The sequence below is a fragment of the Cupriavidus lacunae genome, assembly GCF_003353055.1.
GTDB lineage: Bacteria > Pseudomonadota > Gammaproteobacteria > Burkholderiales > Burkholderiaceae > Cupriavidus > Cupriavidus lacunae.
In genome coordinates this window covers 1-47,860 of sequence record NZ_QKWJ01000057.1, presented here as the reverse complement: position 1 = coordinate 47,860, position 47,860 = coordinate 1, and the positions used below count along the sequence as shown (strand labels likewise).

The following is a 47,860-nucleotide window of genomic DNA, read 5'->3' as shown; positions in this document are numbered from 1 at the left end:
CGCTCTTTCGAGTCGAGTTAATCCTTGCAGGTCTTTTCCCACACCTCGTTGCGCGGTGCCTTGCGAACGAGGGGGCGAATCTTAATACCTGGATGCCTGCCTTGCAAGCATTTTTGAAAAGAAATCAAAAGCGCCTCTTTTGCCACTTACTCGTCTGCGCCCACCCCGACCTCGATGCGGGATGGAAGACGCGAAGGCATGGCGCCTCCTTGTCGGGCGAACGCCTCATTACGCTTGCCAGCGCTGCAACTCGGACAGGATCTGTTCAGCAAGGAAGTCACAAGGCGGCCGCTTCGACTTTGCGCTGCGCGCCAGCACCAGCTCCAGCCCGGCCAGGTCGGGCAGCCCCTGGGCCTGGCCAAGGATGGTGAAATGCGCCGGGACTGCACATCGCGCGAGCGGCGCCACGGCCAGTCCCGCCTCGACCATGCTGAGCAGGCCCAGCAGGCTGGGACTTTCATAGGACATGCGATAGGCGATCCTGGCTTGTTCCAGGCTGCGGATCGCAATGTCGCGGGCGACGCTGCCTGCCTGGAACACGGCAATCGGCAGCGGCCGCTCGTTCCAGATTTCGTGCGCCGCCGGCGAGGCGGCCCACACCATCGGCTCCAGCCGGATGAACTCCCCGGACAAGCCCTTCACTCGCGTTGCGCAGACCAGGTCGACGGATCCGTCCTTGACCATGGGCGCCAGGGCCACGCTGGGCAAGCCAATGACCTGGATCTCGACCTTTGGGTAAGTCGCGGAGAATTTCTTCAGGATCGCGGGCAACAGGGATGAGGCATAGTCGTCCGGCATGCCGAGCACCACGCGCCCGGTCACGTCGGGGCGCACCACGGCCGCCCACGCCTCGTCGCGCAGGGCCAGCATGCGGCGCGCGAAGCCCAGCAGCACTTCGCCTTCCGGGGTCAGCACTACGTTCCTCGGCTTGCGCACGAACAGTGGCTTGCCCAAAGCCTGCTCCAGCGCCTTGATCTGCATGCTGACCGCCGACTGCGACCGGTGCACGAGTTCCGCCGCACGGGAAATACTGCCCGTATCGGCAACCGCCACCATCATGGCCAGCACATCGAGGTCAAGCGCTTTCATTGGCATCAGAAAAACTGAAGCAACAGATCAATTTTACGCGTTTTTCTTAATCGTCGGCCCTCGGCATACTGGCTGAAAACGCGAATACGCTGAAGACCGACCTATGCCACAGCCGATCATGGACCACCCCTTGCGCGACAGCCTTGCGCGCGAACTGCATGCCCGCCCCTTCCTGCGCATCGGCGGCTCTGCCTCGCTGACGCACTTCGCCATCTATGCCGACGGCGATACCGCCGTCCACCATGCCTTGCTGGCCTCCCTGTGCCGGCTGACCGGGCTGGAAGAACCGGCCGACGGCGTGACGCACTATTCAGGGCGATGGGGCGATGACAAGCAACTGAAGTGGGAGCGGCACACCGAGTTCTCCACCTTCACGTTCGTGGCGCGGCGTGGTGACACGGACTACTTCTCCGACCTGGCCACTGCCCATATCCCGGCCGAGTGGTTCGACAGCTTCGCCGGCAAGCGCCTGGTGGCGCTGCGCATGGAGCTGGTCTCGGGCGAGGCCGCGGCCCATGCGCGCGACCATGTGCGGCAGTGGATCGACGGCCCCATCCTGGCGGGCAGCCACGTGCTGGGCGGCGGCGAGGTGTTCTGCGACTGGACCATCCCGCCCGACGGGTTTTCGCGCTTCCTGGTCATCGACAACGGCTTCCGCGAAGTGCAGGGCGGACGGCTGCTGCAGCGGCTGTATGAAATCGAGACCTACCGGATGATGGCGCTGCTGGCCTTGCCGGTGGCGCGTGACCTGGGCCGCAGCGTGGACAACCTGCAGCGCTCGCTCGCGCCGCTGATGCGCAGCATGGACACCAGCCAGGGCGGCCGCCACGACGCCGAGCTGCTGGAGCGGCTGACGCACCTGGCGGTCCGCATCGAGGCACTGGCGGAATCCGGCAACCGCTTCAGCGCATCGCGCGCCTATGAAAAGCTGGTGCTGGCGCGCATCCAGGAATTGCGCGAAGAACGCATCGAAGGCATACCGACCATCGCCGAATTCATGGAGCGCCGCTTCGCGCCTGCCATGGAGACGTGCAGGTCGGTCTGGGCGCGGCACGAGCAGTTTGCCGGCCGCGTGGCGCGCGCGCTTGACCTGCTGCGCACGCGCGTCAACCTGGCGCAGGAGCAGGACACCACGCGCCTGCTCGAGGGCATGGACCAGACCGCGCGCAGCCAGCTGCGGCTGCAGCACGCGGTCGAAGGCCTGTCGGTCGCGGCCATCTCCTACTACGTGCTGTCGCTGGCGGGGACCGGGCTCAAGGCGCTGCATGCGGTGCATCTCCCGCTGGAACCGGAACTGATCAAGGGGGTGTTGATCCTGCCAGTGGTGCTGCTGGTGCTGCGTGCTACCAGGCGCAGCAAGCATGCCGGGCAAAAAGCCGCGGCGCGGCGGTCGGCTGCGAATCAGGCTGCGTAGGGTCAGGTCAGGGGCCGCTAGCTCGCTGCCCCGCCCTGCCCCTCGGCTGCCGCGGCTCGCCGCAGGAGGCGCATCGGGCCAAGACCCTCAATCGTCCGCATCTGCGCCGCATCCCGGACAAAGAGCGATCCGGCGAACGCCAGGGCATTGACCGAGATGCCTTCCACGCACTCCGCGGATCTCGGCACCAGCAGCAGCCCTGCGGACATGACCAGCAGGTTGTACGGCGCCGACTGGCGCAGTCCGCCCTCGACCTCGACCGCCCGCACGCCAACCGCATCGAGCAGCGCGCGGTAGCGCTCGTACGCCGTGCACGCTACCTCTGCCACGGGCGCCGCAAACAGGTCCAGCGGCGCGAACGCATGCGCAAATGCCAGGCCGGGAACGGTGCCGATGGCGCCGGCGGGCCGTGCCGACTCCAGCAAGGGGCCAACCGGCAGCGCCGGGCCGCCCTCGGCCAACGGCAACGGCACGATCTGAAGATGTTTGTGGCCCTGGCTCGCTCCCGCCGCCGCGCCGCCATTGTAGAAGCCCAGGCTCGGGAACTCCGCCATGCAAGCCAGCAGCGCTTCAAAGTCCGGTACTGTCAGCAAGGATTCCTGCGGTTCGAAGCGGCGAGTGACGATGAGCAGGTGATGCTCGATGACATTGAACTTGTTGAGCAAGGCCACATGGGTGTCGGAGATATCCGCAACAAACAGTTCCGGGTCATAGGGCAGGAAGGGATTGCCCCCCGCACCGCTCGTCCTGCGTGCCTTGTCCTTGCACGCCAGGCTGGACACCTGGCGGACCAGGAACCGCACGCCACCGTCGTCGATCGCCGCCTGGACGGTTTCGATCGGGCACAACGCCCCGCTCTGCAGGGCGTGCGACGTCCGTTGCAAGATAGCCGGCCACAGCGTGCCGGGCTGAAGTTGTCGAGCGTGCATGGTCCGCTTTCACTCCCCTTTCAGCATAGCCGTCTCACGCACCGAAGCGGATCGGATCATACGGGCGGGCATCGACAAACGGCTGCTCACCGTCCATCAGTTCGGCAAGCAGCCGGGCCGTGACGGGGCCGAGCGTGAAGCCCTGGTGGCCATGTCCAAAGTTGAACCAGAGGCTACGATGGCGTGGTGCTCTGCCGACGATCGGCCTCATATCGGCGACACATGGCCGGGCGCCGAGCCAGGGCGTGTCTTCGACTGCCGCACCAAGGCGCACCAGCACGCGGGCGTGGCGCTCGGCATTCTGCAGCTGGATGGGGGTCGGCGTCGCATCGTGATGTGCGAACTCGGCCCCCGTTGTCAGGCGCAGGCCGCGCTGCATCGGCGCCAGCATAAAGCCGTTCTCGACATCGAGCAGCGGCATGGACGGCATCGGCTCAGCGGCATAGTGGCGATGGTATCCCCGCTTGACGAATAGCGGGAAACGATAGCCAAACGGCCTGGTAAGGGTCGTTGCCCACGGCCCGAGTGCAATCACGGCCTCGGCAGCTTCGACCGGGCCATCTTCCGTCCGCACGGTCCAGCCGCCTTCCGTCTGTTTCAGCGTTGCGGCATCACCGCGGCTAAAGATTCCGCCTTCCTTGCTGAACAGCGCCGCGTAGCGGCTTACCAGTTCGCCGGGATCGACGATGGTCCAGGGATCGCGCCAGTGAATAGCACCAGCCACTGGCCCGCAATAGGCAGGCTCGGTAGCCCTCAGCCCGGCCTGGTCGAGAATCCGGCAATCGAGTCCGTGTTGCCGCGCGACTTCCTTCGCAGTGCGCGCCGCCTGGTCGAACGGCGCAGCGCTGCGATACGCCTGCAGCCAGCCCGATCTGCGCACAAGCTCCTGTGCGCCAGCCAGCGCGATCAGCCGCTCGTGCTCGGTCAGGCAGTGTCGGATGAGGGCGCTGTATGCCGCGACGGTGGCCGCGTACCGGTCAGGCGCCGATTCACACCAGTAGCGCGCCAGCGCGGGCAGCAGGCTGGCGAGTGCTGCGGGGTGATAGTGGACATCGTTGCCCTGGCGGGTGATCACGCGAAGGACGGCCATCCACTCGCGCGGGAAGGCGTAGGGCTGCACGGCTTCGCGCTGGATGATGCCAGCGTTGCCATAGGATGTTTCCCTGCCGGGCGCCTGCCGGTCGACCAGCACGACCGCATGGCCGCGCTGGCGCAACGCCAGCGCCGTGCACACGCCGACCATGCCGGCACCGAGTACCAGGATGTCTTTAGAAGCCATGGCTGATGCGGATCCTGGAGGACGGCAGGTTTGCAGTCTGGGTCATGGGGAGTCGGGTTCAGCGAAAGGCAAAGGGATCCGATGCCCTGATTCTGCAACGCGGGCGCAGTCGGGTGGAATATCCATTGCAATCAATTATTGGAATCCATGGTTGCCAATCCGGCAATCATGCGCCACCAATGCGCGTGATGGCCTCGGCCAGGTGCTGCACGAACGCACGCCCCGCGGGCGGCAGGTTGCGCCGGGCCAGCGTCTGGATCTCGATATAGCGCTCGTTCATTTCCCGGTCGCGCAGCGGGACCGCTGCGATGGTCCCCTCCTTCAGGCGCCGCCGGACCGAAAGCTCCCCATAGAAAGTGATGGCGCCGCCCCCCGCCGCAGTGAATCCGACCAGCGAGTCCAGATGGTTGCTGGAAAAGACGGTCTGGTAGCTGAGCCCCTGGCGGCTGCAACTGGTGTCCAGCAGCTGCCGCAGTGAGCTGTCCTTGGGCGGCAGCGCGAGCGGATAGCCGATAACCTGGGACAGCGAGATCTGGCGCTGGCCCGCCAGCGGATGGTCCGGCGACATGACCGCGAGCACCGGGGCCGGGTGGCGCAGCTCCACCTCGATATCGAGTTCGGGGAGCCCGCTCAGCGTGACGCCGATGTCCGCCTCGCCGTCGCGGATGCGCCTGGCAATGTCACCTTGCGGGCACACGTCCAGGTCGAAGCGGATGCCGCCATATTGTTCCCGGAAGCTGGCGGCCAGGGCCGGAAGAAACTCATGCGCGATGCCCTCCACGCTTGCCAGGTGCACCTGCCCCACGCGCAAGCCGCGCAGCGCCTGGATATCGCCCGTGACGCGATCGATCTCTTGCTGGGCGCGCTTGGCGTGCGCCGCCAGCAACTCTCCCGCCGCATTGGGCACGAGGCCGCGCGCGCGGCGATCGAACAGCAGCGTATCCAGCTCGCTCTCCAGCTTGGCGATCTGCCGGCTGACCGCCGATGGCGCGACGTTCAGCTTGAGGGCGGCGTCCTTGACCGAGCCGGTGCGTACCACCTCAAGGAAGTAGCGGACGGCGGTTTCCTGCAGGATGCGGTACGACATGGTCGGGGCGAAAGCGAAGCAAAGATCAGATTCATTTTATGGATTGCCTTTTCGGCAATCAAGCCTTCGAAACATTGCGACGATGTTACGCCGGATTGATCGTACGATGAGATCACGCGGTGCCCTCACCCTGCTGCGCTGCACGATACCTACCCTGCCGGAGCATCAACATGCGATCCCCCGCCCACCGCACCTTGTTCCTCCTCACGGCCTGCAGCCTGGCTGCCGGAGCCGCGCTGGCGCCCGCCCCTGCCAGTGCGCAGGGTGGCTATCCATCCAAACCGATCCAGCTGGTCCTGCCGTTTCCGCCAGGCGGTGCCACCGACGTAGTCGGCCGCACCATCGCCCGCAAGCTCGGGGAGCGGCTCGGCCAGACCGTGGTGGTCGAGAACCGGCCCGGGGCCGGCACCATTGTCGCGGCGAGCTACGTGGCCAAATCGGCACCGGACGGCTACACGCTGATGGCCACGTCCGGCACGACGTTCACGGTTAATCCCGCGGTCTACGCAAAACTGCCCTACGACCCCCAGAAGAACTTCGAGCCCATCGGCATGATCGGGTCGACCGGGTTGATCCTGCTGGCAAACCGCGACGTACCGGTGAACAACCTCAAGGAGTTCGTTGCCGCAGTCAAGGCAGACCCGGGCAAGTACTCCTACGGCTCGTTCGGCGCCGGCACGACTGCCCACTTTGCCGGCGAGGAGCTGCTGAACCTCACCGGCACCAAACTGCTGCATGTTCCCTATAAGGGCAGCGCGCCGGCGATGACCGACCTGATGGGTGGCCAGATCCCGTTCAGCGTGGATACGGTGGCTGCGGCCATTCCGCAACTCAAGTCCGGCAAGATCAAGGCCATTGCGGTCACTACGGCAAAGCGCTCGTCGCTGCTGCCCAATGTGCCGACCGTGGCCGAAAGCGGCTATCCCGGCATGGACACCAGCACCTGGATCGCGCTGGTCGCGCCGCGTGGACTGCCAGCGGAGGTCCGGACCAGGCTGGAAAAGGCGCTGGCGGACACCATTGCCGATCCGGCAACGCGCAGACAGCTTGCGGAGAACGGCATCGAGCCCTTCTACGCCCCAGGCAAGCAAGTCGCGGCCATGATCGATAAGGAAATCCCGCAGATGCGTGCCATCGCGCAGCGCGCCCGCATCAAGCTTGACTGACAGCACGGCCCCGGAGACAACGATTCCATGAACACCCAAGACAGACTGACCTCGGCCTCGGCGGTCGAACTCCGACGACTGATCGGCACCCGGGAAATCTCGCCGGTAGAACTGCTGGAGGCGTGCATCGCGCGCATCGAGACCTATAACCCGCTGATCAATGCCATCACGGCAACCTGCTTCGAGCGCGCCCGCAAGGAAGCGCGCGACGCCGAACAGGCCATGCTGCGGGGCGAGCCACTCGGCCTGCTGCACGGGCTGCCGCTCGGGGTCAAGGACCTGGAGGCCACCGAGGGCCTGCTGACCACCTATGGTTCGCCGCTGTTCCGCAATCACGTGCCGACCGAGGACAACGTGCTGGTGCAACGGCTACGTGCGGCCGGCGCCATCGTGGTGGGCAAGACCAATATTCCCGAAATGGGCGCCGGCGCGAACTCGCGCAACGCGGTCTGGGGCGCGACCGGCAATCCCTTCAACCCGAACCTCAATGCGGGTGGATCCTCCGGTGGCTCGGCCGCGGCGCTGGCGGCGGATTTCCTGCCGGTCTGCACCGGCTCAGACACCGGTGGCTCACTGCGCATTCCCGCGGCCAAGTGCGGCGTGGTCGGGTTCCGGCCCTCGCCGGGAATCGTCCCCAACTCGCGCAAGCTGCTGGGCTGGACGCCGATCTCGGTGGTCGGCCCGATGGGACGCACCGTTGCCGATGCCTGCCTGCAGCTGGCGGCTTCGGCCGGGGTGTCGGTGACCGATCCCCTGAGCTACGCCGTGGACGCCGCAGCGTATCTGTCGCCGGCGCCCGTGGACCTGTCGACCTTGCGGGTCGGCTGGACCGAAGACTTCGGCAGTTGCGCGGTCGACGACGGTGTCCGCCGCGTGTTCCGCGCCAGGATCGCCGCAATGCGCCACCTGTTCAGGCAATGCGACGAGGTCAGCTTCGAGCTTGGCGATGTGCACCGCTGCTTCGATATCCTGCGCGCCGAAAGCTTTGTCGCCGGCTTGCATGACGCCTACCAGCGCGCCCCCGCCAGTCTCGGCCCCAATACCCGCGCCAACTACGAGCTCGGCGCGAAGATGTCACTGGCCGACAGCGCGTGGGCGCAGGCCGAGCAGAACCGTATCCTGCAGCGCTTCCAGCGGGCGTACCAGGAATACGACCTGATCCTGTCGCCAACCACGCCCGTGTCGCCCTTCGCCTGGACCAGGCTGTTCGCGGATTCCATCAATGGTGAAAAGCAGGAAAACTATTACCGCTGGCTGGCCTTGACCTATGTCGTGACACTGACCACGCATCCGGCCATTTCCCTGCCGTGCGGTACCGACGAGGCCGGCATGCCGTTCGGGCTGCAGGTGACCGGACGCTTCCGGGGTGACCTGGAAACGCTGGGCGCGGCCCAGGCGATGGAAGCTGCGTTTGCCACACTGCCAGCGTTGCGCCGCCCGGTTCCCGACCTCGCCGCGCTGAGGCCCGCCAATCCATCGCTGCGCTCGATTGTTACCGCGCCTCCGGGCGCTGGCACGGCGCAGCCATCGGGCGGCGTCTCCGCGGTATAGGCAAAAGGGTTCGCGTTAGTCTTGCTCGCGCAAGAGCATGGCCACGTTACGCTCCGCAAGCGCCGCGATGGTGCGCGAAGGGTTCAGGCCGAGCGGACGCGGGACGACCGAACCGTCCATGACATACAGTCCCTTGTAGCCAAATACCCGGCCCCATGCATCGACGACGCCGTCCGCGGCAGAGGTCCCCATGTTGCAGCCTCCCAGCGGGTGCGGTGTGATCAGGTTGTGCCACCGTCGCCAGGTGAGCGGCACCCATGGATCCCCGCCAGTCGCTTTCGAGAGCTGCGTATGCGCGGCAATCATGGCCTCGATGACCGCCACCGATGCCTGATAGGACCAGTCGAGCCGCAGCACACGACGCCACGGCGCATACCACTTTCGGCCCAGCCTCAGCCGGCCATCGCCAGGGTCCACGCCTTGCCCGAACCAGGGCATCATCCGCTCGACCGGATCGCCGTCGTCAAACAGCCCCCCGACGTCCTTCCACACAGCGCGCAGCTTGCGGGAACGCGTCCTCTTCATATGGCGTCGAATGAAGTTGCCCGCGAGGTTCGGGATGCCGCCGTCCTCCACAAAGATCGCCTGCCCGTTTGGCCCGCCGTGGTCCAGGAAATCGATCGCGGCGGAGATGGTCACGCCATGAGAAGGAGAGACCGTCCTGTTGTCATAGAAGGCTGGCGTCACGAAGTCGCCATTGTGAGCCCAGCCATACCCCAACCGAGGTGACAGCCCGGGCAGCGTGCGATGCTCATCCCGGCAGCGCAGCAGAAGCTCGGAGCTGCCGATGGAGCCGGCGGCCAGTATCACCCTGGCGGCCGTGACTTCGCCGGGGCTTGTCGTTTCTTCTTCCGGATCGATTTTCCTGAAGCATACCCGCCAGCCCTGCTGCAGCGGCTCGAGCCGGTCCACCAGGTGCAAGGGACGAATCTCGGCGCCATTGTCTTCGGCCACCGCCAGGTAATTCAGGTCCAGCGTATTCCTGGCCGATACCTGGCACCCCACGTCGCAGTTGCCGCAGTGGACGCAAGTGCCCTGCCACCTGCCGTGCTGGTTCAGGAATTTCTCTGAATGACGGTCATCGCGGGCGTCTCGTAGCGTCGGGTCCCAATGCCTGGAAAACGTCACCGCCAGCGGCAGTTTGCGGAAGCGCCCGCCCCACCCGCATGCTTCCGCCCCCTCGCGCAATAGCCGGGTTCGCTCGCTCAACTGATTATCCGGCACCTCGCTCACTGCGAGCATGCGCCCGACCTCCTCATAGTGGGCCTGCAGGCCGGCATAGGTAACCTCTTTCGGCCAGCCGTGCTGAAAGGCTTCCGGCCTGGCTTCCACGGAAACGTTGGCGTAGATCAGCGAGCCGCCACCGACTCCGGCCCCGGCGATGACCCATACATCAGAGAATGTCCGGATATCGGCCCAGCCATTGAAGCGATGGGCACGCTCCTGGTTCCACAACCAGGCGTCGCTCTCGTCGCGCGGGTAGGTGGCCGGGCTCCAGCGCCGGCCGCGTTCCAGCACAAGCACCTTGCGGCCGGCCTGCGCAAGCCTGCAGGCCGAGACCGCGCCACCGAAGCCGCTGCCGATGACGACGACATCGTAGGCAAGCGCATTGCTCATCATGACGCTCCCTATCTTTGGATGATGATTGCCTGCTTCTCAATCATCTGCACTGCCTCCGGCGGCGATACCTGACCGTCTGCCGGCACGAATCGCGGCCCGGTTGCACCGGGCCGGGCGCGCACGCGCCAGGTGCTGCGGACCCTGGCCAGTCGCTTGACGCCCTCACCCAGCTTCCAGCTTCGGCAAACCTTCTCCAGCTTGAGCGGGTAAATCGTCAATTGCCCACCCTCGAACCGCATCCGCAGGAAGCACTTGTAATCGGCGATGCGCTGGGAGGAGAACACTTCCTCGGTGTGCAGGCGCCACAGGGCGTTGCCCAACACCATCCACACGCCGAACAGCAGACCGCCGAGGGCCCCGCCCAGCAGCATTGCCTGGACGAGGAACAGCAGCATGTGGGGCGGATTGTCAGCGCCAAAGGCATAGAGGTTGAAGCGCGTGATGAGCCATAGCAGCGCGACCGCCAGTGCCAGGTGAAGCAGCCCGTGCAGCGCGCCGGCAAGGCTCGCCAGCAGGACGCCGCGTCTGACATCCCTGGTCGACAGCGCACCACAAGAAAAGACAATGGCCGCCGCGAACACCACCGACGCCGGACTGTGCGCCATGACCCGGAACAGTTGGTGAACCACCTCGCCGATATTCCCGAATGTCACTTCGAGATCGGCCAGTCTCCCGACAAAGCTGCGTTGATCGCGCCCGGGAATGGATGCCAGGCTCGCGCTTTGGATGATCCAGTCGAACAGCAAGTACAGGATCGCCACCAGCGCACAGAACGACAGGTTGCGCCCAGGCAGTTGCCACGCGCGATTGCGCAATTGCCGGGAGGTCGCCTTTTCCGGATACGCGGACTTCAACTCGTAGGCCTGTTTAGCCGGGCCCACGACGATAGGCCGCGGCGGATCCGGCAGCAGATGCGTGCCGTGAAGAAATGCGCCACCGCCTCCGCAGGTGATGCGATGCGGCCCCGCGGTGCCCGCTCGGGGCACGTAGTGCGCGTAATGGTGCGAGTCGCCGGCCAGCACGAGCGCGAGCCGATTACCCAGCATCCCTTCGATCTCGCTCAGGCTGCGAAAGCGCGGCGTCTTGGTCTCGATCGAAGGCAGGGCCCGCTGTTCCCCGCGGCGCACGCGCTCCATCTCGTCAACCCAGCTCGGCTCGGGCGCGCACAAGACGACGCGGTCACCGGGCTGTAGCGCCGTGACCATTTTCTGGAAGTACTCGCGCTGCGGCCGGTCGATTTCCGACTCCAGCTGCAGGTCCAGGCCCCAGATCCACCAGCCGCCGGGCAACTGCAAGGCATAGTAGCCCGTGCGCTGGTGCGTCTCCCAGCCGCCTACGGGCTTGCCACAGCAGAACAGTCGGGCAAAGCCACGCAGGCCATCGTACCAGTCGTGATTGCCGGGCGTGGCGACCATCCACGGCGCATCCGGCAACTCGATCGGCTGGTCGCTGTATGCGGGACGCGCGGCCTCGACTGGCGCAGGGAACGCGGCCCGAAACGGATCGACAAAGCGGGTCCGATAGCCATCATGGGCAGGCGTCGGATACACTTGGTCGCCGCCCAGCAACAGCACCTTTGCCCGCGGCAGCGTCACGCCCTGCTCGCGCAGCGTCACCGCGTGACTGACGCACAACGCCATCGAGTAGGTCGAGTCCCAGCCGTCGCCCGTGTCGGCCAGATAGTCGACCCAGACACCGCCGTGCTCGTCAGCCGGTACCGGGATCTGCGGATTCGGATCCAGTGCCGTGAGTGCAGCCTGCACCATGCGCTGGTCTGCAAAGGCGCCGATTGCCATCGCCACGGCCACGCGCATGGCGGTGAACGGAAGCTGTAGCGGGCTCAGCCAGTTCACCATGGAACTTTGGGTGTAGAGTTCCACGCGCCCGGTTGCAGCAGACACCGACGGGATCACCGCGTTGCCGGCAGTATCGGTCGCAGGTTGCGACCGGCCCGGATATAGCGGCCCTGGTGCTGGCCCGGAATGCTTCATCGCCTTCCCCCCCCAAGACTTCCAGCTCGTCAACCCATGGCTGGGGCACGCGCGCACGTCGACGCCCTCAGCCCCTCAACATCCCCACCGCTTCCGCTATCGCCCGCCTGATCCGCGTATACGTGCCGCACCGGCAGATCACGCAACTCATCTGCTCGACGATCTCCGTCTCCTTCGGATTCCGCGTGCGCTTCAGCAGCGCGCTCGCCGCCATCAGTTGCGCGCTCTGGCAGTAGCCACACTGCACGACCTCGTGCTTGAGCCAGGCCCTCCGCAGGGCATTCGCTTCGGGACCGTCGAGACTTTCAATGGTGACGATCTTCTTCCCTTCCATCTCGCTCGCCTGGTGCTGGCACGACAGCAGCATCTTGCCGTCGACATGCACCGCGCAGGCGCCGCACACCCCCACGCCGCACCCGAACTTGGTGCCCGTCAGCTTCAGTTCGCAGCGCAGCACCCACAACAGTGGCGTGCAGCCGTCCGAACGGATCTCGACGCTCTTACCGTTGACACTGATCTGATTGTCTGGCATCGCAGGCTCCGGAAGGCGGCAGCGTCTTCAGCAGCGGCAGGTCGCGCAAGCGCTCGCCGGTGGCATTGAACAAGGCGTTCGCCACCGCCGGCGCGATCGGCGGCGTGGTGGACTCGCCCACGCCCTGTGGCGGGCGCATCGAAGGCATCACGTGTACCTGGATCTCCGGGCAGTCTCGCATGCGCATGGCCGGAAAGGCGGTGTAGTAGTCCTCCTTCACCTTGCCCCCCTCCAGCGTGATCTTCTGCCACAGCGCCGCCGACAGCCCGAACACGATGCCGCCCTCCACCTGCTGCTCGATCAGGGTCGGGTTGACCGGCATGCCGCAATCGATGGCGCAGACAACGCGATCCACGCGGACCTGCCCCGCGTTGTCCACCGACACCTCGGCCACCTGCGCCACCACGCTGCCGAACGACTCGTGCAGGGCCACGCCGCGCCCTACCTTCATCACACCAGGCCTCTTGCGCAGAGGCTGGCCCCAGGCCGACATCTTTCTGACCTGCTCGAGCACCGCGCGCTGGCGATCTTCCCTGAGCAGGCTCATGCGGTAGTCGAGTGGGTCCACCCCGGCCGCCACCGCCAGTTCGTCGATGAAGCTTTCCATGAAGAAGGCGTGGTGCGAGTGCCCCACCGAGCGCCAGTAGCCCACGGGGATGGCGAGGTCCACGGTCTGGTGGCCGATCCATACGTCTGGCCAGTCATACGCCTGGTCGAAGGCCCCTTCCACCGTGGACTTGTCCAGCCGCGACACGAAGATGTCGGGCAGGCCGAAGTTGCGCTTCGCAGTGCTCTCCAGCACTGACTGGCTCGCCGAGATATTGCGCACAGCTATGACCTTGCGGTTCCCGTCGAGCCAGGCCTCGAAGCGCGACACGCTGGCCGGACGGTAGAAGTCATGCCGCATGTCCTCGGGGCGCGACCAGATCGTCTGCACCGGCACGCCCTTGCGCTTCGCCGCAATGGCGGCCGCCTGGCAGATGAAATCGACCTCGAGCCGGCGCCCGAATGCGCCGCCAATGGATTGCTGGCGCAGTTCGACCTTGTCCGCGTCCAGCCTGAGCGTCTTTGCCACGCAGCGACGCGCCAGCCCGGGCACCTGCGTCGCGGCCCAGACGATGGCGCGGTCGTCCTGGACCAGTACCGTGCAGTTGACCGGCTCCAGCGCGGCGTGCGCGAGATAAGGCGCCGAGTACAAGACCTGGATGGCGGGCTTGCCCTGCTTCATGGCGCGCCCGTCGCCATGCTCGTACCAGACGCGCGGATTGGAGGCGTCGAGCGCCTTCACCAGCGTGTCGCGGATGCCTTCGCTCGACAGCTTCGCGGCCTCGCCCTCGTCCCACTTGCACTCGACCTTTTCCACCGCCTGCATGGCGATCCACGCATCGCTGGCGATCACCGCCACGCCGCCGCTGCCGCCCGGGAACGGAGGCAACGCGACAAGGTCAAGCACGCCGGGCAACTTCTTCACGTCGTCGGGCGGGGATCCTTGCAGCGTGCCGCCCAGCGTCGGACACATCTGCACGCTGGCGTAGACCATCGCGTCCGCTACTACGTCGATACCGAAACGGGCCGAGCCGTGGAGCTTGGCGGGAGTATCAAGGCGCGCCGCGCGGGTGCCGATGAGCCTGTAGCTGGCCGGGTCCTTCAGTTCGACCTTGCCTGGCAAACCCTCGCGCGCGGCTGCCGCGGCCAATTCACCGAAGGTGGCACTGCGTCCCGACGGATGCACCACCTTGCCGGCCTGTGCGCGGCACTCCCCGGCCTTGACGTTCCACTGCTTCGCCGCTGCCGCGCACAGCATCATGCGGGCGGCGGCGCCGGCCTCGCGCATCGGATTCCACAGGTCCCTGATGCTGGTGGAGCCGCCGGTGAACATCATGCCCACCTCGCGCACGCCCTTGCGCGTGAACCATTCGGCCGCACGCCTGGGCCACCCTTTGTCGTCCGGCCGGAACGGCAGGTTGGCGACCACGCCCTCGATATTGTTGTACAGGCTGTCGACGGGCGACGGCTCGACGCGGATCTGCGACCAGTCGGCCTCCATCTCCTCGGCCAGTAGCATGGCCGCGCCGGTATGCACGCCCTGCCCCATCTCGGCCTTGCTCATCACCACCGTGACAGTATTGTCGGACGCCACCTTGACCCAGCCGTTCAGCGCGAACTGCCCGTCACGCACTGCCAGCGGCTCGCCCACCAGGCGCTGGCGCGGCGGCAGCGAGGCCCATCCGATCACCAGCACACCGGCAGCGCCCGCACCGCCGAGCAGGAAGGTTCTGCGCGTCAACATGGCAAGACTGGCGGATCGATCATCACTGGAAGCCCCCCGTGCCGCCCATGGCATGGCCTATATTAGGTCGGGAAGTGCTTCAGTGCGAATACGAACACATCGTTGGCGCTATCGCGCAACACTGGGCACTACCCTGCCGCTCCAAATCCTTACCAAGCCATTGATTTGGCTAGATAAAACGGCGGACGGCCAGAGGGATGCGGTCGCGGCGAAGGTATCTCCTCCGCCAGCGACGACATCAGAACCTCCAGAACAGGAAATGCCGATGCTGTTGCGCATGGACCTTGCGAGGAGCCCGGTTCTCAGGGCTGAATCGCGCATCCGGATCGATCACCCTCGCACGCAAGGCCATATCGTAGAACGCGCCTACCATCGGCAGCGCGCTATGCGCGCCCTCGCCCCAGTCGTTGCCGAGCGTCACACGTCCATCGTCAAACCCCACCCACGCGCCTGCGACCAGTTGCGGATGCATCAGGATGAACCAGCCATCCGTGTTGTCCTGCGTGGTGCCCGTCTTGCCGGCCACGTCGGCACGAATCCCGAAGCGCGTCCGAATGCCGGCACCGGTGCCCCGGATAACGACGTCGCGCATCACATCAACGAGCGTTTGCGCTGCGCCAGCGGGCAATGCCTGTTGCGGCGACGCGCTCGCAAATTCGGCGAGCACCTTGCCGTCGTGATCCTCGATGCGAGTGACCATGCGCGGTTCGACATAGGCGCCGCGGTTCGCGATCGTGCTATACGCTGATACCATTTCCTTGAGCGTGACCGGGCTCGTGCCGAGCGCGAGCGACGGCACCGCTTCGAGCGGACTGTCGCGCACGCCCATCGCGCGCGCCAGCCGCGCAACCTTTTCGGGACGTTCCTTTTGCATGAGCTGAGCGGTGACGCGGTTGCGCGAATACACCAGCGCGTCGCGCAGCGTCATCGGCCGGTCGGTGGGCGGTGCCGCGTCGGTAGGCCGCCAGATCGCCTGGCCAGTCAGGGGGATGGCGACGTTCCGGTCTACGATCGTATCGCTTGGCCGCGCGCCGTCCGCGAATGCAGCCCCGTAGACGAACGGCTTGAAGGTCGAACCCGGCTGACGCCGGGCCTGCTGCACGTGATCGAACGGTGCGTCACTGAAGTCGCGACTACCGACCCATGCCTTGATATCGCCGTTGCGCGGATCGATCGCGACAAAGCCCGCCTGGACCTGAGTCTTGCTCCGGCAGAGTGCGCGGACGAACGTCGGGTTCGCACCGAGCTTCCTGAGCGCCGCCTGGTCCGATTGACCGGCATCGCGTGCGGCGCGATAGTCGGGCGTTTGCCGGATGAACGTCCGGAACAGGTCGTTGCCGGGCCAACAGCCCGTGCGTTCGTTCCATGCCCCGTTCGCGATCCATTGCAGCTGGTTCGCCTGCCAGTCCATCGCCTGCACTGCCATCGCCTGCAGACGGGAATCCATGGTCGTACGCACGACCAGTCCGTCGGCGTAGATGTTGTAGCCGTTGCGCTCGGCCCATGCGGTCAGCCACCTGCGCAGTTGCGCGGAAAAATGCGGCGCCGTGCTTCGTGGCGCGGTCTGCAACTCGAAATTGACGTTGAGCGGTTGCCGCCTCAGCCAGGTGTAAGCATCGGGCTTGAGCTTCCCATACTTGTTCATCTGCCCGAGCACTGTGTTTCGCCGCTCCAATGCGCGCTCGGGATTCAGGACAGGGTTGTAGGTGCTGTTGGCCTTCAGCATGCCGACAAGAGTCGCGCTTTCAAGGATGTCGAGCTGATCCGCCGATTTGCCGAAGTAGGTGCGTGCGGCCATTTCCACGCCGTAGGCGTTGTACAGGAACGGCACATTGTTCAGGTATGTCTCAAGGATCTGATCCTTGCTGTACACGGCTTCGATCTTGAGCGCCGTGATCGCTTCCCTGAGTTTGCGCGCGAGGGTCGGCGCGCGGCCGATTTCGTCGGGATACAGGTTGCGCGCAAGCTGCTGCGTGATGGTCGAGCCACCCTGTCGGTCGCCGGAGAACGTATGCAGCGCGGCCGACGCGGTACGCAGCCAGTCGATCCCGTAATGCTCATAAAAGCGGCGATCCTCGGTGGCGATCAATGCAGCCACCATGTACGGCGAGATCTGCCCGAGCGACACCCACTCGCGATTGACCGGTTTGAATTCGTCGATCACTCTGCCGTCGGCCGACACGATCAGCGCTGGCCGGTCGATGCGGGCTTTGCGGATGTTACCGATGCCCGGCGTAAACGGCACGAGCGCCAGCACGTACAGCAGAAACAGCGCCGGCACTGCGGCGAGCGTCAGCATGATGCCGCGTCGCGTCGGATGGCAAAGCCGGCGCAGCGCGCAGTTGCAGACGCGTCTGGCTATCGTGAAGCTGGCAGCAGCCAGCGCCTGGAGCCGGATGAGCCATCGTGCGCAGTACTCACGAAACAACGATACATAGCGGCGATTCACGATGGTGGGACGCTTGGCGGAAAGAGCGCGATCGTACCAAAGCCGAAGGACGCATCTGTTGCCAAAACAGGGCAGTGAGGCGCAGTATTAACAAACGATTACATTTTTTTGTGTGAACAGCATCGCCCACCGCTGAGGAGGGCGATGCTCACCACCGGCCTGGCTGTGTTGCATACGCTATCCAATGCCAGCAAACCTTTCCCCCGAGTACAAGCGGGCCGAGCAAGCCTATCGGCTGGCACGCCAGCCGCGAGAGCAGCTCGAATGCCTGAAGGAGATGCTCCGTGCCATCCCAAAGCACAAGGGGACAGAGCATCTTCAAGCCGATATCAAGTCGCGGATTCGGGAACTCACCCAGGAATCTGCCAGCCACGGGAAATCGGCTCACAGAGGGTCATCACATGCGCTGCATCCTGACGGCGCGGCCCAGCTCTGTTTGATCGGCCCGCCCGGCGCGGGAAAATCCAGTCTGCACGCGAGCCTGACAGGATCGCGCGGGGAGGTCGGGCCCTACCCCCACCCAACCAGGTTGCCGATTCCCGGCATGTTGCCGTTCGAGGACATTGCTTTTCAGCTGGTGGATCTGCCGCCGGTCTCATTCGAATTCATGCAGCCTGAGCTCACCAACCTGTTGCGGTCGACAGACGGCGCGCTGCTTGTGGTCGATCTGAGCGCGCCAGACTGCACGGAACAGTTGGCGCTGATTTTGCAGCGGCTCGCCGTGGCAAAGATTATCCTGACGGAGCGCTGGCCAGCGGCCGCGGAACTGGCGCCGGCTGACCCGTTCAGCGTGTGCCTCCCTACGCTGCTGCTGGCCAACAAGATCGATCTCGCCAACCCGGAAGACGCGGCCGTGCTCGAGGACTTGCTCGGTGTACGCTTTCCGGTGATCGCAACCTCGGCAACCTGCGGACGAGGCCTGGCCGAAATCGGCCCATTCCTCTTCAGGGCTCTGGGCATCGCCCGCGTCTACACCAAGGCACCCGGGAAACCCATCGACCAGAATCGGCCTTTTACAATGCGCCGCGGCGACACGGTGCTCGATGTCGCCCTGCGGGTGCGCCCTGATATCGCGCGCACGTTCAAGTTCGCCCGCATTTGGGGGAGTGGCAAATTCAGCGGCCAACACGTTGGTGCCGATCATCCGGTAGCCGATACAGACGTGGTGGAACTGCATTCGTAGGCGCTGCAAGCGAAGCCGTGGGGCGAGTTCATCGCAGCGGCACCGCCAGATTTGGATTGACCTGATCGTTGCCTGCCCTATAATTCAAGTGCTGACTGAGACACGCTTTGACAAAGCGAAGGTAGGTCAGCGAAACGATCGTGTTTCTCCAATATGAAACGTGATCGTGCAGGCCGCATATGCCTGCAGGTCCGGACCGGATCATGAGTTGCTGACCCGGTTCGGACGCATACGCCCAAGGTTGGAAACGCTGAGCACCTGTAAAGGTGCTTTTTTTATTTGGCGCCATACAGCTCGTGGCGAATGCGGGGGTCAACCGCCTCCGAATCTCGACCGTTTCTCGATTGCTACTAACGCGACTTTGTGGCGGGTCGAACATACTGCGATGCATTAGCCTTAGCCACTTGAGGCGCATGCAGGCACCTCATGGTCGGGTTTCCCGCTGTTGCTAATTAGCCAAACTATACGTAGAGGCACCGGGTTGTGGCCTAGACTTAAAGTGCTTTCTCAGGATACGGGCGCAATGCCAGGTGCGCCATGAAACGCATTGCACTGCAGCGGCAGACGCGACGGCCTCCGTCCTCAGGTTGGACCCTGCCGCTGCAGCGAACAAGAAGTGATGGAGCCAGAAGTGAAGAGCTCGAACAGTCAGTCGTTGCGTTTTCAGGTCGAAAAATGGCTCGCGCCCGGCCCCACAACGCCGGTCCACGTAGTTGAATTCAGCCGCACCCATTTCGGCCGGAGACGCTACGTATGCGTCGAGACCGCGCAACCGGCCGGCTTGCGAGCGTTGTTCTTCTTTCGACACGATGACGGCTGCTGGTACGTATTTCCACCTGCAGCCGACAGGTCGAAGATGACCGCCAACGGTTGTGTAATGTGAGCGGTCCTTTCCACATTCCCGTGGCAAGCAGAACAAGCATGCGCCGGTCGCCAGCCGGAACTACTTCGCGGCGGCCTGGACGGCCTGGGCTGCGCGACGTCGCATGCCTTTCGAGGCCGTCTCCGCTGCGGTATTGAAGCTGCTCTCGGCTACTTGCGCGGCCTGCTTTGCTGTCGTTTGCATCGACTCAAAGAATGCAGTCGTCGCCTTGACGGTCTCCTGCCAGGCGGCCAGCGGCGGCGCCGAGCCTGTCGGCGCGTTGCTTACCGCGCTGTCAATGAAACCCTGCAGCTCCCGCTTGCCCACTGCGTACTGGACCTCAACGACCTTCTCAAACTCAGCCCGCATGGCGGTCAAGCTGTCGTGCAGCTGACGTCGATACGCCAATGCGCTGTCGGCCGCAGGTTGAAATAACTCAATCTGCAATTCGACAAAATCTTTCGGATCCTTGACTGCGAGCGCTTTCCTTGCGCCTTCCCGTGTCTCAGACAGCGCCGTCCTCATTGTTTGCAGATTCAACTCCAGCAGCTTCTCGAAGCCCTCAAAGGCCTTGCCGGTCAGCCCGGTCAAGGTTTCAATGCCTGCCATTTGGACCTTAATGAATTGCTCGGGGGACCACTGCGTCATCTTGTGTCTCCTAAGTACGACCCGCGACCTGAGCTATCCGAGGAGAGCTCCGACGGGACGGGAATCGAATGGATAACGATTGCTGCACTGTGACCCTGGCGGGCCACACCGATCGGACGCAAGAGCGCCAACGCCGGCTGTCACTACAAGCTAAACCAATACACTCACAAGGAGGCCTGGAGAGCCCGACCTTCCCTTGCGCGAACTCGCCCGAAGGCTTTCAGAAAAGCGTAGCCCTGGATTGTCACCTGAGGGCGGCTGTGGTTTGGCCCCAGACGCTCAAGCGTAACCAGCTGACGCGCGAGCAGCGTGTCCATATCCGAGCGGTCCAGCACCGTTGGGTCAGAGCTGTCATTTACCAGCACCAGCGTGGCGAATTCATGATGACTCAGCACAGTCGTCTCCCAAGCTGTAGGTCTATTTTTGCTACGGGACTTCACTACCGTCCGTGACAGCTGGCCTGCTTTGCACAGACCGCTTCTTCTCTCTCGGACGCGGGGTTCTGGCTGGCGGGCGCTTGTTCTCGCGCCCGAAGTGTTCATCTTAGTCGCTCGCCACCTTGTGTTCAATGCGATTAGAAGGCATTTCTGCCGTCATCCCCGGGATTTTCTCCGTCGCCAAAACGCGCGCAGGCCAGATCAACGAAATATCCCGACTGATACGCATACAAGTTCGAAAGCATCCATTCGTCGACCGACCAGACGGCTTGCATTAACGCCACGCGCCGAGGTCCGCTGAGGATATGTGGTTGCTTGCCGGAACAGCTGCAGGACTTCCGGGCGAGTCTATATTGACTTAAATTTTTCTTACGTCAGAATTAAGCGACGCCTGGCTTCAATTCTGAAGCCAGGGCCAGGGTGAGCAGGACAACGTTGAGCTGAATTCAGCAGCTCGTTGAAGCAGGCCGGCGACCCGTGCGCCGGGGGTGTAAGGGGAGGCAAAAATGACAACGGCTCGGGCTGGAACCAAAGGGGAAGCTATCAGGCTCCTGGAGGCAGAGGGGGTTGCGCTAGTTGAACTCGACTATGAGTCAGGTTGGCAAGACGCTATTGAGCTCGGGCGCCTTGGTGATAAGGTGGGGATACGGGTGGAGTATCGCGGACACGAAAGCATTGCCGTGAAGTCGCACGCGGCGCTCATTGCTGGCCTCGGTCGGCCGAAGGTGTCCTTCCGGCAACGGAACCTTTACTGCCAGTTTGCATTGGACCTGCTGGCAGCCAACGAGTTGGTGGCCTTGGAGACAAAGGCCATGAAGGTCGGCGATTACATCCTGGCCGGACACCTGCTGCGGGACGTCGATGCCGTCTGGACTGAGTAAGCTTGGCTCGAGGGGAGTTCCTCGGTTGCGGCGGGCGGAAGCTTGCGCACTCAGCCCGTATCGCTACCCATCCACCTCGTCAGCGCTCCGACCCCGAGGTAAACCCTTGGATGCTGCCTGCGCCCCTCTTCGGTTATGCTGGGGTTTCGGTGGCATCCCCTACCGCATCGAACCATAGATTGGCGGCATATCGATGCCGGGGCGGGGCCGCGCAGCACGCTGCCTGCGTGCAACAAATATCGAGGACGAGATGGCGACTGGCATCGTGAAGTGGTTTAACAGTGAAAAGGGCTACGGGTTCATCACACCGGATGATGGCGGCAAGGACTTGTTTGCTCATCACAGCGAAATCCAGGGCACCGGCTTCAAATCGCTGGAGGAAGGTGCGAAAGTGGAATTTGAAGTCACGCAAGGTCAGAAAGGCCCACAGGCGTCAAAGATCCGCCCAGTATAGGCGCCCTGCCCACCTGACGGCCTGAGTCGACAAAGCCCTTCACGCATTGAGAAGGGCTTTTCTGTTTTCAGGCACGTCGGGCAGTTTACGCTGGCCGCCCGGCCTGCGCGTCAGGTGGGTCCGGCGCCTGCGGCGGACGTATCGGCGGCCTTGCCGGCCTGGTCGTGCCAGCCGCCGCCCAGCGCCTTGTACAGGTTGACTTCGCTGGTCAGCTGCTCGAGCCGTGCCAGGATCAGCAGTTGCTGCGCGTTGTAAAGCGAGCGCTGCGCGTCCAGCACGGCAAGGTAGCTGTCGACACCCGTGCGGTAGCGCCGGTCGGCCAGGCCATAGGCGTCTTGGGCGGCTTCCACGAAGCGGACCTGCGCCTGGAGCTGGCTGGTGTAGGTGCCCCGCGCCGCCAGCCCATCGGCCACCTCGCGGAAGGCGGTCTGCACCGTACGCTCGTACTGGGCGACATTCACGTCCTTCTGGATGTTGGCGAAATCCAGGCTGGCCCGCAGGCTGCCCGCGGTGAACAGCGGCAGGTTGATCCGCGGCTGGAACAGCCACGTGCCGGAGCCGGCCCCGAACAGGCCTGAAAGCTGGCTGCTGGCGGTGCCCGCCGATGCGGTCAGGCTGATGCTGGGAAAGAACGCCGCGCGCGCGGCGCCGATGTCGGCATTGGCCGAACGCAACCGGTGCTCGGCGGCGAGCACGTCCGGGCGGTTCTGCAGCAGCTCGGAGGGCAGCCCGGCCGGCACATCGGCAAACAGCTTCTGCTCCAGTGGCAGGCCTTCGGGCAGGTCCGCGGGCAGGGACGTGCCGAGCAGCAGCTCCAGGGCATTCTGGTCCTGGGCTACCAGCCGGGTGTAACGCGCCAGGCTCGCGCGCGCGTTTTCCAGGGCGGTCTGCGCCTGGCGCAGGTCGAGCCGGGAAGCGATCCCTTCCTCGTAGCTGCGCCGGGTCAGGCCATAGCTGCGCTCGTAATTGGCCAGCGTTTCCCGGGTGACCTGCAGCAGCGCTTCATCGGCGCGCTGGGTCAGGTAGGCGCTGGCAACGCTCGCCACCAGCGAGATCTGGGTGCTGCGGCGTGCCTCGTCGCTGGCGAAATACTGTTCGAGCGCGGCTTCGCTGAGACTGCGCAGGCGGCCAAAGAGGTCGATCTCCCACGCAGTGGTGCCCAGCGACACGCCATACTGGCTGCTGATCAGCCGCTGCCCGGTGGGGGACAGGTCGGGGGGAATGCGCTGGCGCGAGCCCTGTGCGGCCACGCCGACGGCGGGAAACAGGTCGGCGCGCTGGATGCGGTACTGGGCACCGAATGCCTCCACATTGAGGGCAGCCACGCGCAGGTCACGGTTGTTCTGCAGCGCCAGTTCGATAAGACGGCGCAGACGCGCATCGGCGAAGAAATCGCGCCAGCCCAGTTCGACCGCGGGCACCCGGCCGGCTTCGGCGGCGGCATCGGCGGGCAGGTAGGCCGGGCCCTGCGGGTAGGCTGCCGCCACCGGCGAGGCCGGCCGCTCGTACCTGGGAATCAGGCTGCAGCCGGCCAGCATGGCCATGGCGGCAGCGCAGAGCAAGGTCTTCTTCATTACAGCGCGCCCTTTTCCAGCGAGGTGTCATGCGGCCCTTGCCGGCGCTTGCGCCCGAACAGCGCGGTGACTCCGACAAAGAACAGCGGCACCCAGAAGATCGCCAGTACCGTGGCCGTAATCATGCCGCCGATCACGCCGGTGCCGATGGCGTGCTGGCTGCCGGCACCGGCGCCGGTCGACACGGCCAGCGGAAACACGCCGAGCATGAACGCCATCGAGGTCATCACGATGGGGCGCAGGCGCATGCGGCATGCCTCCACGGCGGCCTCGACCAGGCCCTTGCCCTGTTCGTACTGGCTCTTGGCGAATTCCACGATCAGGATGGCGTTCTTGGCGGACAGGCCGATGGTGGTCAACAGGCCCACCTGGAAGAACACGTCATTGGACAAGCCTCGCCCCAGCGTGGCGAGCAACGCGCCGATCACGCCGAGCGGCACCACCAGCATCACCGAGAACGGGATCGACCAGCTCTCGTACAGCGCGGCCAGGCACAGGAACACCACCAGCAGCGACAGCGCATAGAGCGCCGGCGCCTGCGAGCCCGACAGCCGCTCTTCATAGGACAGGCCAGTCCAGGCATAGCCCACGCCCGGCGGCATCTGCTTCATGATCTCCTCGATCGCCTTCATGGCCTCGCCGGAGCTACGCCCGGGCGCGGCCTCGCCCAGCAATTCCACCGCGGCCACGCCGTTGTAGCGCTGCAGCTTGGGCGAGCCAAATCCCCACTTGCCGTCGGCAAAGGCTGAAAACGGCACCATGTCGCCCTTGTCGTTGCGCACGAACCACTTGTCGACATCGTCCGGATTCATCCGGGAATCCGGGCGGCCCTGCACATAGACGCGCTTGACCCGGCCGCGGTCGATGAAGTCATTGACGTAGCTGGAACCCCAGGCGATCGACACCGTGCTGTTGATGTCTGCCAGCGAAACGCCAAGCGCGCGCGCCTTTTCATCGTCGATCGCCAGCTGGTACTGCGGCTGGTCATTCAGGCCATTGGGGCGCACGCGCTGCAGCAGCGGGCTTTGCGAGGCCAGCGCCAGGAACTTGTCACGCGCGTTCATCAGCGCCAAATGGCCAATGCCGGCCTGGTCCTGCAGGTAGAGGTCAAAACCGGTGGCATTGCCCAGTTCCTGCACCGCGGGCGGGGCGAATGCGAACGACATCGAATCGCGGAAGCTCTGGAACTTGCGCTGCGCGCGCGCGGCCAGGTCGAACACGCTGGTGTTGTCCCCGCTGCGTTCCTCCCATGGCTTGAGCAGGATAAAGGCCAGGCCCGAGTTCTGGCCACGGCCGGCAAAGTTGAAGCCGTTGACAGTGAACAGCGACTCCACCACGGCGCCCTCGTCCTTCAGCAGGTAATCGCGCATCTGGTCGAGTACCTTCTGCGTGCGCTCGGCGGTGGCGCCGGCCGGCGTCTGCACCTGGGCGTACAGCACGCCCTGGTCTTCTTCCGGCAGGAATGAAGTGGGGATGCGCGTGAACAGGAAGCCCATCAACACCAGGATGGCCACGTAGATCAGCAGGAAGGGCATGCGGCGCTTCAGGATGCGCGACACGTTGTGCTCGTAGCCCTGGGTGGTCGCGTTGAACCAGCGGTTGAACCAGCCAAAGAAGCCGCCCTTGTTCTCGCCATGATCGCCCTTTTCGATGGGCTGGAGCATGGTGGCGCACAGGGCCGGCGTCAGGATCAGCGCGACCAGCACGGACAGCGTCATGGACGAGACAATGGTGATGGAGAACTGCCGGTAGATCACGCCGGTAGAGCCGCCGAAGAACGCCATCGGCAGGAACACCGCCGAGAGCACCATGGCAATGCCCACCAACGCGCCCTGGATCTGGCCCATCGAGCGCCGCGCGGCCTCTTTGGGCCCCAGGCCCTCCTCGGCCATCACGCGTTCGACGTTCTCCACCACGACGATGGCGTCATCCACCAAGAGCCCGATGGCCAGCACCATGCCGAACATGGTCAGCGTGTTGATGGTGTAGCCGAACGCCGCCAGCACGCCGAAGGTGCCCAGCAGCACCACCGGCACGGCGATGGTGGGGATCAGCGTGGCGCGCACGTTCTGCAGGAACAGGTACATCACCAGGAACACCAGCGCGATGGCTTCCATCAGCGTCTTCACGACTTCGTTGATGGAGCCCGAGATCACCGGCGAGGTGTCGTACGGGAACACCACCTTCATCCCCGGCGGGAAGAAAGGCTCCAGCCCGTCCAGCGTCTTGCGGATGGCGCGCACGGTCGCCAGCGCGTTGGCCCCCGCGGCCAGCCGCACGGCAATGCCCGAGGCCGCCTGGCCGTTGTATTGCGCGTTGATGTTGTAGTCCTGCCCGCCCAGGCCCACGTCGGCCACGTCCTTCAGGCGCACCTGGGAGCCGTCGGGGTTGACCTTGAGCAGGATGTTGCCGAACTGCTCCCTGGTCTGCAGCCGGGTCTTGCCGATCACGCTGGCGTTGAGCTGCTGGCCCTGCACCGCCGGCAGGCCGCCAAGCTGGCCGGAGGCCACCTGGACGTTCTGCGCCCGGATGGCGTTGCTCACGTCCAGCGGCGTGAGCTGGTAGCTGTTGAGCCGGGCAGGGTCGACCCATACCCGCATGGCGTATTGCGAGCCGAACACCTGGAAGTCGCCCACGCCGTAGGTGCGCGACAGCGGATCCTGGACACTCGATACAATGTAGTTCGACAGGTCTTCCCGCGTCACCTTGGGGTCAGTGGAAATCATGCCCACGATGACCAGGAAGTTGCGCACCGACTTGGTCACGCGGATGCCTTGCTGCTGCACTTCCTGCGGCAGCAGGGGCTGCGCCAGCGCCAGCTTGTTCTGCACCTGCACCTGGGCAATATCCGGATTGGTGCCCTGCTCGAAGGTCACCGTGATCGTCATGTTGCCGTCGGCGTTGCTTTCCGAGGAGATATAGCGCAAGCCGTCCAGCCCGTTGAGCTGCTGTTCGATCACCTGCACCACGGTGTCCTGCACCGTCTCGGCGGAGGCGCCGGGGTAGTTGACCGAGATGGCGATGGTGGGCGGCGCGATGGCCGGATACTGGCTGATGGGCAGCGCGCGGATCGACAGCACCCCGGCCAGCATGATGACCAGGGCAATCACCCACGCGAAGATGGGCCGGTCGATAAAGAAATTGGACATGGCTACTCCCTTGCCCTGGCGGCGCGCTCAGGGCTTGGCCGCGGTCGTGGCGGATGGGGCCGACGCGGCGGATGGGGCCGACGCGGCGGCCGCGGCCGCCGCCGGCGCGCCTGCACCCTTCCCGGCCTGGGCTACGCGCACTTTCGCCCCGGGCCGCACGAACTGCAGGCCCTCCACGATGACACGGTCGCCGGCACCGAGGCCGTCGGCGACCAGCCACTTGTCGCCAACGGCGCGGTCGGTGCGGATCTGGCGCAGTTCCACCTCGTCCCTGGCATTGACGACCAGCGCCGTGGCCTGGCCCTTGAGATCGCGCGTCACCCCCTGCTGCGGCACGAGCAGCGCCTCGGTCTTCACGCCTTCACGCAGGCGGGCATGAACGAACATGCCTGGCAGCAGCTCATGGCGCGGATTGGGAAACACCGCGCGCAGCGTCACCGAGCCGGTGCCCTGGTCCACGGCCACTTCGGAGAACTCCAGGCGGCCGGTTTCGGGATAGTGGGTACCGTCTTCGAGCACCAGGCTGACCTGGGCCGCGTTGGCGCCGGCATTTTGCAGCGCACCATTGGCCAGCTCGCGCCGCAGCCGCAGCAGGGACGATGAGGGCTGGGTCACGTCGACGTAGATCGGGTCAAGCTGCTGCACCACGGACAGCGCGGTAGCCTGCCCGTTGGTGACCAGCGCACCTTCCGTCACATTCGAGCGCCCGATCCGACCGGAGATCGGTGACAGCACCTTGGTATAGCGCAGGTTGATCTCGGCGCGGTCCACCGTGGCCTGCGCCTGCAGCCAGGCAGCCCTGGCCTCGTCATACTGCTGCTTGCTGACCGCCTCGTCACCGACCAGGCGCCCATAGCGCTCTGCCAGCAGGCGGGTCGATTCCAGCGTCGCCCTGGCGCTCTTGTAGGTGGCCTCGTAGGTGGACGGGTCGATCTGGTAGAGCTGCTGGCCCTGCGTGACGTCGCTGCCCTCCTTGAACAGGCGGCGCAGGATGATGCCGTCCACCTGCGGTCGGACTTCGGCAATGCGGAACGCCGTGGTGCGGCCCGGCAGCTCGGTATCCAGCGTCAGTGGCTCGGTCTTGAGCGTGACCACGCTGACTTGCGGTGGCGGCGGGGCTGCGGCCTCTTTCTTGCTACCGCATCCGGCAAGCATTGACATGGCGATGGCCAGCGTGACCGGAACCGAGGCGCTACAGCCGCGTGATCGTTGCATTGCGATGTCCTGCGTAGGAATCAAGCCGAGTCGGAATGTCGCCGGCAAACCCGTTGACCTTCGCCAGAGCGAAGCAGGCCGAGGTGGCGCAAGCGCCATGCCCGCCTCTGCGCCAGCGCCAGTGCAGACGTAACCGACAAAGTCTATCCCGACTCGAAGAAATGGTTCGGCCGATTATCGGCCACCCATATTTCAAAAACTTACATCGCGATCCGACGCTATTGCGGAAACAGCGCCATCTGCCCGGTCAGCAGCGTCTCGAACCCGTCGTCCAGGAATGGCAGGATCGCATCCGCAATCGGCTGGAGCTGCTTTGTCACGTAGTGGTTATAGTCGATCGGCGCCGACCGTGCTTCGAGCGGCTCCGGCCCTGACATGGTCATCACATAGCTGATCCAGCCGCCCTGCTGGTACTGGCGCGGCCGCCCGTGGCGCTTGTTATAGTCATCGGCGATACGGGCAGCCCGCACGTGCGGCGGCACGTTGCGCTGGTAATCATCGAGCTTGCGGCGCAGCCGCTTGCGATAGACCAGTTGCTCGTCGAGCTCGCCGGCCAGGGTGCGGCGCACGATGTCGCGCACATAGTCCGCGTACGGCTCGCGGTTGAAGATCTTTTCGTAGAGGGTCTGCTGGAACCGCTGGGCGAGCGGCGACCAGTCCGTACGCACCGTCTCAAGCCCCTTGAACACCATCTCGACCTTCCCGTCGGGGCGTTCCACCTGGCCGGCATAGCGCTTCTTGCTGCCAAGGTCCGTGCCGCGGATGGTCGGCATCAGGAAGCGCCTGAAGTGCGTTTCGAACTGGAGTTCCAGCGCGCTTTCCAGGCCATGGGTCTGCCAGAGATGGTCGCGCCACCAGTCGTTGACGTAGGCGACAAGGCTGCGGCCGATCTGGTTGGCGTCGGCCTCCGTCCGGGCGCGGCGCAGCCAGACGAAGGTGGAATCCGTGTCGCCATAGATCACCTCGTAGCCGCGGGCCTCGATCAGCGCCCGGGTCTGCCGCATGATCTCGTGCCCGCGCATGGTGATCGACGATGCCAGCCGCGCATCGAAGAAGCGGCAGCCGCTGGACCCGAGCACGCCGTAGAACGCGTTCATGATGATCTTGAGCGCCTGGGAGAGCGGCTTGTTCCGGTCTCGCTTGGCGGCTTCACGGCCTTGCCAGACCCGGGCGACGATCGCCGGCAGGCAGTGCTTCGTCCTGGAAAACCGCGCACCGCGGAAGCCAGGGACCGAATCGGCATCGTCCGGATGCGCCAGGCCCTCGACCAAGCCGATCGGGTCGATCAGGAAGGTACGGATGATTGACGGATAGAGGCTCTTGTAGTCCAGCACGAGCACCGACTCGTACAGCCCCGGTCGCGAGTCCATGACAAAGCCGCCCGGGCTGGCCTCGGGTGCCTTGTCGCCAAGGTTGGGCGCGACGTAGCCCTGGCGATGCATCAGCGGCATGTAGAGATGCGTGAAGGCGGCCACCGAGCCGCCGCTGCGGTCGGCCGGCAGGCCCGTGACCGTGGCGCGCTCCAGCAGGAATGGCAACAGCTCCGTCTTTTCGAAGATCCGCGTTACCAGTTCGCAATCGCGCAGGTTATAGCGGGCCAGCGCCGGCTTGTCCTGTTCGAACATGCGGTCGATGGCGTCCATGCGGTGGTACGGGTCGTCGATCGCCTTGCCTTCTCCGAGCAGCGTCTGTGCCACCGATTCCAGGCTGAACGACGGGAAGCTCCACGTGGCGGAACGCAGCGCCTCGATGCCGTCGATGATCAAGCGGCCCGCCGCGCTGGCGAAATAGTGCTGCTGGGCGTTGTGCTCGCGCCATTCCATTTCGGCACCGTCGCGGCCCAGGCGCAGCGGAACCTGGAACTTGCGTGCATGCTCGTGCAGCACGCGCAGGTCAAACTGGACCAGATGCCAGCCAATGATCGCGTCGGGGTCGTGCTCGGCCAGCCACTGGTTCAATTTTTCCAGCAACCCGGGACGTGTTGCGCAGTATTCGAGCGAGAAATCGACGTCGGCGGGCGTCGGCGGTGCCGAGCCCAGCATGTAGACCTGGCGCTGACCGCAGCCCTCGAGCGCAATCGAATAGAGTTCGCCAAACGCGTTGGTCTCGATATCGAGCGAGACCAGGCGCAGCGTGGGCCGGTAGTCCACCGACGGCTTCATCTGGGCATTGCGCAGCACGCCGCTGGCATCCGGCTCGCCGTCGAACCAGACCGGGGCGGTGATGAAGCGCTCCATCAGGTAGCGCTCGGGCGGGCGGATATCGGCCTCGTAGACATCCACGCCGGCATCGCGCAAAGCGCGGCTGAGCTGGATCAGTTGCCGATGCTGATGGCAGTACAGGCCCAGTACGGGCCTGCGCTGGAAATCCTGGAGCTTGAGCGGGCGCAGCTCGACATCGCGCTCGCGGCACAGCAGCGCCTCGGCGCGCTCACGCTGTGCCTCGGGGATAAACGCCACTGACGGCTGGCAGGACAGGCGCAGCCGGCGCGGCCCGTCATCGGTAGCCAGCCAGGCCTCGACCTCGGTGCCGGCCGGTGTATCGCGCCAATGTCGGGTCAGGATAAAACCCTGCTGGAGTGCCACGCTTTAAACCTTGGAGAACCGCTTCTCGTCGATTTTAGCGGAGCCGGGGGCAATCGGGACCGGTCCGGGATGGCTTGCACCGGGCACGCCGTTGCAGCGTGCCCGGACTGCTGATGCTTACTCGACCGCGATGCCCTTGTCGCGGATCACCTTGCCCCACTTGGCATAGTCCTGCTGGATGCGTTGGCCCATCTGCGCCGGCGCCTGGTAGTTGGCAATGGCACCGGCCTTCAGCAGCTTGTCCTGGACCTCCTTGTCGGCCAGGATCTTGCCGACCTCGCCCGCGACGCGGTCCACCACCTCCCTGGGCGTGCCCGGGGGCGCCAGCAGGCCGCCCCAGGAAACGGCGTCGTAGCCCTTGAAGCCTTGCTCGGCAATGGTCTTGACGTCGGGCAGCATGCTGACGCGCTGCGGCGAGCCGACCGCGATGGCACGCAGCTTGCCTGCCTGGATGTGCGGCAACGCGGCGACGAGGTCAGCGTACATGAGCGGGACCTGGCCCCCAAGGGTATCGCTGATGGCGGGCACGCCGCCCTTGTAGGGCACATGCTGCATCTCGAAGCCGCCCATCTGCTTGAGCAGTTCCATGCTCAGGTGGCCAAAGCTGCCCGCGCCGGAGCTGGTGTAGTTGAGCTTGCCCGGCTGGGCCTTGGCCTGTGCGATCAGCTTGGGCAGGTCCGTCACGTTGGGCAGCAGCGTCGGGTTGACCACCAGCACGATCGGCAGGTCATAGACGGTGGCGACGGGCGTGAAGTCCTTGGTCGTGTCGTATCCCGCCTTCTTGTACAGGTGCGGGGCCAGCAGCGTAGGCGTGGCCAGCATCATCAGCGTGTAGCCGTCGGGCGCGCTCTTGGCCACCTGGGCGGCAGCGATGGACCCCGATGCACCGGCGCGGTTCTCCACCACCACCGGCTGCCTGAGGCGCTCGCCCAGCTTCTGGCCGACGATGCGCGACGCGGTATCCGTGGGCCCGCCCGGCGGGAACGGCACGACGAGCTTGATCGGCTTGCTCGGCCAGGATTGCGCGAAAGCGCTGCCGACGAGCAGCGGCGCCGCGGCCAGTGCCAGAATGGCACGACGCCGGGAGTGGACCATACGGGTGAAATTTCGAATGCGCACGATTGTTGTTCCAGGTTGAATCAGTGCAAGGGAACCCAAGCCCCCCTTGCCGGGCGGGATTGCGCGGACGTCCATGTGCGTACGCGCGGCGCGAAGGCGCAGGCGTGCTACGGTGCCTCGGGCAGCGTCAGCACGCCGCTGGCCTGCAGTGCCTGCAGCTGGTCATCGCTCATCTGCAGCAGGCCCTGCAACACCGCCCGCGTGCCCTCGCCCAGCGTCGGCGGCGCGTTGCGGATCGGCAGGCGCTGACCATCCAGGCGATAAGGCGGCGCGAACACGTGCGTGGTGCCTGCCACGGGATGGGGCATCTCGCGCAGCAGGCCGCCCGCGCGGGTCCGCTCGCTGGTCAGGGCTTCGTGCAGTCCCGCCACCTTGCCGCACGGAATGCCGCAGGCCGTCATGCGCTCCAGCAGCAGGTCGCGCGCAAAGCCGCCGATCAGGCCCGTGATCAGCGGGGTCAAGGTCTCGCGGTTTTTGGCGCGCTCCACGTTGGTGGCATAGCGCGGGTCCTCGACGATGTCCGCGCGCTCGATGACCTGGCGGCAGAACTTGTCGAACTGGCTGTTGTTGCCCACGGCGATGATCAGCGGGCCATCGGCGGCTTCGAACATGCCATAGGGCACGATCGACGGATGGGCATTGCCATAGCGTGCGGGGTCGCGCCCGAGCAGCATGGCGTCCAGGCCGTAGTACCCGGTGACCATCAGCCCGCAGTCGTACAGCGCCATCTCGATCAGCTGGCCCTTGCCCTTGCGCTCGCGGCGGAACAAGGCCGCCAGCACCGCCTGCGCGGCATACATGCCGGTCATCAGGTCCACCACCGCCACGCCGAACTTCAGCGGCGGCGTGTCGGCTTCGCCGTTTAGCGCCATCAGCCCGGCCTCTCCCTGGATCACCAGGTCGTAGCCGGGGCGCTTGGCCTCGGGGCCGCTGCTGTTGTAGCCGGAAACCGCGCAGTAGATCAGGTCAGGCCTGATGGCCTTGAGCTGTTCGTAACCAAGGCCCAGCTTCTCGGCCCCGCCGGTCTTGAAATTGTGGATGACGACGTCGAACTGCGGCAGCAGGTCATAGATGATCTGCAAGCCTTCCTTGCTTTGCAGATCCAGGGTGATGGACCGCTTGTTGCGGTTCATGCTGTTGTAGTAGGTCGTCTCGGTCTTGCCGATGCGCATGCCCCAGTCGCGCGTGTCGTCGCCACGGCCGGGGTGCTCGACCTTGACCACTTCCGCGCCGAAGTCGGCCAGGACCTGGCCACACAGCGGCCCCGCAAACACGCGCGACAGGTCGAGTACGCGCACGCCCTCAAGCGGGAAGTCGATACCTTGGGATGGGTCGGGCGTCTGCATTCTTAGTCTCCATGGGCTGTTTCGAGGAACGAGCCGTCTCTGAAAAATCGGGGTGGGCTGGTCCCCATCGCGGTCAACCCAGCATTCTTGCTTGGAAAAATGCGCTATACAATCCCCGTCCAAATTGACAAAATGTTCAATAAGATTTGACAAAGAGGCTGTGCCCCTGGCATTCGACTCGAACCGAATGCCAGGGGCACTATCGTTCTCTACACCCCCAGCCCAATGTACAGGCCACGCTCCATCAGCTTCAGGATGGGTTTCAGCCCAGCCGTGCGGCCTCGATCGCGGCGATGTCGATCTTTCTCATCGTCATCATCGCGTCGAATGCGCGCTTGGCCGCCGCGCGGTCCGGGTCGCTGATCGCCGCGGTAAGGGCGCGCGGGGTGATCTGCCATGACAATCCCCACCGGTCCTTGCACCAGCCGCATGCGCTTTCCTGGCCGCCATTGCCGACGATCGCATTCCACAAGCGGTCGGTTTCGGCCTGGTCATCGGTCGCGATCTGAAACGAGAAGGCTTCGTTGTGCTTGAAATGCGGGCCGCCGTTCAGGCCAAGGCAGGGAATGCCGGCGACGGTGAACTCGACCGTCAGGACGTCGCCCTGCTTGCCGTCGGGATAGTCGCCCGGTGCGCGGTGAACGGCGCTGACGGTGCTGTCGGGAAATGTCTCGGCATAGAAGTTCGCGGCGTCAAGGGCATCGCGGTCGTACCACAAACAGATGGTGTTCTTGCTGTTCATTTCGTGTCTCCTGGAGAGTTGAGCACCGGGAATCCGCCACCGTCACAACAACGCCAATCGTCCACATCGCGCGACCCTGGCCGGTCGGGTGAGACGGATGCCGTTGTCGGGACTCCACTGTCTCACACTCTGGTGGCCGAGGCGATGAAGCCAGCGACCCAAAGCCCCCCAGATCGGGCTGATAGGCCGCCCGCGGCCTCTGTCACATGGACTTGAAGGCGGCCCGCATGCAGGAAACAAAGTGGTTGACGTGCGTGTCGCGCGGCGCCAGCTGCGCGCGCAGCATGTAGCTCCTGAACGGGATATCCGGCTTGAACGGGATGGCCACAACGCCCGGGAACGTCATCGTCCGGCTGACGATGGGATTCACCAGGCTGACCCCCAGGCCTTCACTGACCATTCTGCAGATCGTTGCGGCGAAGGGAGTTTCGAGCGCCATGATCCGCGCCCCGTCGCTGAACGCCGCATCGATAGCCCGCCTTGACAAGCTGCCGCTAGGCAGGGAAATGAAGCGCTCGCCGGTCAGATCCTCGGGAATGAGCCGCTTCTTCCTCGCCAGCGGGTGCCGTGCCGGCACGACACAAACCGCGCTTTCGGTATGGATGACAGACGCGACGACCCCCGGCTTATCCGCAATGTTGGAAACGAAACCGATATCGCAATGCTGCGTGGCGATCCAGTTGGCAATGACGTGGGACTCGCTGGTGTCGAGGACGATGCGGACCAGGGGGTATTTTTCGCTGAACATCCGGACCGCCAGGGGCAGCACGCTCAGCGATATCGACGCGGCAGCCGCCACGCGCAGTGTGCCGACGCCGACGTCGCGGATGGCCCGCGCCGATTCGCTCAGGCTGTCCAGCCCGACGAACGCGCGCTCCACTTCCTTGAACAGCGCCTCGGCGCCCTTGGTCGCCACGACACGCCCAGGCAACCGGTCGAACAGCTCGAAGCCGAGTTCCGCTTCGAGCTTGCCGATGACGCGGCTCACATTGGGTTGGGACGTGTGCAGTTGCTGCGCCGCGACTGTCATGGAGCCAGTCAGCATGACGGCCCGGAAGGTCTCGATCTGCTTGAAGTTCATGCCCGCCATGGTACAGCCCTTTCTCCAGGCCCATATCAAAAATGCATGCGGCAGCCCTAAACTGTCATTTGACCGGTATGCCATCGGCCTTCGATACTCAATCCACCACAGCACGTATCGGAAATCATGGAATCGAAAGTCAGCCGCCGGCTCAAGGAGCCGCTTGCACAGGAAATCTGCGAGCACATTTATGGTCCGCGCCTTGCGCGTGACTTCACCAGGCAATTCGCCTATCTCACCGAGGTGAACCAGGCGCACCTGCTGATGCTGCACAAGACCGGCCTCGTGTCACCGGAGGTCGCCAGGAAGCTGGCCAGTGGCCTGCAGCAGATGGAAACCGAAGGCCCCGGCGCGGTGAACCTCGATCCTGCAAAGGAGGACCCCTATTTCAACTACGAAGCCAGGCTGATGACGGTGACCAGCCGGGACATCGGCGGGCGGCTGCACATGGCGCGCAGCAGGAACGACATCGCGGCCACCATTGACCGGATGCGCGCCCGCAACATCGTCCTGGACACCATCGAGGCGCTGGGCCGGCTACGCAAGGTGGCGCTGCAGCGAGCGGGCGAATTCGCCGACGCCGTCATGCCGGGATACACGCACCTGCAGCCTGCGCAGCCAATCACCTTCGGCTTCTACCTGAGCGCCGTGTCCGAGGCGCTGGGCCGGGACATGGACCGGCTTCATGCTGCATTGCCGCGCATCGATGCCATGCCGCTGGGTGCTGGCGCGCTGGCCGGCACCCGCTTCCCGATCGACAGGCAGGTCACTGCGGATGGGCTTGGCTTCGGCTCGCTGGTGCACAACACCCTGGATGCGGTGGCGTCACGCGACTTCGCCTGGGAGGCGATGTCCGCCATGGCCATCGTCGCGCTGACGTGGGGCCGGGTCGCGCAGGACTTCTACGTGTGGTCAACGCCCGAGTTCGGCCTCCTTTCCTTCCCCGACCGCGTGGCAAGTACCTCGAGCATCATGCCGCAGAAGAAGAATCCCGCGGTGCTGGAGTACTTGCGCGGGAAGAGCGCCCATATCGTTGGCCTGTTGACGACTTCCCTCGTTACGGTCAAGGGAACGCACTTCACGCACACCGGCGACAGCAGCCGGGAGAGCATCCGCAGCTTCTGGGAGTGCAGCGAGGAAACAGCGCGCTGCCTCGCCCTGTTCGAACTGATCCTCGGCAATGTGGAGCCGAAGCGCCCCAGCATGCTGCAGCGCGTCAGCCTCGATTTCTCCGTAGCGACGGACCTGGCCGACGGGCTGGTGGCCGAGGCACGACTGTCGTTCCGGGACGCTCACCACGTCGTGGGCGGACTGGTGCGCATGGCACTCGATTCCGGCCTGTCCGCCGGCGAACTGACCAGCGCCATGCTGGACCGTGCCGCGGTGGACGTGATCGGTCGGGCAATCGAATGGGCCGAGGACAAGCTGCGGCAGTATCTGGATCCCGTCGAAAGCGTCAACGCGCGCGGCAACGGCGGTCCGGCGCCGTCAGAGGTCACCCTCGCCATCCAACGGCAACGCGACCACGTTGACGCCCTGCTGGCTTCCGCGCAGTCCACCCGACAACGGCTCGAGGCAGCGCGCGAACGAATGAAACGTGACATCGCCGCATTGGCAGCCGCCTGATCCATCAACCCATCGCTATCCCCACAGAACTATGAAGCTCATCGCCAAGTTCCTGATTGCGGCAGTCACCGCTGCCTGCGTTCCCACTGGCGCCTCCGCCGCGTACCCGGACAAGCCGATCCGCCTCATAGTTCCGTTCGCGGCGGGAGGCACCGTGAACCTCATTGGCCGCGTGCTGGCACAACATCTGTCTGAGAAACTTGGCCAGCCAGTCATCGTGGAAAACAAGCCCGGCGCGGGCGGCACGCTGGGCGCGGACGTAGTGGCCAAGTCGCCGGCCGATGGCTATACGCTGCTGCTCGCGTCTTCCAGCCACCAGTCCATCCATCCCTTCATTTATAAAAAGCTGCCCCACGACGCGAACAAGGACTTTACCCAGGTGGCGCTCTTCGCGGCCGTGCCGAACGTGCTTGTCGTCTCGAACAAGGTGCCGGCGAAGACCGTCAAGGCGTTCGTTGCCTACTCCAGATCGGGCGGCAAGAAGCTGTTCATGGGATCCGCCGGCAATGGCAGCGTCAACCAGATGATCGGCGAGCTGTTCCAGCACAAGACCGGCACCGAGTTCGAACATGTGCCGTTCAAGGGCGCGGGCCCGGCGACAGTCGACCTCCTGTCGGGGCAGATCGACCTGATGTTCGTGAACCTGCCTAACGTTCTGCCGCACATCCAGAGCGGGAAGATGCGCGCCCTCGCGGTCGCGAGCGCGCACCGGGCCGCTTCGCTGCCGGACGTGCCGACCATGGCGGAGGCCGGCGTCCCTGACTTCGTGGTCGACTCCTGGTCCGGCGTGCTGGCGCCCGCAGGCACGCCCAAGGCTGTCATCGACAGGCTCTCGCTCGAGATCAACAAGATCGCGAAAGAGAAGTCGACCGCCGAGAGTCTTGCTGCCCAGGGTGCGATCCCGCTGCCCGGCACCAGCGCCGACTATGCCAACCTGGTGCGCTTCGAGACCCAGCGCTGGGGCGAGGTGATCAGGAAGGCGAACATTGCGCTGGACTGAGGCTGCGGGACATGGCCGGCCAGGAGGCGAGCTTTACTGACCAGTCTCTAAATAAAGCGACAAAAGTTGAACGCAAGGGATCGACGGTAGTCTCATGAGGCATGAAACGAGATGGCCGCAAACTGGATCGCGCGACGCAGGAGGAATTTCGGTTGCTGGCGTTGCGCCGGGTGAGGGAGGGCGAGAAGCCGTCGGAGGTGGTGAAGTCGCTGGGGATGAATCGCACCTCGATCTACCGGTGGCTCAAAGCTGCCTGCGTGCGCGGAAAGGGGGAACGCGCGCTGGCCGCGCGGCGGGCAACCGGCCGACCGGCCAAGCTCACAGCGCGCCAGCAAGCGCAGGTGTTGCGCTGGGTCAACGGCAAGGATCCCAGGCAATACGGACTGGACTTCGGGCTGTGGACGCGACAAATCGTGGCCACCTTGATCGACCAGAAGTTTGGTGTGCGCATGGGGCTGACGGCGGTGGGGAGATTGCTGGCGCGTTTGGGCCTGACGCCGCAAAAGCCACTGCAGCGTGCCTACCAGCGCGATCCTCAGGCGATCGAGCGCTGGCAGCGCGAGACCTATCCCGACATTGCGGCAACTGCCCGACGCAGCGGGGCGGAAATCTACTTCTGGGACGAATCCGGATTCCGAGCCGACACGGTGCACGGTAAGACGTGGGCGCTCAAAGGGAAGAGCCCGGTGATCGAGCGGCCCGGCCAGCGCCAGTCAGTATCGGCAGCTTCGGCGGTCAACGCCTTGGGCGGCTTCTGGTTCGCGACGTACAAGGGAGCGCTCACCGCGGAACTGTTCGTCGAATTGCTCAAGAAGATGATGAAGGGCCGGCGCAAGCCGGTGCATCTTGTCGTTGACGGCTTGCCGGCCCATAAGAAGGCAAGCGTGCGCGAATACGTCGAATCCACTGGCGGCAGATTGACGTTGCACTTCCTGCCAGGCTACGCGCCGGACCTCAATCCGGACGAGTTGGTGTGGAGTCACATCAAGCGCACCGGCGTGGCGCGCAACCCGCTGCGCGCCGGCGAGAAGTTGGAGATTCGCGTCGAGCAACAACTGCGCGGGCTGCAGAGAAAGCGGAGCCTGGTTCGATCATTCTTCGATGTCCCATCTGTCGCATATATTTGGGACTGCTGAGTAACATGGAGGATCACATGGATCCTCCGTGGCTTCCATCAATGGCCCGCTGCCTCCACTGCCCCGATCCCTGTTTCGGAGCGCAGTTCCTGGGCTTCAAAGCCAGCCTTGTCCACGCGCGCCCTTGCCGACTGGTCGGTGATCGAGACGAGCCAGATGCCAAGGAAGCCGATCGTCATCGAAAACAATGCCGGGGACGTGTAGGGGAACGGCGCGCTCTTGAAGTGGAACACGTCGACCCAGACCGCCTGCGACAGGATGGTGAGAATCACGGCCGACAACAGCCCCAGGAACCCGCCTATGGTCGCGCCTCGCGTGGTGCAACCCTTCCATAGCACCGACATGAACAGCACCGGGAAGTTGGCCGAGGCCGCAACAGCGAAGGCAAGCGACACCATGAACGCAATGTTCTGCTTCTCGAAGACGATGCCAAGCACCACCGCGACCAGGCCGAGGATGACGGTCGTGATACGCGATACCCGCAGTTCGTCGCGGCTGCTTGCATTGCCATGCTTGAATACCGTTGCATAGAGGTCGTGCGAAACGGCAGATGCGCCGGCAAGTGTCAGGCCGGCAACGACGGCCAGGATGGTTGCAAACGCCACCGCCGAGATAAAGCCGAGAAATGCGTTCCCGCCCACCGCGCTGGCAAGATGTACCGCCGCCATATTGACGCCGCCAAGCAGCTTGCCGCTGCCATCCTGAAAGCTCGCGTTCGTTCCTACCAGCACGATCGCGCCGAACCCGATGATAAAGGTCAGGATGTAGAAGTAACCGATCCAGGTGGTCGCCCAGAACACCGACTTGCGCGCTTCCTTGGCGTTGGGCACGGTGAAGAAGCGCATCAGGATGTGCGGCAGGCCAGCCGTGCCGAACATCAGGGCAATGCCAAACGAGATTGCCGAGATGGGGTCCTTGATGAAGTTGCCGGGACTCATGATGGAGTCCTTCTTGGCGTGCACCTCGACGGCTTTCGCAAACAGGGCCTCAGGGCTGAAGTGGAACTGGGCCAGCACCATGAAGGCCATGAACGACGCTCCGCCCAGCAGCAGGCAGGCCTTGATGATCTGTACCCACGTGGTTGCGGTCATGCCGCCGAACAGGACGTACACCATCATGAGCGTGCCGACGATGACCACCGCGATCCAGTACTCCAGCCCGAACAGCAGCTTGATCAGTTGCCCGGCGCCGACCATCTGCGCAATCAGGTAGAAGGCAACCACCACCAGCGTTCCCGACGCCGCAAACGCGCGGATCGGCCCCTGTTTGAAGCGGTATGCCGCAACGTCGGCGAACGTGAACCGGCCAAGGTTGCGCAGCCGCTCCGCCATCAGGAAGGTGACAATCGGCCAACCGACGAGGAAGCCGATGGAATAGATCAGCCCGTCATAGCCATTGGTGAAGACTGCCGCCGAAATGCCGAGAAAAGACGCCGCCGACATGTAGTCGCCGGCGATCGCCAGGCCGTTCTGGAAGCCGGTGATGCCACCTCCCCCCGTGTAGAACGCCGCTGCCGACTTTGTCTTCGATGCCGCCCACTTGGTAATGAACAGCGTGCCGATGACAAACACGACGAACATCCCGATTGCGGTCCAGTTGGTCGGCTGCCGCACCGCCTGCCCAAGGTCTCCACCGGCCGCGAGCGAGGCCCCTGACAGAAGCAGCGCCGCGCAGGCAACGATTGCGTGATTCGCTTTCATGCCACCTCCCGCTTGATCTGCTCGGTCAGCTTGTCGTACGAGTCGTTGGCATGGCGTACATAGAAACCGGTGATGGCAATGGTGAAAACGATCACGAACAGGCCGATCGGCATGCCCCACGTCATCACCCCACTTCCCATCTTCGTGGCAAGCAACTCCTTGTCGAAGGCAATCAACAGGACATATCCGTAGTAGATAACAAGCATGATCGCGGTCAGCGACCATCCAAGCCTTGAGCGCTTGCGGACAAGCTCGTGATATCGGGGATTTGCCTTCAGTCTTGCGACCAGATCTTCATTCATCTCTGTCTCCTGCCGTTCATGTCCTGGCGTTGCCGGATGCAGCCGGTGCCGTGCCCCATGCGATCGTCGTCCTCCCAAGCGCTCTGCGGCGACAGGCGAATGTGCGCGGGCGTCATCCGAAATCCGTACTGACAAGGTAAACGGCGCCCCTTACCCACGACTTACACGGTGAATGGATTCGCTCCGGGGTAAACGCCTAGGCCGTGCATGTGAAGGACTGAGACGCCGCCCGTTCGACCGCAGCCAACGTTTCTCTCCGGGTGTTGGCCGCCCGCCGTCTGTTTGCTCCGGTCCTGCGCCCTGCCGTGCACTCCGCATGCCGTTTTCCCTTGGCACGGCCAGTGCGTAGTGAAGGACGAACGCGCCATCCGCCGTTCGTCCTGCCATCACGACTCAAGGAGATGCACATGTCTACGCTGACCATCAACAACCTGCCACAGGTGCGCGAGCTTGACCTGGCCGCCAGGGCCGCGCTGGCTGGCGGCAAGGGCTATATGGATGACGAGCCGCTAACCATCCGGAATCCGGACCCTGGCCTCCCGCCGGGACTGGCACGGCTGCTACGCGAGCTTCCCGGGCTTCCAGGGGGCTACCGGCCACCGGTCTTCTACGGCCCTCCCTTCTCGCCTGAGTCACCAAAGGTAGTGCCACTCTGACCAGAAAGCGTTTCTGTCGCGAAAGCCCTCGCCCTCTCAAGAAAGGCAGCCATGAACACCAGGCTTGTCTACGCCTTCGGCGTAATCGCCGCCGCGCTCGCCGCGGCGTTCCTCATCAGTGAGACCAGCTCGTTTGAAGACAGTGCCGGAACGGGACCGCTCGGCGCATTCAGGCACAGCGACTGCCGGTACTCGTGCTACCCGGCGGCGCTGGCACGCTTGCACGCGTGAACCATCGCGGGATCGCCGGCCCATAAGGGCGGGCGTAGAATCTCACCTCAAGACGCCATCGAGAGACGTCACGTCATCGACAATCATTTGAGGAGATTCCGTTGAAGCTGTCGAGCAACCTCTTTGCTGCGCTGCTGCTGGCCAGCGCCAGCACCGCCCACGCCGCCTATCCGGACCGCCCCATCAAGCTGATCGTGCCGTTCCCGCCCGGACAGGCCACAGACATCTTCGCGCGCGCCCTGGCCGAAAAGCTCGGCAGGCAACTCGGTCAGTCAATCGTGGTGGAGAACCGCGCCGGCGCCGGCGGCAACATCGGCATGGAAGTGGCCGCGAAAGCCCCGGCCGATGGCTACACGCTTGTCATGGGCGGCAGCGCGATGGCCATCAACCAGACGCTTTACAAGAAGGTCAACTACGATCCGCGCCAGGATTTCGCGCCGATCTCGGGTGTGTTCTCGGTGCCGTTGGTTTTCCTGGCCACGCCGCAATCGGGCTTCACCTCATTGCGCGACCTGATCGCCAAAGCCAAGGCCGCACCGGGCAAGTACAGCTACGCCAGCGCCGGTATCGGCGGCACCCAGCACCTGTCCGCGGAAATGCTTAAGGCTCAGACCGGCGTGTTTATCGTGCATATCCCCTACAAGGGCAGCGGCCCCGCGCAGGCGGACTTCCTGGGCAATCAGATTCCGCTGATGGTCGATTCCGTAACCGCCGCCATGCCGCTGATCCAGACCAACAAGGCCGTGCCGCTGGCCGTAACCACGTCAAAGCGTGTGCCGCAATTGCAGTCGGTGCCGACTGTGCGTGAAGAAGGCGTGCCGGGTTTCGAGGCGCTTGGATGGGCGGTGATGATGGCGCCCGCTGGCACGCCGCCTTCCATCGTCAAGCAGCTCAATGCGGAGACGGTGAAGGCGCTGCAATCGCCTGATCTACACAAGTTCATTACCGAGCGAGGGTCGGAGCCGATGCCGATGACGCCAGTCGAGACGGGCAAGTTTGTGGATAGCGAGATTCGGAAATGGGCGACGGTGGTGAAGCGGTCGGGGGCGACGGCAGATTGAAGGCCCGCCGGTTCTGCTGATCCGGGGAACACCGCAGACGGTCACGATGCCTGCGGATCAGCCGCAGGCGTCCGCCTCCAGGACCGCCCGGCTTACGCCGGGCTTCACTAAATGGCGCGCCCGAGCTGACAGCAGTGCGGTGTGATGTCGTTGTGTATCCGGCATAAGGATCGTCAGCGGGTCGTGACCTCTATTCGTGCCCTTTCACCGCCCGTTTCGTCGCGTGATAGCCGTGCTTTGTTGCGTCAGCCACGGTGTGGCCGGCCTCCTTCGCACCACGGCCCACTGCGTACGCGGCATCGCGCACAGCATGGCCGGTCTTCTTTCCTGCTGTCTTGACGCCTTCTTTGAAGGCCCGGGCATCCGTGGCCAGGCTCGCATGCGCCAACGAACTGATGGCGGCAAGCACGAACGCCATGATCGAGATTTTCGTCTTTATCATTTTCAACTTCATATGGGGGCACAGGAAAACCGATCGCAAAGGCACCGCCGCGATCCTCTGACCCGCCGCAATCCATACACTCGTGTGTCAACACGGTCGATGCGCCTATTCTAGCGAAGCCGTCCAGGCCTTGTTTCAGGCGGAGCTTTGCTTAAGTGCGCCCCCGATTACATCCTGGACCGTAACTCGCGTCACCAATGACGCCGACGCACGCATCGTTATGCACATCAGGCACCAGATTAGTGCACTGGGCCCGTTGAGCCTTGCGTGTCAGCCCCGCCGCGCCTCGCGTGAGGTATGGCACACATATTGCGTTTGGGTACACAGGCCAGCGGCCTGGAAACAATTTGACAGGTCGCGATGACACGTCTGCGTCGACACTCCCCCGCAAGGCATCGCATGAACGCTTCCACTACCCCGCTATCCCAGGCCGACGTGTCGGCCGAGACCATCGGTACGTTGATCAACTTGTCCGGAAGGCAGCGCATGCTGTCGCAACGGATCGTGCTTCATATGCTGCTCGCTTCGCGCGGCGATCCTGCCGCGCTCGATATCGTCCGGACGTGCCTGGCGATGTTCGAGTCCGCGCATTCGGATCTGGTGAAGGGCAATAAGCAGTTGCCCGGCGTATTCTCCGGCGCCTTGCAGCAGTTGTACTTTGGCAATGCGCGGGCCGATGCACGTATCCGCGAATTTATTGACCAGGTCAGGACGGCGACAGACGCACCGGCCGCCGACACCAGCCGGCGTGCCTCAGCGATCGACGCCCTGGTCGCGCAGGCCACACCAATACTTGAACTGCTGCAGGCCGTTACGCAGGCCTATCAGGAGGAAATGCACCGTTGCGAGGTCTCGGTTTGCAAGCGCCAGACCGACCTCGTCGAGCGCCTCAGCGGCATTTCCATGCAGGCGAACATCGTCGCAATGAATGGGCGCATCTCGGCCGCGCGGGCCGGGCAGCACGGCAGGGAGTTCTCGGTGATCACGGAAGTGCTTGCGGGCATCATCAAGGAAATGGATCAGTTGATCCGCCATGTCGTTGGTTCGAACGGCGCGCAGAAAAATTCCGTCGGACACTGATGCGGAGACTGCCTTGAAACGTTACCGCAGTGTCATTTTCCTGATCGTCTACAGCGTCCTGGCGCTTGCCATCGCCGGATCCGCTTCGGCCGAAACACTGACCATTAACTCGGCCATCAACAAGGCGGGCCGCCAGCGCATGCTGTCCCAGCGCATGGCCAAGGTCTATTGCCAGGCTGGCCTCGGTGTTGAAGTCGAACGAGCCAGGCGGATCCTGGAGCAGTCAGTCGCGCTCTTCGATAAGCAACTCATGGATCTGCAGGCGTTCGCGCCGACGCCGGAGATCAAGGACACCTACGCGAGACTCGAGCAGGCGTGGACTCCCTATAAGCAGTTGCTCTCCAGCAGCGAGCCGAATCTCGAGAACGGGAAGACAATCGCAAGAATGAGCGAGGAGGTACTGAAGCTTGCACAACAAGGTACTGTACAGCTGGAGAGATTCTCCGGCACCACTACGGCAAAGCTGATCAACGTTGCTGGCCGCCAGCGAATGCTCTCGCAGAGAATCGCCAAGATCAGCATGTTACGCGCCTGGGGTATCACCTCCCCACAGATGACACAGGAACTGGACTCGGCCACCACGGAATTCGCCGCCGCGCAGGAACTGCTGACCTCCGCACCACAAAACACTGCAACAATCCGAGGTGAACTGCAGCTTGCCGGTTCTCAGTGGCTGTTCTTTAAAGAGGCACTCAGTCAAACCGGCGTCAGTCGAGCGGAGCAGTTGAGAAACATTGCCACGACCAGCGAGCGAATTCTTCAGGTGATGGACGACGTCACTGGCATGTACGAGCGCACGCTCAAGTAGCCTGCTTCTTTCAGACGCTTGTCATATCGCACCGGTGCCGACCACATATATGGCACTACCAGCGCCTGGACTCACCTCAGCGAGCATTCCCTTTCATGCTCTCGGCTTCCATCGCGGCGTGCAGTTCCTCGTAGGCCTCGATTGGCTCCATGGCCTGGTCGACGAACGCGGTGGCGCGTTCTGCGGCGGACAATGCCTCGGCGGGGATATCGCTCTGGCTGTCGTCCTCGGTACTTGGCGGCAACAGCATGTCCTCAAGCATCCCGCGCAGCTCGGGAGTATTCCATGGCTTGCCCAGCCTGGCCTTCCTGTTCAGGTAGTGACGGATTTCCGCGTCTTGCTCGGCGGTGAGCGGAAGCCCTCGGAACGTGGGGTCCGTGTTGTGATGAATCATGATGCGCCTCCCGAAGCGGTCCGCGCTTTCAATCTGGATATATCGCTCAAAGGCCAACACTAATGTGCTATGGCAGCGCCACAGTTCTCTCCTTTGCATCATCATGCGCGACGGGCTTGCTGACGATGGCTTGCGCGGGCTTACCGTTCGCATCCACCGTCTCGCCAAGCAAATCTGCGGCGATGATCTCCCTTACCCTGTTTTTTGCCCGTTCGAGGCGGATCTGCATTTGTGCTTGGTTCATGACGGCTCCTTGATGAGACCTCACACGCATCTGCTTGTCACAATCGAAGATTAGTAGCGGAAATCCTTCCTGTCGGTACGACGACGGACAATCCGATAGATAGCCTTCGTCGCGCGTGCCGGCTGGCGCCTGCGCCCCGGGCGCGGCGAGACGGTAATCCGAGAAGAAGTTCCGCGGACTGTACGCCTCCCTGTGCGCTTGTGAAGTCCCTACCTGTCCGCCAGCGTACCGACTTCAGCATGGGTTGGTGTCAGCCTTGGTCCGTCGGGGCTGCGTGATGAAAGACAGCACCGCAATTCGGAGCCCGGTGGCCGAGCGTCATGTCACTGTTGGCGACCTTTCGGCGAGCCAAGGCACATAACGACATTGCGACTTTATAGCGGCTACCCCGCTGTCCGGCATGCGCAGTGGTCGAAATCCCGCTTCGGATCTCAAGGCGCCGACAGGTCAGGTAACAAGCGATCGAACTCCCGCTTCACGACCGCGTAGCACTCACACACTCGTTGTTCCAGGCCCATCCGGTCGAGTACCGCAATATGCCCATGGCTGTAGCGGATCAGGCCCGCCNTCAGGATCGTTGCGCTCAGACGGTATCCATGGCCGGCGCTTTGCACGATGGCGCGGCTCGGGGTCGTTTCGCCCCCCATGAAAATTGCAATCCCGACCATCCCCTCATTGCCTACGATTGCAATCTCGGCGGAGGCCCCGTCTTCCATCACGTACAGTAGCGAAATGATCGAATCGGTCGGGAAATAGACGTAGCCCTGTTGATCTCCTGACTCATACACGACATGGGCCAGCGGCAACTCCACCAGAGTCAGTTGTGGTGCGAGGCGCTCCCAGTCGGCAACCGGCAGCGCAGCGAGAAGGTGATTGGACTTCGGATCGTGCGTGACGCGCATGACTGCATCTCACCGCTCAGAACAGGTTGATATCGGTGACTCCGACCTTGCCCAGGGCCTGGCGCCCAGGCTACGGGACGGTAGAGGATCACTTGCCTTTGTCAATATAGGTCAGCGACTGGACAAGGCAAATGCCAGACAAGGGTGCACTGCACAGCATGCTGACTTTAGCGGATGTGCGCTCTCGGGTTCTGCCCTGCACGCTCGGGCGATCTGACTGCAATGGCATAAAGGTCCCGATCCGCACGCTTGCGGACGGCCTCTTCCCGATGCGTACGGCACCGGACTGAATTGAGAATCCGTCACCACTATCCTCTGGGCAACAGGATATGGAGAGGGCGAGCAACCGAGCCAACGCACCGCGGGCGAGATGGCAAGGGCGGCCAGTCGGCTGGCCGCCCTTGCCCGCTTCGGCCTGCCCTCTTTACATGCCGGCATCAGGAGACACCCATGCTGGAGACGATGCTAAATCAGTTCCCTCCCCTGGAGCAGGAAGCCTTCCGCGAGACCTGTCTGCGTAACGGGGTCGCACCCGACGGGTTTACCGTGACAGCCGTTGAAGACGATGCAGGCGCTGTGCCGGCACGCGGGCGCAGCATCTCGGTACGCTTCGGCAGGGAGGTCCGCCAGTACGACGGAAGCCAGAGTGCGCAATGGACCGTCGATTTCGAGGATGACCTGAGATCGCGCGTGTTCGGCTGAGCTGAACTTCTCTGCGCCACCGTTGTGCCCCCGTACGCCAGCGGACCGACTGCTCGCGCCTATAGAGATAGCATTGTGTCGACACAGGCAGTAACGGTAGCGGCGCGCTTCCCAGGGCGCCGCGCAATAACGCACGCCAATCACATGGAGCCATCGTGAACTTCATCACCAGCGCCGGCCCTCTGATCTCGTTGATAGCCGGCATCCTGATTCTTGTCATTCCGCGGCTGCTCAACTATATCGTCGCCATTTACCTCATTGTCATCGGGCTGCTCGGACTGTTTGGCGGACACCTGCGCTGAGCGGGGGCCGGAGGGGCACTCCGACGATTCCCGACGCATCTTCGTCCCCATGGAGAGCAACCATTCCGATACCGCACCGGCAAAAGCGCTTGGTGCGACAAATCACTCATCCACACCCAGAATCACATCCACCGCTGCCCTGCCTGCAAGTTCCGCGATGAGATGCGCCCAGCGTCGGCTAAACGGTCCTCCGTGGACTTTCACTCGCTTGCCAATCGCAGCGACCCCAGGCGGCCTCATTGGACCTTCAAGCTGAAACCAGGCGTCGAACATATCTTCGGACGTGTTCACAAGGCCAACACGGATTTCGAATCCCCGGTATTCAGTAAGCCTATCCATGGCCGAGTCGAGATCATTCACCATTCGGTTCCCCCAAGAACTATGTTCCCCGGCTTTCGACATAGCATAAACACACGGCACCGGTGAACTCGCTACAGTGGACATCGACTCGGCGCTGCGTAAGGCGTCACCGACGCTCATTAAAGTGGACCCACGATTTGAGACAGTGATCAGGCGGTGGTTTAAGCTGTCGTCCTTGACGGGATGATGGCGAATGAGTGAAGGCAAGAAGCGCAAGGTACACACGGCGGAATTCAAGGCC

43 protein-coding genes are annotated in these 47,860 nt (G+C 64.0%); 17 read left to right on the top strand and 26 right to left on the bottom strand.

Going from position 1 to position 47,860, the window contains the following annotated elements; translation table 11 throughout:
- Nucleotides 1-228: 228 nt before the first annotated feature.
- On the bottom strand, nt 229-1,089 hold the full coding sequence (locus DN412_RS30320) for a LysR family transcriptional regulator (protein ID WP_208647683.1): 861 nt from the start codon (nt 1,087-1,089) through the stop codon (nt 229-231).
- Nucleotides 1,090-1,192: 103 nt separating this feature from the next.
- Between DN412_RS30320 and DN412_RS30315 the strand changes: the two genes are divergently transcribed.
- On the top strand, nt 1,193-2,503 hold the full coding sequence (locus tag DN412_RS30315) for a DUF3422 family protein (RefSeq protein ID WP_115214944.1): 1,311 nt from the start codon (nt 1,193-1,195) through the stop codon (nt 2,501-2,503).
- Nucleotides 2,504-2,520: 17 nt separating this feature from the next.
- On the opposite strand, the gene DN412_RS30310 is transcribed toward DN412_RS30315, so the two are convergent.
- The 3 genes from DN412_RS30310 to DN412_RS30300 form a co-directional block, all read right to left on the bottom strand.
- Nucleotides 2,521-3,432, bottom strand: a complete 912-nt coding sequence (locus DN412_RS30310; RefSeq protein ID WP_115214943.1) for an ATP adenylyltransferase family protein — start codon at nt 3,430-3,432, stop codon at nt 2,521-2,523.
- Nucleotides 3,433-3,466: 34 nt separating this feature from the next.
- Nucleotides 3,467-4,711 carry an NAD(P)/FAD-dependent oxidoreductase gene (locus DN412_RS30305; RefSeq protein ID WP_115214942.1) on the bottom strand — a complete coding sequence of 415 codons (1,245 nt, stop codon included), beginning with the start codon at nt 4,709-4,711 and terminating at the stop codon, nt 3,467-3,469.
- 166 nt (nt 4,712-4,877) lie between these two features.
- Nucleotides 4,878-5,798, bottom strand: a complete 921-nt coding sequence (locus DN412_RS30300) for a LysR family transcriptional regulator (protein WP_115214941.1) — start codon at nt 5,796-5,798, stop codon at nt 4,878-4,880.
- Nucleotides 5,799-5,968: 170 nt separating this feature from the next.
- On the opposite strand from DN412_RS30300, the gene DN412_RS30295 reads away from it, so the two are divergent.
- Nucleotides 5,969-6,964: a Bug family tripartite tricarboxylate transporter substrate binding protein gene (locus tag DN412_RS30295; protein ID WP_115214940.1), complete on the top strand. Its 996-nt coding sequence runs from the start codon at nt 5,969-5,971 to the stop codon at nt 6,962-6,964.
- A gap of 27 nt (nt 6,965-6,991) precedes the next feature.
- Entirely contained in the window at nt 6,992-8,515 is a 1,524-nt protein-coding gene (locus DN412_RS30290) for an amidase (RefSeq protein WP_115214939.1), read from the top strand.
- Between the two features lie 15 nt (nt 8,516-8,530).
- Here DN412_RS30290 and DN412_RS30285 read toward each other — a convergent pair whose 3' ends face one another.
- From DN412_RS30285 to DN412_RS30265, 5 genes are all read right to left on the bottom strand, one after another.
- Nucleotides 8,531-10,135, bottom strand: coding sequence for a GMC oxidoreductase (locus DN412_RS30285; protein ID WP_115214938.1), 1,605 nt, complete (start codon nt 10,133-10,135; stop codon nt 8,531-8,533).
- Nucleotides 10,136-10,143: 8 nt separating this feature from the next.
- On the bottom strand, nt 10,144-12,015 hold the full coding sequence (locus DN412_RS30280) for a preprotein translocase subunit YajC (protein ID WP_244222834.1): 1,872 nt from the start codon (nt 12,013-12,015) through the stop codon (nt 10,144-10,146).
- Between the two features lie 178 nt (nt 12,016-12,193).
- Nucleotides 12,194-12,658 (bottom strand): (2Fe-2S)-binding protein, encoded by a 465-nt coding sequence (locus DN412_RS30275; RefSeq protein ID WP_115214936.1) that lies wholly within the window; start codon nt 12,656-12,658, stop codon nt 12,194-12,196.
- Entirely contained in the window at nt 12,627-14,948 is a 2,322-nt protein-coding gene (locus DN412_RS30270) for a xanthine dehydrogenase family protein molybdopterin-binding subunit (protein WP_115214935.1), read from the bottom strand. Before DN412_RS30270 ends, DN412_RS30275 begins: the two co-directional genes overlap by 32 nt.
- Before the next feature lie 238 nt (nt 14,949-15,186).
- A complete protein-coding gene (locus DN412_RS30265; protein WP_115214934.1) occupies nt 15,187-17,397 on the bottom strand; it encodes a penicillin-binding protein 1A in 2,211 nt (736 codons plus the stop codon).
- Nucleotides 17,398-17,581: 184 nt separating this feature from the next.
- On the opposite strand from DN412_RS30265, the gene DN412_RS30260 reads away from it, so the two are divergent.
- Together DN412_RS30260 and DN412_RS44810 are read left to right on the top strand one after the other, a co-directional pair.
- Nucleotides 17,582-18,580, top strand: coding sequence for a TGS domain-containing protein (locus tag DN412_RS30260; RefSeq protein WP_115214933.1), 999 nt, complete (start codon nt 17,582-17,584; stop codon nt 18,578-18,580).
- Nucleotides 18,581-19,211: 631 nt separating this feature from the next.
- Complete coding sequence (locus tag DN412_RS44810) at nt 19,212-19,463, top strand: hypothetical protein (RefSeq protein WP_115214932.1); 252 nt, start codon at nt 19,212-19,214, stop codon at nt 19,461-19,463.
- 60 nt (nt 19,464-19,523) lie between these two features.
- Here DN412_RS44810 and DN412_RS30250 read toward each other — a convergent pair whose 3' ends face one another.
- Together DN412_RS30250 and DN412_RS30245 are read right to left on the bottom strand one after the other, a co-directional pair.
- Nucleotides 19,524-20,090 (bottom strand): phasin family protein, encoded by a 567-nt coding sequence (locus DN412_RS30250; protein WP_115214931.1) that lies wholly within the window; start codon nt 20,088-20,090, stop codon nt 19,524-19,526.
- Between the two features lie 164 nt (nt 20,091-20,254).
- The gene (locus DN412_RS30245) at nt 20,255-20,485 is read right to left on the bottom strand and encodes a hypothetical protein (protein WP_115214930.1); all 231 of its coding nucleotides are present in this window, start codon (nt 20,483-20,485) and stop codon (nt 20,255-20,257) included.
- 548 nt (nt 20,486-21,033) lie between these two features.
- Here DN412_RS30245 and DN412_RS30240 point away from each other — a divergent pair.
- Together DN412_RS30240 and DN412_RS30235 are read left to right on the top strand one after the other, a co-directional pair.
- Nucleotides 21,034-21,408, top strand: a complete 375-nt coding sequence (locus DN412_RS30240; RefSeq protein ID WP_078196270.1) for a PHA-granule associated protein 4 — start codon at nt 21,034-21,036, stop codon at nt 21,406-21,408.
- Nucleotides 21,409-21,658: 250 nt separating this feature from the next.
- The gene (locus DN412_RS30235) at nt 21,659-21,862 is read left to right on the top strand and encodes a cold-shock protein (protein ID WP_115214947.1); all 204 of its coding nucleotides are present in this window, start codon (nt 21,659-21,661) and stop codon (nt 21,860-21,862) included.
- Between the two features lie 110 nt (nt 21,863-21,972).
- On the opposite strand, the gene adeC is transcribed toward DN412_RS30235, so the two are convergent.
- The 8 genes from adeC to DN412_RS30195 form a co-directional block, all read right to left on the bottom strand.
- Entirely contained in the window at nt 21,973-23,436 is a 1,464-nt protein-coding gene (adeC, locus tag DN412_RS30230) for an AdeC/AdeK/OprM family multidrug efflux complex outer membrane factor (protein ID WP_115214929.1), read from the bottom strand.
- Nucleotides 23,436-26,585 (bottom strand): efflux RND transporter permease subunit, encoded by a 3,150-nt coding sequence (locus DN412_RS30225; protein ID WP_115214928.1) that lies wholly within the window; start codon nt 26,583-26,585, stop codon nt 23,436-23,438. Before DN412_RS30225 ends, adeC begins: the two co-directional genes overlap by 1 nt.
- 27 nt (nt 26,586-26,612) lie before the next feature.
- Nucleotides 26,613-27,800, bottom strand: a complete 1,188-nt coding sequence (locus DN412_RS30220; protein ID WP_115214927.1) for an efflux RND transporter periplasmic adaptor subunit — start codon at nt 27,798-27,800, stop codon at nt 26,613-26,615.
- A gap of 218 nt (nt 27,801-28,018) precedes the next feature.
- Nucleotides 28,019-30,385, bottom strand: coding sequence for a DNA polymerase II (locus DN412_RS30215; protein WP_115214926.1), 2,367 nt, complete (start codon nt 30,383-30,385; stop codon nt 28,019-28,021).
- A gap of 117 nt (nt 30,386-30,502) precedes the next feature.
- A complete protein-coding gene (locus tag DN412_RS30210) occupies nt 30,503-31,480 on the bottom strand; it encodes a Bug family tripartite tricarboxylate transporter substrate binding protein (protein WP_115214925.1) in 978 nt (325 codons plus the stop codon).
- A gap of 131 nt (nt 31,481-31,611) precedes the next feature.
- A complete protein-coding gene (locus DN412_RS30205) occupies nt 31,612-32,850 on the bottom strand; it encodes a CaiB/BaiF CoA transferase family protein (protein WP_115214924.1) in 1,239 nt (412 codons plus the stop codon).
- Nucleotides 32,851-33,112: 262 nt separating this feature from the next.
- On the bottom strand, nt 33,113-33,592 hold the full coding sequence (locus DN412_RS30200) for a VOC family protein (protein ID WP_115214923.1): 480 nt from the start codon (nt 33,590-33,592) through the stop codon (nt 33,113-33,115).
- A 202-nt stretch (nt 33,593-33,794) separates the two neighbouring features.
- Nucleotides 33,795-34,673 carry a LysR substrate-binding domain-containing protein gene (locus tag DN412_RS30195; RefSeq protein WP_115214946.1) on the bottom strand — a complete coding sequence of 293 codons (879 nt, stop codon included), beginning with the start codon at nt 34,671-34,673 and terminating at the stop codon, nt 33,795-33,797.
- 126 nt (nt 34,674-34,799) lie between these two features.
- On the opposite strand from DN412_RS30195, the gene argH reads away from it, so the two are divergent.
- The 3 genes from argH (at nt 34,800) to DN412_RS30180 (ending at nt 38,435) form a co-directional block, all read left to right on the top strand.
- Nucleotides 34,800-36,299, top strand: coding sequence for an argininosuccinate lyase (argH, locus tag DN412_RS30190; protein WP_115214922.1), 1,500 nt, complete (start codon nt 34,800-34,802; stop codon nt 36,297-36,299).
- A gap of 31 nt (nt 36,300-36,330) precedes the next feature.
- The gene (locus DN412_RS30185; protein WP_115214921.1) at nt 36,331-37,299 is read left to right on the top strand and encodes a Bug family tripartite tricarboxylate transporter substrate binding protein; all 969 of its coding nucleotides are present in this window, start codon (nt 36,331-36,333) and stop codon (nt 37,297-37,299) included.
- 101 nt (nt 37,300-37,400) lie between these two features.
- Nucleotides 37,401-38,435, top strand: coding sequence for an IS630 family transposase (locus tag DN412_RS30180; protein ID WP_115214920.1), 1,035 nt, complete (start codon nt 37,401-37,403; stop codon nt 38,433-38,435).
- 38 nt (nt 38,436-38,473) lie between these two features.
- Here the strand turns inward: DN412_RS30180 and DN412_RS30175 are convergent, their stop codons facing one another.
- Both DN412_RS30175 and DN412_RS30170 read right to left on the bottom strand, forming a co-directional pair.
- Nucleotides 38,474-40,135 carry a cation acetate symporter gene (locus DN412_RS30175; protein WP_115214919.1) on the bottom strand — a complete coding sequence of 554 codons (1,662 nt, stop codon included), beginning with the start codon at nt 40,133-40,135 and terminating at the stop codon, nt 38,474-38,476.
- Complete coding sequence (locus DN412_RS30170; RefSeq protein WP_115214918.1) at nt 40,132-40,437, bottom strand: DUF485 domain-containing protein; 306 nt, start codon at nt 40,435-40,437, stop codon at nt 40,132-40,134. The genes DN412_RS30175 and DN412_RS30170 overlap by 4 nt, the downstream gene beginning before the upstream one ends.
- Before the next feature lie 407 nt (nt 40,438-40,844).
- On the opposite strand from DN412_RS30170, the gene DN412_RS30165 reads away from it, so the two are divergent.
- From DN412_RS30165 to DN412_RS30155, 3 genes are all read left to right on the top strand, one after another.
- Nucleotides 40,845-41,093 (top strand): hypothetical protein, encoded by a 249-nt coding sequence (locus tag DN412_RS30165; protein ID WP_115214917.1) that lies wholly within the window; start codon nt 40,845-40,847, stop codon nt 41,091-41,093.
- Nucleotides 41,094-41,144: 51 nt separating this feature from the next.
- Entirely contained in the window at nt 41,145-41,324 is a 180-nt protein-coding gene (locus DN412_RS30160; protein WP_115214916.1) for a hypothetical protein, read from the top strand.
- Between the two features lie 101 nt (nt 41,325-41,425).
- Nucleotides 41,426-42,385, top strand: coding sequence for a tripartite tricarboxylate transporter substrate binding protein (locus DN412_RS30155; RefSeq protein ID WP_115214915.1), 960 nt, complete (start codon nt 41,426-41,428; stop codon nt 42,383-42,385).
- Nucleotides 42,386-42,575: 190 nt separating this feature from the next.
- Here the strand turns inward: DN412_RS30155 and DN412_RS30150 are convergent, their stop codons facing one another.
- A complete protein-coding gene (locus DN412_RS30150; RefSeq protein WP_244222833.1) occupies nt 42,576-42,839 on the bottom strand; it encodes a hypothetical protein in 264 nt (87 codons plus the stop codon).
- A gap of 387 nt (nt 42,840-43,226) precedes the next feature.
- Here DN412_RS30150 and DN412_RS30145 point away from each other — a divergent pair, with 387 nt between their 5' ends.
- Both DN412_RS30145 and DN412_RS30140 read left to right on the top strand, forming a co-directional pair.
- Nucleotides 43,227-43,907: a type IV pili methyl-accepting chemotaxis transducer N-terminal domain-containing protein gene (locus tag DN412_RS30145; RefSeq protein ID WP_115214913.1), complete on the top strand. Its 681-nt coding sequence runs from the start codon at nt 43,227-43,229 to the stop codon at nt 43,905-43,907.
- Nucleotides 43,908-43,920: 13 nt separating this feature from the next.
- Nucleotides 43,921-44,715 (top strand): type IV pili methyl-accepting chemotaxis transducer N-terminal domain-containing protein, encoded by a 795-nt coding sequence (locus tag DN412_RS30140; protein WP_244222832.1) that lies wholly within the window; start codon nt 43,921-43,923, stop codon nt 44,713-44,715.
- A 76-nt stretch (nt 44,716-44,791) separates the two neighbouring features.
- Here DN412_RS30140 and DN412_RS30135 read toward each other — a convergent pair whose 3' ends face one another.
- The 3 genes from DN412_RS30135 to DN412_RS30130 form a co-directional block, all read right to left on the bottom strand.
- The gene (locus DN412_RS30135; RefSeq protein WP_115214945.1) at nt 44,792-45,109 is read right to left on the bottom strand and encodes a hypothetical protein; all 318 of its coding nucleotides are present in this window, start codon (nt 45,107-45,109) and stop codon (nt 44,792-44,794) included.
- 67 nt (nt 45,110-45,176) lie between these two features.
- Nucleotides 45,177-45,353, bottom strand: a complete 177-nt coding sequence (locus tag DN412_RS43560) for a hypothetical protein (protein ID WP_161564067.1) — start codon at nt 45,351-45,353, stop codon at nt 45,177-45,179.
- 431 nt (nt 45,354-45,784) lie between these two features.
- Nucleotides 45,785-46,255, bottom strand: a complete 471-nt coding sequence (locus DN412_RS30130; protein ID WP_115214911.1) for a Crp/Fnr family transcriptional regulator — start codon at nt 46,253-46,255, stop codon at nt 45,785-45,787.
- A 450-nt stretch (nt 46,256-46,705) separates the two neighbouring features.
- On the opposite strand from DN412_RS30130, the gene DN412_RS30125 reads away from it, so the two are divergent.
- Nucleotides 46,706-46,957, top strand: coding sequence for a hypothetical protein (locus tag DN412_RS30125; protein WP_078196253.1), 252 nt, complete (start codon nt 46,706-46,708; stop codon nt 46,955-46,957).
- Nucleotides 46,958-47,112: 155 nt separating this feature from the next.
- A complete protein-coding gene (locus tag DN412_RS30120) occupies nt 47,113-47,259 on the top strand; it encodes a DUF3096 domain-containing protein (protein WP_078196252.1) in 147 nt (48 codons plus the stop codon).
- 102 nt (nt 47,260-47,361) lie between these two features.
- On the opposite strand, the gene DN412_RS30115 is transcribed toward DN412_RS30120, so the two are convergent.
- Nucleotides 47,362-47,598, bottom strand: coding sequence for a hypothetical protein (locus DN412_RS30115; RefSeq protein ID WP_078198521.1), 237 nt, complete (start codon nt 47,596-47,598; stop codon nt 47,362-47,364).
- Nucleotides 47,599-47,860 lie beyond the last annotated feature (262 nt).

Coding starts and splice junctions, on each gene's coding strand:
- DN412_RS30150 (WP_244222833.1), bottom strand. CDS start 42,839: ATGAAGTTGAAAATGATAAAGACGAAAATCTCGATCATGGCGTTCGTG.
- DN412_RS30125 (WP_078196253.1), top strand. CDS start 46,706: ATGCTGGAGACGATGCTAAATCAGTTCCCTCCCCTGGAGCAGGAAGCC.
- DN412_RS30200 (WP_115214923.1), bottom strand. CDS start 33,592: ATGAACAGCAAGAACACCATCTGTTTGTGGTACGACCGCGATGCCCTT.
- DN412_RS30205 (WP_115214924.1), bottom strand. CDS start 32,850: ATGCAGACGCCCGACCCATCCCAAGGTATCGACTTCCCGCTTGAGGGC.
- adeC (WP_115214929.1), bottom strand. CDS start 23,436: ATGAAGAAGACCTTGCTCTGCGCTGCCGCCATGGCCATGCTGGCCGGC.
- DN412_RS30115 (WP_078198521.1), bottom strand. CDS start 47,598: ATGGATAGGCTTACTGAATACCGGGGATTCGAAATCCGTGTTGGCCTT.
- DN412_RS30185 (WP_115214921.1), top strand. CDS start 36,331: ATGAAGCTCATCGCCAAGTTCCTGATTGCGGCAGTCACCGCTGCCTGC.
- argH (WP_115214922.1), top strand. CDS start 34,800: ATGGAATCGAAAGTCAGCCGCCGGCTCAAGGAGCCGCTTGCACAGGAA.
- DN412_RS30220 (WP_115214927.1), bottom strand. CDS start 27,800: ATGCAACGATCACGCGGCTGTAGCGCCTCGGTTCCGGTCACGCTGGCC.
- DN412_RS30195 (WP_115214946.1), bottom strand. CDS start 34,673: ATGAACTTCAAGCAGATCGAGACCTTCCGGGCCGTCATGCTGACTGGC.
- DN412_RS30290 (WP_115214939.1), top strand. CDS start 6,992: ATGAACACCCAAGACAGACTGACCTCGGCCTCGGCGGTCGAACTCCGA.
- DN412_RS30210 (WP_115214925.1), bottom strand. CDS start 31,480: ATGGTCCACTCCCGGCGTCGTGCCATTCTGGCACTGGCCGCGGCGCCG.
- DN412_RS30315 (WP_115214944.1), top strand. CDS start 1,193: ATGCCACAGCCGATCATGGACCACCCCTTGCGCGACAGCCTTGCGCGC.
- DN412_RS43560 (WP_161564067.1), bottom strand. CDS start 45,353: ATGAACCAAGCACAAATGCAGATCCGCCTCGAACGGGCAAAAAACAGG.
- DN412_RS30180 (WP_115214920.1), top strand. CDS start 37,401: ATGAAACGAGATGGCCGCAAACTGGATCGCGCGACGCAGGAGGAATTT.
- DN412_RS30300 (WP_115214941.1), bottom strand. CDS start 5,798: ATGTCGTACCGCATCCTGCAGGAAACCGCCGTCCGCTACTTCCTTGAG.
- DN412_RS30135 (WP_115214945.1), bottom strand. CDS start 45,109: ATGATTCATCACAACACGGACCCCACGTTCCGAGGGCTTCCGCTCACC.
- DN412_RS30250 (WP_115214931.1), bottom strand. CDS start 20,090: ATGACGCAGTGGTCCCCCGAGCAATTCATTAAGGTCCAAATGGCAGGC.
- DN412_RS30170 (WP_115214918.1), bottom strand. CDS start 40,437: ATGAATGAAGATCTGGTCGCAAGACTGAAGGCAAATCCCCGATATCAC.
- DN412_RS30160 (WP_115214916.1), top strand. CDS start 41,145: ATGAACACCAGGCTTGTCTACGCCTTCGGCGTAATCGCCGCCGCGCTC.
- DN412_RS30310 (WP_115214943.1), bottom strand. CDS start 3,432: ATGCACGCTCGACAACTTCAGCCCGGCACGCTGTGGCCGGCTATCTTG.
- DN412_RS30235 (WP_115214947.1), top strand. CDS start 21,659: ATGGCGACTGGCATCGTGAAGTGGTTTAACAGTGAAAAGGGCTACGGG.
- DN412_RS30175 (WP_115214919.1), bottom strand. CDS start 40,135: ATGAAAGCGAATCACGCAATCGTTGCCTGCGCGGCGCTGCTTCTGTCA.
- DN412_RS30320 (WP_208647683.1), bottom strand. CDS start 1,089: ATGAAAGCGCTTGACCTCGATGTGCTGGCCATGATGGTGGCGGTTGCC.
- DN412_RS30225 (WP_115214928.1), bottom strand. CDS start 26,585: ATGTCCAATTTCTTTATCGACCGGCCCATCTTCGCGTGGGTGATTGCC.
- DN412_RS30305 (WP_115214942.1), bottom strand. CDS start 4,711: ATGGCTTCTAAAGACATCCTGGTACTCGGTGCCGGCATGGTCGGCGTG.
- DN412_RS30260 (WP_115214933.1), top strand. CDS start 17,582: ATGCCAGCAAACCTTTCCCCCGAGTACAAGCGGGCCGAGCAAGCCTAT.
- DN412_RS30295 (WP_115214940.1), top strand. CDS start 5,969: ATGCGATCCCCCGCCCACCGCACCTTGTTCCTCCTCACGGCCTGCAGC.
- DN412_RS30145 (WP_115214913.1), top strand. CDS start 43,227: ATGAACGCTTCCACTACCCCGCTATCCCAGGCCGACGTGTCGGCCGAG.
- DN412_RS30285 (WP_115214938.1), bottom strand. CDS start 10,135: ATGATGAGCAATGCGCTTGCCTACGATGTCGTCGTCATCGGCAGCGGC.
- DN412_RS30275 (WP_115214936.1), bottom strand. CDS start 12,658: ATGCCAGACAATCAGATCAGTGTCAACGGTAAGAGCGTCGAGATCCGT.
- DN412_RS30165 (WP_115214917.1), top strand. CDS start 40,845: ATGTCTACGCTGACCATCAACAACCTGCCACAGGTGCGCGAGCTTGAC.
- DN412_RS30270 (WP_115214935.1), bottom strand. CDS start 14,948: ATGTTGACGCGCAGAACCTTCCTGCTCGGCGGTGCGGGCGCTGCCGGT.
- DN412_RS30240 (WP_078196270.1), top strand. CDS start 21,034: ATGACAACGGCTCGGGCTGGAACCAAAGGGGAAGCTATCAGGCTCCTG.